General features: G+C 41.5%; 55 protein-coding genes and 3 pseudogenes (2 of these 58 cut by a window edge). 43 read left to right on the top strand and 15 right to left on the bottom strand.

The window, feature by feature from the left end; translation table 11 throughout:
• Positions 1-197, top strand: the 3' end of a protein-coding gene (gene mutM / locus IGJ05_RS03640; protein WP_081117053.1) for a DNA-formamidopyrimidine glycosylase. It extends 646 nt beyond the left edge of the window; the window shows 197 of its 843 coding nt (coding positions 647-843); the start codon falls outside the window, past its left edge; its stop codon occupies positions 195-197.
• Entirely contained in the window at positions 194-787 is a 594-nt protein-coding gene (coaE, locus tag IGJ05_RS03635; RefSeq protein ID WP_081117052.1) for a dephospho-CoA kinase, read from the top strand. The genes mutM and coaE overlap by 4 nt, the downstream gene beginning before the upstream one ends.
• Positions 788-960: 173 nt before the next feature.
• Here the strand turns inward: coaE and IGJ05_RS03630 are convergent, their stop codons facing one another.
• Complete coding sequence (locus tag IGJ05_RS03630) at positions 961-1740, bottom strand: ABC transporter ATP-binding protein (protein WP_081117051.1); 780 nt, start codon at positions 1738-1740, stop codon at positions 961-963.
• A 168-nt stretch (positions 1741-1908) separates the two neighbouring features.
• On the opposite strand from IGJ05_RS03630, the gene IGJ05_RS03625 reads away from it, so the two are divergent.
• From IGJ05_RS03625 to IGJ05_RS03570, 12 genes are all read left to right on the top strand, one after another.
• Entirely contained in the window at positions 1909-2247 is a 339-nt protein-coding gene (locus IGJ05_RS03625; RefSeq protein WP_306569682.1) for a CsbD family protein, read from the top strand.
• Positions 2248-2495: 248 nt separating this feature from the next.
• Positions 2496-3137 (top strand): FusB/FusC family EF-G-binding protein, encoded by a 642-nt coding sequence (locus IGJ05_RS03620; protein ID WP_010748200.1) that lies wholly within the window; start codon positions 2496-2498, stop codon positions 3135-3137.
• Positions 3138-3340: 203 nt separating this feature from the next.
• Positions 3341-3811 carry a transcriptional regulator NrdR gene (gene nrdR, locus IGJ05_RS03615; RefSeq protein WP_266166702.1) on the top strand — a complete coding sequence of 157 codons (471 nt, stop codon included), beginning with the start codon at positions 3341-3343 and terminating at the stop codon, positions 3809-3811.
• 13 nt (positions 3812-3824) lie between these two features.
• Positions 3825-5201, top strand: a complete 1377-nt coding sequence (locus IGJ05_RS03610) for a replication initiation and membrane attachment family protein (protein ID WP_081117050.1) — start codon at positions 3825-3827, stop codon at positions 5199-5201.
• Positions 5201-6130, top strand: a complete 930-nt coding sequence (gene dnaI, locus IGJ05_RS03605) for a primosomal protein DnaI (RefSeq protein WP_005226006.1) — start codon at positions 5201-5203, stop codon at positions 6128-6130. The genes IGJ05_RS03610 and dnaI overlap by 1 nt, the downstream gene beginning before the upstream one ends.
• Before the next feature lie 24 nt (positions 6131-6154).
• Positions 6155-6616 (top strand): hypothetical protein, encoded by a 462-nt coding sequence (locus tag IGJ05_RS03600; protein WP_005226007.1) that lies wholly within the window; start codon positions 6155-6157, stop codon positions 6614-6616.
• Positions 6617-6711: 95 nt separating this feature from the next.
• On the top strand, positions 6712-7407 hold the full coding sequence (locus IGJ05_RS03595) for a tRNA (adenine(22)-N(1))-methyltransferase (RefSeq protein ID WP_438725031.1): 696 nt from the start codon (positions 6712-6714) through the stop codon (positions 7405-7407).
• Positions 7404-8522, top strand: a complete 1119-nt coding sequence (locus IGJ05_RS03590) for a Nif3-like dinuclear metal center hexameric protein (RefSeq protein WP_280115273.1) — start codon at positions 7404-7406, stop codon at positions 8520-8522. The genes IGJ05_RS03595 and IGJ05_RS03590 overlap by 4 nt, the downstream gene beginning before the upstream one ends.
• Positions 8523-8533: 11 nt before the next feature.
• Complete coding sequence (gene pepT / locus IGJ05_RS03585) at positions 8534-9766, top strand: peptidase T (protein ID WP_081117047.1); 1233 nt, start codon at positions 8534-8536, stop codon at positions 9764-9766.
• 99 nt (positions 9767-9865) lie between these two features.
• The gene (locus IGJ05_RS03580) at positions 9866-10774 is read left to right on the top strand and encodes a diacylglycerol/lipid kinase family protein (RefSeq protein ID WP_081117046.1); all 909 of its coding nucleotides are present in this window, start codon (positions 9866-9868) and stop codon (positions 10772-10774) included.
• Between the two features lie 33 nt (positions 10775-10807).
• Entirely contained in the window at positions 10808-11080 is a 273-nt protein-coding gene (locus tag IGJ05_RS03575; RefSeq protein WP_010748207.1) for a DUF1294 domain-containing protein, read from the top strand.
• A 27-nt stretch (positions 11081-11107) separates the two neighbouring features.
• The gene (locus IGJ05_RS03570; RefSeq protein WP_005231344.1) at positions 11108-12139 is read left to right on the top strand and encodes a lysylphosphatidylglycerol synthase transmembrane domain-containing protein; all 1032 of its coding nucleotides are present in this window, start codon (positions 11108-11110) and stop codon (positions 12137-12139) included.
• 38 nt (positions 12140-12177) lie between these two features.
• Here the strand turns inward: IGJ05_RS03570 and IGJ05_RS03565 are convergent, their stop codons facing one another.
• Positions 12178-13704, bottom strand: coding sequence for an ABC-F family ATP-binding cassette domain-containing protein (locus IGJ05_RS03565; protein WP_416230101.1), 1527 nt, complete (start codon positions 13702-13704; stop codon positions 12178-12180).
• Positions 13705-14013: 309 nt separating this feature from the next.
• Here IGJ05_RS03565 and clpB point away from each other — a divergent pair, with 309 nt between their 5' ends.
• From clpB to lepB, 4 genes are all read left to right on the top strand, one after another.
• Positions 14014-16617, top strand: coding sequence for an ATP-dependent chaperone ClpB (clpB, locus tag IGJ05_RS03560; protein WP_005226015.1), 2604 nt, complete (start codon positions 14014-14016; stop codon positions 16615-16617).
• A 167-nt stretch (positions 16618-16784) separates the two neighbouring features.
• Complete coding sequence (locus IGJ05_RS03555; RefSeq protein WP_005226016.1) at positions 16785-18326, top strand: ABC transporter permease/substrate-binding protein; 1542 nt, start codon at positions 16785-16787, stop codon at positions 18324-18326.
• Positions 18323-19276 (top strand): ABC transporter ATP-binding protein, encoded by a 954-nt coding sequence (locus IGJ05_RS03550; RefSeq protein WP_005226017.1) that lies wholly within the window; start codon positions 18323-18325, stop codon positions 19274-19276. Before IGJ05_RS03555 ends, IGJ05_RS03550 begins: the two co-directional genes overlap by 4 nt.
• A 166-nt stretch (positions 19277-19442) precedes the next feature.
• Positions 19443-20012: a signal peptidase I gene (gene lepB / locus IGJ05_RS03545; RefSeq protein WP_081117043.1), complete on the top strand. Its 570-nt coding sequence runs from the start codon at positions 19443-19445 to the stop codon at positions 20010-20012.
• A gap of 61 nt (positions 20013-20073) precedes the next feature.
• On the opposite strand, the gene IGJ05_RS03540 is transcribed toward lepB, so the two are convergent.
• From IGJ05_RS03540 to IGJ05_RS03525, 4 genes are all read right to left on the bottom strand, one after another.
• The gene (locus tag IGJ05_RS03540) at positions 20074-20259 is read right to left on the bottom strand and encodes a hypothetical protein (RefSeq protein WP_005226019.1); all 186 of its coding nucleotides are present in this window, start codon (positions 20257-20259) and stop codon (positions 20074-20076) included.
• A gap of 276 nt (positions 20260-20535) precedes the next feature.
• Positions 20536-21201, bottom strand: coding sequence for a hypothetical protein (locus IGJ05_RS03535; protein WP_005226020.1), 666 nt, complete (start codon positions 21199-21201; stop codon positions 20536-20538).
• On the bottom strand, positions 21202-21687 hold the full coding sequence (locus IGJ05_RS03530; RefSeq protein WP_081117042.1) for a nucleoside 2-deoxyribosyltransferase: 486 nt from the start codon (positions 21685-21687) through the stop codon (positions 21202-21204).
• Between the two features lie 51 nt (positions 21688-21738).
• Positions 21739-22953, bottom strand: coding sequence for a GNAT family N-acetyltransferase (locus tag IGJ05_RS03525; protein WP_416230100.1), 1215 nt, complete (start codon positions 22951-22953; stop codon positions 21739-21741).
• Positions 22954-23098: 145 nt separating this feature from the next.
• Here IGJ05_RS03525 and lepA point away from each other — a divergent pair, with 145 nt between their 5' ends.
• The gene (gene lepA / locus IGJ05_RS03520) at positions 23099-24934 is read left to right on the top strand and encodes a translation elongation factor 4 (protein ID WP_005226023.1); all 1836 of its coding nucleotides are present in this window, start codon (positions 23099-23101) and stop codon (positions 24932-24934) included.
• A gap of 71 nt (positions 24935-25005) precedes the next feature.
• On the opposite strand, the gene IGJ05_RS03515 is transcribed toward lepA, so the two are convergent.
• The gene (locus IGJ05_RS03515) at positions 25006-26073 is read right to left on the bottom strand and encodes a type I restriction endonuclease (RefSeq protein ID WP_081117039.1); all 1068 of its coding nucleotides are present in this window, start codon (positions 26071-26073) and stop codon (positions 25006-25008) included.
• 428 nt (positions 26074-26501) lie between these two features.
• Positions 26502-26843: a helix-turn-helix domain-containing protein gene (locus tag IGJ05_RS03510; protein ID WP_208773195.1), complete on the bottom strand. Its 342-nt coding sequence runs from the start codon at positions 26841-26843 to the stop codon at positions 26502-26504.
• A 315-nt stretch (positions 26844-27158) separates the two neighbouring features.
• On the opposite strand from IGJ05_RS03510, the gene IGJ05_RS03505 reads away from it, so the two are divergent.
• From IGJ05_RS03505 to IGJ05_RS03490, 4 genes and pseudogenes are all read left to right on the top strand, one after another.
• The gene (locus IGJ05_RS03505) at positions 27159-28349 is read left to right on the top strand and encodes an IS256-like element ISLgar5 family transposase (protein WP_271292405.1); all 1191 of its coding nucleotides are present in this window, start codon (positions 27159-27161) and stop codon (positions 28347-28349) included.
• Positions 28350-28671: 322 nt separating this feature from the next.
• A pseudogene (locus IGJ05_RS03500) lies at positions 28672-29621 on the top strand (zinc-binding dehydrogenase).
• A gap of 272 nt (positions 29622-29893) precedes the next feature.
• Positions 29894-30145 (top strand): hypothetical protein, encoded by a 252-nt coding sequence (locus tag IGJ05_RS03495; protein ID WP_015509648.1) that lies wholly within the window; start codon positions 29894-29896, stop codon positions 30143-30145.
• A gap of 505 nt (positions 30146-30650) precedes the next feature.
• Positions 30651-32693 carry a glycosyl hydrolase 115 family protein gene (locus IGJ05_RS03490; RefSeq protein ID WP_311948303.1) on the top strand — a complete coding sequence of 681 codons (2043 nt, stop codon included), beginning with the start codon at positions 30651-30653 and terminating at the stop codon, positions 32691-32693.
• Positions 32694-32777: 84 nt separating this feature from the next.
• On the opposite strand, the gene IGJ05_RS03485 is transcribed toward IGJ05_RS03490, so the two are convergent.
• A complete protein-coding gene (locus tag IGJ05_RS03485; RefSeq protein ID WP_208773197.1) occupies positions 32778-33290 on the bottom strand; it encodes a GNAT family N-acetyltransferase in 513 nt (170 codons plus the stop codon).
• A 490-nt stretch (positions 33291-33780) separates the two neighbouring features.
• On the opposite strand from IGJ05_RS03485, the gene IGJ05_RS03480 reads away from it, so the two are divergent.
• From IGJ05_RS03480 to IGJ05_RS03455, 6 genes are all read left to right on the top strand, one after another.
• Entirely contained in the window at positions 33781-35358 is a 1578-nt protein-coding gene (locus IGJ05_RS03480; protein WP_438725029.1) for an ABC transporter substrate-binding protein, read from the top strand.
• A 61-nt stretch (positions 35359-35419) separates the two neighbouring features.
• A complete protein-coding gene (locus IGJ05_RS03475) occupies positions 35420-36349 on the top strand; it encodes an ABC transporter permease (RefSeq protein ID WP_208788285.1) in 930 nt (309 codons plus the stop codon).
• A gap of 11 nt (positions 36350-36360) precedes the next feature.
• On the top strand, positions 36361-37257 hold the full coding sequence (locus tag IGJ05_RS03470) for an ABC transporter permease (RefSeq protein ID WP_060791898.1): 897 nt from the start codon (positions 36361-36363) through the stop codon (positions 37255-37257).
• Positions 37258-37263: 6 nt separating this feature from the next.
• Complete coding sequence (locus IGJ05_RS03465) at positions 37264-38694, top strand: ATP-binding cassette domain-containing protein (RefSeq protein ID WP_317738342.1); 1431 nt, start codon at positions 37264-37266, stop codon at positions 38692-38694.
• A 103-nt stretch (positions 38695-38797) separates the two neighbouring features.
• Positions 38798-39739 (top strand): ABC transporter ATP-binding protein, encoded by a 942-nt coding sequence (locus IGJ05_RS03460; protein WP_208773202.1) that lies wholly within the window; start codon positions 38798-38800, stop codon positions 39737-39739.
• A 192-nt stretch (positions 39740-39931) separates the two neighbouring features.
• Positions 39932-40636: a flavodoxin gene (locus IGJ05_RS03455; protein ID WP_081117158.1), complete on the top strand. Its 705-nt coding sequence runs from the start codon at positions 39932-39934 to the stop codon at positions 40634-40636.
• A gap of 212 nt (positions 40637-40848) precedes the next feature.
• On the opposite strand, the gene IGJ05_RS03450 is transcribed toward IGJ05_RS03455, so the two are convergent.
• A complete protein-coding gene (locus IGJ05_RS03450; RefSeq protein WP_081117159.1) occupies positions 40849-41037 on the bottom strand; it encodes a hypothetical protein in 189 nt (62 codons plus the stop codon).
• Between the two features lie 288 nt (positions 41038-41325).
• Between IGJ05_RS03450 and IGJ05_RS03445 the strand changes: the two genes are divergently transcribed.
• The 4 genes from IGJ05_RS03445 to IGJ05_RS03430 all read left to right on the top strand — a co-directional run bounded on the left by IGJ05_RS03445 (position 41326) and on the right by IGJ05_RS03430 (position 43673).
• On the top strand, positions 41326-42207 hold the full coding sequence (locus IGJ05_RS03445) for a LysR family transcriptional regulator (RefSeq protein WP_005226043.1): 882 nt from the start codon (positions 41326-41328) through the stop codon (positions 42205-42207).
• Between the two features lie 166 nt (positions 42208-42373).
• The gene (locus IGJ05_RS03440) at positions 42374-42940 is read left to right on the top strand and encodes a flavodoxin (RefSeq protein WP_208773204.1); all 567 of its coding nucleotides are present in this window, start codon (positions 42374-42376) and stop codon (positions 42938-42940) included.
• Entirely contained in the window at positions 42909-43253 is a 345-nt protein-coding gene (locus IGJ05_RS03435) for a carboxymuconolactone decarboxylase family protein (protein WP_005226045.1), read from the top strand. The genes IGJ05_RS03440 and IGJ05_RS03435 overlap by 32 nt, the downstream gene beginning before the upstream one ends.
• A complete protein-coding gene (locus IGJ05_RS03430) occupies positions 43254-43673 on the top strand; it encodes a cupin domain-containing protein (protein WP_010748319.1) in 420 nt (139 codons plus the stop codon). It begins immediately after the preceding gene.
• A 213-nt stretch (positions 43674-43886) separates the two neighbouring features.
• Here the strand turns inward: IGJ05_RS03430 and IGJ05_RS03425 are convergent.
• Positions 43887-44742: pseudogene (locus tag IGJ05_RS03425) on the bottom strand (LysR family transcriptional regulator).
• A gap of 117 nt (positions 44743-44859) precedes the next feature.
• Here IGJ05_RS03425 and IGJ05_RS03420 point away from each other — a divergent pair.
• The 8 genes and pseudogenes from IGJ05_RS03420 to IGJ05_RS03385 all read left to right on the top strand — a co-directional run bounded on the left by IGJ05_RS03420 (position 44860) and on the right by IGJ05_RS03385 (position 53215).
• Positions 44860-45774 (top strand): acyltransferase domain-containing protein, encoded by a 915-nt coding sequence (locus tag IGJ05_RS03420; RefSeq protein ID WP_225000824.1) that lies wholly within the window; start codon positions 44860-44862, stop codon positions 45772-45774.
• A gap of 5 nt (positions 45775-45779) precedes the next feature.
• Positions 45780-47426, top strand: a complete 1647-nt coding sequence (mdcA, locus tag IGJ05_RS03415) for a malonate decarboxylase subunit alpha (protein WP_086295359.1) — start codon at positions 45780-45782, stop codon at positions 47424-47426.
• Between the two features lie 25 nt (positions 47427-47451).
• On the top strand, positions 47452-47751 hold the full coding sequence (locus IGJ05_RS03410) for a malonate decarboxylase subunit delta (protein ID WP_005226050.1): 300 nt from the start codon (positions 47452-47454) through the stop codon (positions 47749-47751).
• The gene (gene mdcD / locus IGJ05_RS03405; RefSeq protein ID WP_317719837.1) at positions 47741-49423 is read left to right on the top strand and encodes a biotin-independent malonate decarboxylase subunit beta; all 1683 of its coding nucleotides are present in this window, start codon (positions 47741-47743) and stop codon (positions 49421-49423) included. Before IGJ05_RS03410 ends, mdcD begins: the two co-directional genes overlap by 11 nt.
• Before the next feature lie 3 nt (positions 49424-49426).
• Positions 49427-50020 (top strand): malonate decarboxylase holo-ACP synthase, encoded by a 594-nt coding sequence (locus IGJ05_RS03400; RefSeq protein WP_016620112.1) that lies wholly within the window; start codon positions 49427-49429, stop codon positions 50018-50020.
• A 24-nt stretch (positions 50021-50044) separates the two neighbouring features.
• Positions 50045-51129, top strand: a pseudogene (locus IGJ05_RS03395) (acyltransferase family protein).
• A 12-nt stretch (positions 51130-51141) separates the two neighbouring features.
• On the top strand, positions 51142-51999 hold the full coding sequence (locus IGJ05_RS03390) for a triphosphoribosyl-dephospho-CoA synthase (protein WP_005231353.1): 858 nt from the start codon (positions 51142-51144) through the stop codon (positions 51997-51999).
• A 172-nt stretch (positions 52000-52171) separates the two neighbouring features.
• A complete protein-coding gene (locus IGJ05_RS03385; protein WP_081117165.1) occupies positions 52172-53215 on the top strand; it encodes an AI-2E family transporter in 1044 nt (347 codons plus the stop codon).
• A 185-nt stretch (positions 53216-53400) separates the two neighbouring features.
• Here IGJ05_RS03385 and IGJ05_RS03380 read toward each other — a convergent pair whose 3' ends face one another.
• The 4 genes from IGJ05_RS03380 to IGJ05_RS03365 all read right to left on the bottom strand — a co-directional run bounded on the left by IGJ05_RS03380 (position 53401) and on the right by IGJ05_RS03365 (position 56177).
• Positions 53401-53763 carry a GNAT family N-acetyltransferase gene (locus IGJ05_RS03380; protein ID WP_416230297.1) on the bottom strand — a complete coding sequence of 121 codons (363 nt, stop codon included), beginning with the start codon at positions 53761-53763 and terminating at the stop codon, positions 53401-53403.
• A 177-nt stretch (positions 53764-53940) separates the two neighbouring features.
• Positions 53941-54165, bottom strand: coding sequence for a hypothetical protein (locus tag IGJ05_RS03375; RefSeq protein ID WP_005226057.1), 225 nt, complete (start codon positions 54163-54165; stop codon positions 53941-53943).
• Positions 54166-54300: 135 nt separating this feature from the next.
• A complete protein-coding gene (locus IGJ05_RS03370; RefSeq protein ID WP_317719832.1) occupies positions 54301-55287 on the bottom strand; it encodes a Gfo/Idh/MocA family protein in 987 nt (328 codons plus the stop codon).
• Positions 55284-56177 carry a MurR/RpiR family transcriptional regulator gene (locus IGJ05_RS03365; RefSeq protein ID WP_225000832.1) on the bottom strand — a complete coding sequence of 298 codons (894 nt, stop codon included), beginning with the start codon at positions 56175-56177 and terminating at the stop codon, positions 55284-55286. Before IGJ05_RS03365 ends, IGJ05_RS03370 begins: the two co-directional genes overlap by 4 nt.
• Before the next feature lie 204 nt (positions 56178-56381).
• On the opposite strand from IGJ05_RS03365, the gene IGJ05_RS03360 reads away from it, so the two are divergent.
• Positions 56382-57407, top strand: coding sequence for a Gfo/Idh/MocA family oxidoreductase (locus IGJ05_RS03360; protein WP_438725025.1), 1026 nt, complete (start codon positions 56382-56384; stop codon positions 57405-57407).
• 72 nt (positions 57408-57479) lie between these two features.
• Positions 57480-57671, top strand: the 5' portion of a protein-coding gene (locus tag IGJ05_RS03355) for a heme-binding protein (RefSeq protein ID WP_311948300.1). 249 nt of this gene lie beyond the right edge of the window; only the first 192 of its 441 coding nucleotides appear in the window; it begins with the start codon at positions 57480-57482; the stop codon falls past the right edge of the window.

Genomic DNA, 57671 nt, shown 5'->3' with positions numbered 1-57671 from the left:
CAGGGGGGACAACCATTCGGACCTATCTCAATGCATTGGGCGAAGCAGGAAAATTCCAAATGTCATTAAATGTCTATGGCCAAACGGGCAATCCTTGCGGGCGATGCGGGACACCAATCGTCAAGACCAAGGTTGCCCAACGGGGGACGCACTTTTGTCCTCAGTGCCAAAAATTGCATGTGAGGTCCAGCAAATGAGTTTTGTCTTAGGGGTCACTGGCGGGATCGCCACTGGGAAAAGTACCGCAGTCGCGCATTTTCGCTCACTGGGCTTACCGATTATTGATGCCGATATCATCGCCAGAGAAGTCGTTGAACCGAATACGGAGGGCTTGCAGGCGGTGACACAAGCCTTTGGTCCGCAGATTTTGACCGATGACGGACACCTGGATCGGCAAACCCTCGGTGCCCTGATATTTAATGATCCAGAAAAACGTCGCTTGCTGAATCAGACGCTGTCGCCATTTATTCGACAAGAGATTTTGTCTCAGATCGAAGAAAAAAGGCAGCAAGTGCCCTTGTTGATCGTTGACATTCCTTTGTTATATGAAGCCGACTACGACCAATACATGGATCAAACCGCAGTCGTCTATGTGCCAGAAGCGCTTCAAAAAGAGCGGTTGATGGCACGTAATCAACTGAGTGAGCAAGACGCGCAACAACGAATCGACAGTCAGCTTTCCATTGAGAAAAAGAAACAACGGGCCGATATTGTCTTTGATAATCAAGGAACGATCGCCCAACTCAATCAGCAGATCGATGATTGGTTAGCATCCTTAAACAAATAGATAAGACAGCAGGTTCCCTTCAGTAAAAGGGAACCTGCTATTTGTCTTTCAATAGCAAACCTAGCCCTATCATTTCCAAAAACAACTGGCGCTGAAACATGTCGGAAACTGTTTGGTTTGGAAAGTAAGACGATCGTGTATGAATGGTTAAATATCAAAGTACCAGCCCTGATTTATTTTGGGGTCACGATCACGCGATTGCTGGAAAAGGGTTGAAGAATGATCGGCTGATCATAAAAAGAGGTGAGAACCTCCTCAGTAAAAATCGTCTCTCGTTGACCAGCGGCGTGGACTTTGCCATTTTTTAACATCAGCAAATGAGTGAAAATCGGTAGTAGCTCTTCCGTATGATGGGTAACGTAAAGAAGAGTCGGCGTATTCGGCAGCTGTGAAAAAGCCTGCAGACGGGTTAGCAGTTCTTCTCGCGCAAATAAATCAAGGCCCGTACAAGGTTCGTCCAAAATGAGGATCTCTGGTTGTGCCATAATGGCACGTGCGATCATGACAAATTGTTTTTCCCCTTGAGAAAGGACGTGATAGGAACGATGGATCAGATGCGACAAACCTAAGTCAGCCAAAAGCGCTTTTGCTTGGATCAGCTGCTCTTCTTCGTAGGACTCATAAAGACCAATACTGGAATAAAGCCCCGAAAGAACGATCTCTTCGGCAAGATCGCGACCATAAAACTTGCTTTGCAGCGCTGAACTGACCCAACCAATGCGCCGTTGAAGATCGGGCACAGACGTTTTTCCGTAACGCTCACCTAAGACCGTTCGTTGACCAGAAGAAGGCCATAAACTTCCCGTGATCATTTGGAGTAATAAACTTTTGCCAGCACCATTCAGACCTAAAATCGCCCAATGCTCATTTTTTTTCACTTGCCAATTGATTGCTTTTAATAAATAGTTCTTGTCGCGAACGAAAGAAACCTGTTGGAAATCGAGGATTGTCATCTATTGTCGAACCTTAGACAGGTTCTTCACCTCCAGTTGTATGAATATTCAGAAAATAATCGCTCATATTATAGCATAAAGAAAAACATTTTGCTGACTGTTTGGTATCGCATTCATATCTTTTGTCAGAAAACAGAATGCTTGTTATGATGAAACTATACAGGAGGGATGATAACTATGGGTACTTTTAAAGATGAAAAAGATGTGATCGTTGGCAAAGCCAAAGAAAAAATCGGTGAGTGGACCAATAATGAAGAACTTGCCCACTCTGGAAAAGAACAAGCACAAGAAGGTCAAATCAAGAAAGAGCACGATCAAAAACGAGTCAATGAACTAGATGATCAAAATGATGAGCGTGATGCCCGCAATGATCGAACCACCCCTGAAAATGTCAGCAGCGAAGAACTATTGCGAGCTGAAAATCCCGATGTGAATAAAATTTCTTCGAATGATCGACGGGATGCAGACCAGCTGAAGCATTACACAGGAATTGAAGATAAATTATAAACAAACATGGATGCCTTCGTCTTCTAGACGAGGCATTTTTTGTTAATGAGACCAAAGAGAGGTTGAAAGACAACCACCTACACAGTTGACAATTTCTCAACCTCTCATTATAATCCATTAAGATCGCATGGAAAGAAGCAAAGAAATTGGGAGGTGGTCATCAAATGCTTATTTATGCATTGTGTACGACTGTCAAGAAAGTAGAACAGCCGCAATAGGAAACGGAAAATTAGAAAGAAGGCTTTTTTATGATCGAACCTTACCAATTTCATTCAATTAAACATCAAGTATACCAATTAGTACGAACGTATCAATCGGTCAATGATCCTCGAACGATCAAAACGGTTGAAACGATGACAAAAGATGCCATAGAACAATTTTTTCCTGAAGAAGAAACAGCGCCACGTGAAATTTTAGCTGCTTTCTTTCAACCTGGGATGACAATCAGTCGCAGCAATGAGCTGTTAACAGAACTCAAAGAGTACGTCCGACCCTTTCAGGTACCGACAACAAAACAAATTGAAAAAATGTTTCGGAAAGTAAAAAAACTGAAAATCCCTGATTTTGCTTCCGTTGATTTAAAAGAGACCACCTATCTTTCTTGGGATGATATCGGTAGTCAAAGTAAGTTTATGATCATTGCCACTGAGCAGGGTTTTACAGGACTTCACGGTCATGTCTCAACCGAGGTCAAGAAAGGAATCTGTCCCTTGTGCCAGCATGAAGGGAATGTCTCGATGTTTCTTTCTCTGACGAAAAGCAATGGCGATGGAACGTATACCAAACGGGGGAACTATATTTGTCGTGATAGCCAACGGTGCAATCAGCAGATGGAAAAGCCAGCAAATTTGCATGACTTTGTTTCTTTGCTGCAAATGAAAGATAAATAACGAAATGAAACGGCAGAAAGATTTCTGCCGTTTTTTCAAATTCAAAAAAACAGTAGTTATAACATTATTTAAATTTTGTAATAAATGAACAGAATAAACCACTTTGGCTATTGTACCAACGGATTTCATGTTATAATTAATCATAGAAACCGATGACTTTACGTGAATACGTAAGCGCATAAGAGAGAAAATGAGGTGGAACTATGCAATGTCCAAAATGTCATCATAACAATTCTAGGGTAGTTGATAGTCGACAAGCCGATGATGGACGTGTGATTCGCCGCCGTCGTGAATGCGAAAATTGCGGCTATCGCTTTACAACATTTGAACGTATCGAAGAGGCACCCCTACTTGTGATTAAGAAGAATGGTGCCCGTGAAGAATTCAATCGCGAAAAAATCCTACGGGGTTTGATTCGTTCTGCTGAAAAACGACCAGTGACAATGGATCAAATGGAAACGATCGTCGATCATGTGGAAAGTCGTGTTCGTGCTCTTGGTGAAAATGAAATTTCTACAACACAGATTGGTGAGTATGTGATGGAGGATTTAGTTGATTTAGACGAGATCGCTTATATCCGTTTTGCCAGTGTCTATCGCCAGTTTAAAGACATGTCAGTTTTCTTGAAAGAACTACAAAACATCGTCGAAAAAGCGAAAGAACCACAAGAATAGAGGGGGACAACAAGTGGGCAATAGTTTACCGAATCAATCGTACAAAGTGTTCAAAAGCCGTCCACTTACAACGGAAGGGAAAGACGCCCTCATTTATTTGTATCAACCAATTATTGAAAGTGATGCTTTAGCGTTGTATTTGACACTCGCAAGCGATGTCCAAGCCCAAAGCTTTTCTGGCGAGGAGTCGATGACGACCGTGCATCTAGATATCTTGAATGCCATGAATGCGGGAATGCCTCGCTTCATAAAAGCCAAGCAAAACTTAGAGGGCATCGGCTTGCTAAAGTCTTATGAGAAAGCAGATGCTCAAAACGGGAGCTCGTATCTGTATTGGTTGCAAGAACCGGTCCATCCAGAAGCGTTTTTTCAAGATGAATTGTATGCCTATCTGTTGTTGGAAAGAGTCGGGGAGCGTAAATTTAATCAGCTGGTCAAGCTGTATCAGCCAAAGCAGTGTTCCTTGACCGATTATCAGGAAGTGACGCAATCCTTCTCAGCCGCCTATGGGTTAAATACCGCACGTTTTGCTTCACATGAAGAAACGTTACAGGCAGTCAGTGATTCTTTTCAAGAAACCAAAGCGAACTTGGTGCTTGACGAAAAGCAGTTGGATTGGGACTTTCTTTTATATGAAGCGCAGCGTCGGTATATCCGTGCCGCTAATTTCACGCCAAGTTTTCGACAAAAGTTAGTTTTATACCATTCTTTATATGGCTATGATGTGTTGGAATTGTTGGATTTGATGGCGGACAATGTTTCTTTGACAACAGGCGAGGTCGACCAGAAGAAGCTGGAACAAGCCATCATGAAGAAATCACGACAAACATTCACGAAAACATCAAAAAGAGAAGATCCCCAAGCGGAAAGTCAGTTGCGCCGCTTCAATACCTTAAAACAGAATGGTTTTTCAGAAAATGATGTCTTATTGATTCAAGAAAGTGAGAACAATGCACCGATCGCTTTTCTCAAGGCGATCAAAGCGGAGAAAAACAGTTTCATGACGGATTCAGAACAATGGCTGATCAAGAGCCTTGTCGAACGGTCACCATTGCCAAATAGTGTGATCAATGTTCTGGTTCATTATGTCTTGGTGGTCCAAAACAATGCCGCTTTGTCAGGGAATTATGTGAACAATATCGCCGCCCAGTGGTCAGAATTAAAAATTGGTACGGCAGAAGATGCCATCAAACATGTTCGGAGCCTTGTTCGAAGTGCCAAGGAAAAACGCAGCCGACCACAAACCAGCGGCAAAAAAATCATTCGCGAAGAAAAGCTGCCTTCTTGGGCTGAAAAACCAGTGGAAGAGACAGCCTTAACGCCAGAGCGACAAGCAGAATTAGATAAAAAACTGCAAAACTACTTGCATAAGAAAGCTGGTGACAAGTAATGGAAGATGTAGGGAAAAACTTAGGAAAACTATTGGATAAACGCAATTACCGTGATCAGTTTTCAGCAATGATGGCAGAAGTTTTACAAGATCCTGATGTCAAAGCGTTTATTGCCGAAAATGAAGAGGTATTGACCGAAGCAGATATTCAAAAAAGCTATGCGAAACTGTATGAGTTCGTCCAAGAAAAGCGGAAATTCCGCATCAATGATCCATCCATGATCGCACCGGGCTATGAGCCGCGCTTAGCGTTAAATTTTCATTTTATTGACGTCACCTACGTACCAACGAAAGAGCTACTAGCATATCAGAAACAAGAAGAAATTCGCAGTCGCATCAAAGCGATGGATATGCCTAAAGATATACAAGAAGCAAGTTTTGCAGATTATCAGCAAACGCCTGGCCGAATGGAGGCCATCGCAGCTGCCGTTGATTTTATTAGTGAGTTGACAGCCAATCCACAGGAGTTTCATAAAGGACTTTACTTTGTGGGGAGTTTTGGGATCGGAAAAACCTATCTGCTTGGCGCGATCGCCAGAGATTTAGCGGAGGCAGGCTACACGACGACATTGGTTCACTTCCCGACATTTGCAGTAGAGATGAAACAAGCAATCGGCAAAGATCAGGTGGGGGATAAGCTGAACGCAGTGAAAAAAGCCCCAATCTTAATGATGGACGATATCGGTGCGGATGCGATGAGCAGTTGGATTCGTGATGAAGTCTTCGGTGTGATTTTACAATACCGAATGCAAGAGCAACTCCCGACGTTCTTTACCTCGAATTTTACTATGCATGAGTTGGAGCAGCATCTTTCAGTAACGCAACGCGGCGAATCCGAACCATTGAAAGCCAAACGTATTATGGAACGTATTCGTTACTTGACACAAGAGATCCAAATGACGGGCAAAAATCGACGAAATGATGCCTAAAAAAACCATTACTGGAGGAAGAAGATGATGAAAAAACAAGTGATTCTAGGCTTGTCCTTAGCAGCAGTGTTGCTGTTAACGGCTTGTGGCAGTCCCGAAAACAACAATGCATCAAGTGGCGATAACACGCCTTCTGAATCAAGTGAGAATGCTAGTTCCGTTGCCAATAGTTCTTCAGAGAGCGAAACAGCGACGGTTTTTACTGGTATTATCCAAGAAGATGCCCGAGCAGGTTCGGATGATACCTTTCAATTATTTTTGAAAGACGTAGCGGCAGTTGAAGATGAGGATCAAGTCGTCCAAAGTTTTCAAAATGATGGGGTCATTCTCCATGTCCCTGTCGAGGCCTATTCGGGAGAGATCGAGGAGTTAGCTGAAGGAGACAAAGTCCAAGTGTCGCTGCAAGGCGTCCCGATCATGACGATGTCGATCCCACCGCAAATTCCCGGTAACTCGATTCAAAAGGTTGAATTAGTGAACGATTAATGCAATGTGCGCCTTGGCAATGGCACCACAGTCAAGACGCACATTTTTTTCTATTTATGGAAAGCGTGTTATACTACGAAAGAAGGAGTGACAATATGAACGAACATGCATTATCGGATCGTTTGGCTTGCGTGGGCGAACAAATTCCCAACCAAGCACGTATCGCCGACATCGGCTCCGACCATGCTTATTTACCTGTGGCATTGATGCTGCAGAACAAAATCACTTATGCTGTAGCTGGAGAAGTCGTTCAAGGACCTTATGATTCTGCCAGTAAACAAGTACGTAAAAACGGGCTAACAGAGAAGATCGTGGTGCGCTTAGCAGACGGATTGGACGCTATTCAGCCAGCAGATAAGATCGACACGGTTGTTGTTGCTGGAATGGGGGGGACTTTGATTCGCTCTATTTTAGAAGAAGGCAGCAGAAAAAATCGCTTAGCGGGGGTCAAACGTTTGGTCTTACAACCGAATGTTGGCGAAAGGACTTTGCGGGAATGGCTCGTTGATCACAATTTTACGATCATTCATGAAGTGCTGTTAGAAGAAAATGACAAAAATTACGAAATCATCGTTGCGGAAACTGGAAAAGCGACGTACACGCCCCAGCAATTATTTTTTGGTCCCTGTTTATTAAAAGAAAAAAATCCAGTTTTTTATAAAAAATGGCAGCATGAATTGAAGCAGCGTCAACGAGTGGTCAAAGAGTTAGAGAAAGCCAAAGAACCACCTGCTGAGAAAATGAATGAATTGAAAGAACAAATCGAATGGATCAAGGAGGTACTGGCATGATTTCTGGTCAAGAATTTATCAAACGCTTTGAAGCATATTGCCCATTATGGTTGGCAGAAGAAGGCGATCCTGTTGGTCTGCATGTTGGTACATTAAACAAACCCCTCGAGCGAGTCATGATGACCCTTGATGTCCGTCCAGAAGTGGTAACCGAAGCCATCGAGAAAAAGATCGACTTGATCATCGCGAAACATCCACCGATCTTTCGCCCTTTGAACCGCTTGCTGACCGATGATCCGCAACAAAAGATGTTGATGGATCTCGTCAAGCATGATATCGCCGTTTACGCCGCCCACACCAATATGGATATTATTGAAGACGGTTTGAACGATTGGTTTTGTGAACTGCTAGAAGTTGAACCAGATACGTACTTGAAGCAAACCCATCAAGTAAAAATGAAGAAACTAGCTGTATTTACACCAGTTGAATCGGCACCAGCATTGCGAAAGGCATTAGGAAAAGCTGGTGCTGGTCAGCAAGGCAATTACCAAAACACCAGCTATTCATTGATTGGCACCGGTCGCTTTACACCACAGCAAGCGGCGCATCCTGCCATCGGTGAGATCGGAAAAGAAGAACAGGTGCAAGAAGCGAAAATCGAAGTCATTTTTCCAGAAACGATCGAGAAAAAGGTCCTTTCGGCAATGATCGCTGCTCATCCTTACGAAGAGCCAGCTTATGATCTGTATGCCTTAGACAATTTGCCGAAGACCTATGGAATCGGACGGGTTGGCAACCTCGCTGAGCCTCTTTCCATTGATCAGTTTGTCGCACGTGTCAAAGAGCGGTTTGGTTTGACTGCTTTACGGGTTGTCAGTTTTCCTAATGCACCTGAAAAAATTCAGCGAATCGCCATTTGTGGCGGCAGTGGTCAATCGTTTTATTCGGATGCCTTACGCCATCAAGCGGATGTGTACATCACTGGCGATATCAGTTACCATTTCGCCCATGACATGCAAGCCAATGGGTTGATCGGGATCGATCCAGGGCACAACATCGAAAAGGAATGTATTCCTCGGTTTATTGAGAAATTCAATCAGTGGAAAGCAGAAGAGAACTGGGCTGTGACCTTTGTTCCTTCCACCACTTCAACAAATCCATTTGACTATAGATAGGAGAATCTTTTATGTACGAAAATTTATTGCCTCGCTTTTTACAATATGTCAAAACAGAAACTCGCTCAGATGCGACAAGCACCACAACCCCTTCCACCCAAACACAGGTCGCGTTTGCTAAAGAACTGCAAAAAGAACTTGAAGAACTAGGGTTAAGCGATGTTCATTACAATGAATCAAATGGTTTCGTGATCGCAACATTACCAAGTAACGTCGATCATGACGTGCGCTCCATCGGTTTTATCGCCCATATGGATACCGCCGATTTTAATGCAGAAAATGTTGATCCGCAGATCATCGAAAATTACGATGGCGAATCGACCATTAAATTAGATAAAGAAGGAAAATACACATTAAACACAAAAGATTTTCCGAATTTAAAAAATTATGCTGGCGAAACCTTGATCACTACCGATGGTACCACTTTATTAGGTTCTGATGATAAGTCAGGTATTGCAGAAATCATGACAGCCATGGAAATTTTACTGAAAAACCCAACGATCAAGCATGGGGAAATCAAAGTCGCTTTTGGCCCTGATGAAGAAATTGGTGTTGGTGCAGATAAGTTCGATGTTGAAGATTTCAATGTTGATTTTGCCTATACAATGGATGGCGGTCCAGTAGGAGAATTGCAATACGAAACCTTCAATGCGGCGCAAGCTGAAATTACGATCCAAGGAAAAAATGTCCACCCTGGAACAGCCAAAGACACCATGATCAACGCCTTGCAACTAGCAGTCGATTTTCAAAATGCGCTACCTGCTGATGAAGTTCCTGAGAAAACCGAAGGGACAGAAGGGTTCTTCCATTTGATGAGCCTTAGTGGTTCAGTAGAAGAAGCGAAAATGGCATACATTATTCGAGATCATGACCGGAGTCGTTTCGAAGAAAGAAAAGCACAATTATTAGCGGTTCAAGAAAGCTTGAATGCCCGCTTTGATGAACCACGAGTGCATGTACATCTATATGATCAATACTACAACATGAAAGAAATCATCGAAAAAGATATGAGCATCATTGATTTAGCGAAAGATGCGATGAAAGCAGTTGGAATCACACCGATGACAGAACCTGTCCGTGGTGGGACCGATGGCTCGAAAATCTCCTATCTAGGGATTCCAACCCCGAATATCTTTGCTGGTGGAGAAAATATGCATGGACGTTATGAGTTCGTCTCACTACAATCAATGATGAAAGCGACCGATGTGATCGTGAAAATCGCCGAACTGAATGCGCAAGCATAGCAGCAGCTTCTTCATTGAAAGAAAAGAACAACTTTAGGGCTGGGAACTCTTCACGCAGGTCTTGCGTAAGGCCCGGCCTTTTATTAGGATGTGAATAGGATGAAAATTCTCGTATTATACAACGATACAGCGGGGAAAAGTGAAGCAAAAGAAACAGCAGAAAAATTCCAAGCCTATGTGAATGAACAAGGCGATGAGCATCAAGCGTTCTTGCAGGCCTCAAATCCAGACGTGGATCCAAAAGACGTTCGAGAGGCTGCCAAAAAACACGCAGTCGATACGATTGTGATCATCGGCGGAGATGGCACGATCCATCATGGGCTGCAAACATTCAAAGAAAAGCTGGATGAGCTGAAGATCGGGATCATTCCTGGAGGAACGGTAAATAACTTCGCTCGAATGTTAGGTATTCCAGACAAGCCAGAAGAAGCGTTTGAGAATATTTTAACAGGGGTTGAACGTCCGATCGATTATGGGATGGTCAATGATCAAGTAATGATCTCGACGATGACCATTGGTCTTTTGGCAGATACCGCCGCCGCAACTTCCCAAGAAGAAAAACAACAGTACGGTCCGTTGGCGTTTATGAAACGGTTCATTCATCTGTTGATCAAAAAGAAACAATACAAATTGGAAATCATTGCTGACGAACGGAAATGGCAGGGGAAAAGTCAATTACTGACGATCGTTATGTCGAATTCAGCAGGTGGGTTTAAGAACTTTGATGAAGAAGCAAAACCTGACGATGGCTTGTTCCATGTTATTCTTTTGCCAAAATTGAACATTTTACGGTTTATTTTGTATTTGCCAAGAATTATTCGGGGTAGAATTGCCAAAGTACCAAGTGTTGAATACTTCACTGCCGCAAAGGTCTCGATCAAAGCGAAAGAAAAAACGGTTCATACTCGGACCGACGGCGATCCAACGGATGATCTGCCAATCGAGATGAAAGTCATCAAGCACGGGTTGACGATGTTGGTACCTGAGGAAGCACAAGAATCAAAATAATGGTCCCTACGATCAATCATATGGAGGAAATGGATGGATGCACTGATTTACAATCCATTGTGGTTTTATTTAATTGCAGTCAATCTTTATCTTTTCTGTCTGATGGGTTATGATAAATATCAGGCAGTAAAACAAGGTTGGCGGGTTCCCGAAGCAAATCTCCTTTTTATGGGGGCGATTGGCGGCGGATTAGGCGGTTTGATCGCGCAACGCGTGTTTCGCCATAAAACAAGAAAGAAGAAATTTTATTTCTTTTTTGCTTTCGGCACCGTTTTTGCTATCCTGCTGATGGTCTTTTTTGCATAAATTCGGTTTAACAAGCAAGGAGTTAATATGAAAACTAAAGTGAAGTTCGCCCTTAATTTACTTTTACTAGTAGGCATTCTGGGTGTGATGTATTTTTTTGTCCGTAACTCGATGATGGAAATTTTAGCGGGGCTAAGAGAGACCAGCTTTCTCGTCGTCTTACTGGTTATGGGGCTTGGCACATTGTACTTAGTGATTGAAGGACGAACAGTCAAAGAGATCGCAGTGACTTTTCAACCGGAATTCACCACCAAGGCGGGGTTTCTAACCGTCTGTTACAGTGGGTTTTATCGGATCGTGACGTTTGGCGCGGGCACCTTGATCTCAGAGGTGAATTTTTATCGTAAAAATGGCTTGCAGTTGTCACAAGGGGTTGGGGTCACCACCTTACACATGGTAATGTATAAGTTTGCCATATTGACTTATGCGATCGCTGGGTTGATCATTCAATTTTCGCTATTCTATGACAATGCGCCGAATATGATTTGGGTGATATTGGCGGGGATCGTACTCGTCTTTTTGATCATAGCCGCTTTATTGGCACTTTCTGTCAGTATCAACATTCAAGTCTTTTTTGTGATCGTCAGCAATAAGCTATTCAAAAGTGCAACGTTAAGAGGGATCGTTGACAAATGCAACACCCAGATCTATTCTTTGCGAGAAACGGTCAATGCAATCATTACCGACCGGACCGCTTTCTTACGCATCTACCTTTGGAATCTTTTGAAGATGCTGCCTTGGTACGTGATCCCTTATGTGATTCTTGTCGTGCAGCACCCAGAGATCGATTTCTTGTTGACGTTATCCTTCATCAGCTTTGCCGTCGTCTTGTCCGGGGTGATTCCAACACCGGCAGGGATCGGTTCCTTTGAATTTATTTATATGCTGCTTTTTGGTCCATTAGTCGGCACAGTCGATGCAGCATCTTCTATGCTGCTGTATCGCTTAGCGACATTCATTTGGCCCTTCATTATTGGTTTTGCATATGTAATGAAAGAAAAGCGCAAAGACATTAGCCAAGAGCTGACAGAGCTTAGAAAAGAAAAAGTGGAAAGTTAAAAAAACGCTTATCTTCGAGTAGAGGATAAGCGTTTTTTTTAGTCTTTCAAATCAATGATCCGATCAACAAAGGATTCATAGAATTCAGCTTCATGGGAAACGATCAGAACGGTTCCGGGAAAAGTTGCCAGGGTTTCTTCCAAATTGTTTTTCGTGTCTTGATCGATATGGTTGGTCGGTTCATCAAGAATCAAAAAGTTGCTTTTGATCAGCATCATTTCAGCTAACTTCACTTTTGTCTGCTCGCCACCACTCAATAATTTCAATTCCTCTTGAGCAAGCTGGCTAGGTAATCCCGCACGAGAAAGTTGTCGTCGCAATTCTTTGTTGGTTGCCTTTGGGAAAAGATCCTCGAGGTATTGCAGAGGCGTCTGTAATGGATACTCCCAGTCAAGATCTTGAGAAAAGTAATTAAACTTTGTATGCTGTGGGTAAGAAACGGTTCCTTCAATTGCAGGGATCACACCAAGTATTGTTTTGATCAACGTCGATTTACCGATCCCATTAAATCCCCGAATCGCAATTTTTTCGCCATAGCGGATCGTTAGGTTGATTGGCGATAGTAAAGGCTTTTGGTCATAACCGATCACTAGATTGGTCGTCTCTAATGCCAAGGTCGTAACGATCGGTGCCAAATCAAATCCTAGATGTGGTTTAGGGACATCTTGGGGTGGGGTCAAACGTTCGATTTTTGCCAATTGTTTTTCACGACTCTTTGCCATTGTTGAACGAGAACCAGCTTTGTATTTACGGATATAGCTTTCGGTTTTCTTGATATGCTCTTGTTGTGCTTCGTATTGCTTCATATAACTTTCATTTTGCAGCGTTTTTAGCTTTAATGCTTTGTCTAAATTCCCCGTATACTTAGAAAGCTTGCCAAATTCGATATCAATGATATGGGTAGTGATTTCATTCAAGAATTGACGATCATGAGAAACGACTAAGTAGGTACCAGTAAAGTCCTGTAAAAACTCAACCAGCCATTTGATATGCTCATCATCTAAGTGGTTGGTCGGTTCATCTAAAATCAGCATGTCGGGTTTTTCTAGCAGCATTTTTGCTAAGATCAATTTTGAGCGTTGACCACCACTTAAGGAAGCAAGGGGGGTATCCATGCCGAGAACCGAAATACCTAATCCTTCTGCTAAATCATCGATCAATGTATCCATTTGGTAGAAATTCCCTTGATCCAATTGATTTTGCAATTCGCCGGCTTTTTCTAAAAGCTTATCGTCAAGACTTTCGCCATAAGCAGTATAAAGATCTGCGATCTGTTGTTCTTTTTCGAAGTCTTCTGCAAAGGCGAAGCGCAAAAAATCACGGATCGATTGCGTTTCATCAACATTGACGTATTGATCCAAATAGCCCATTTTCAAATTTTTCGGAAATTGAACAAAGCCATCGTCTGGGAGAATTTCTCCTGTAATGATTTTGATTAAAGTACTTTTGCCAGCGCCGTTCCGTCCAATCAACCCGACTTTTTCCCCACGGTTGATTTGAACGGAAACATCTTCGTAAAGCAATTTGTCGCCAAATTGTTGGCTAATATTCGTTAATGTTAACATCGTTTCCTCCATATAAAAAAGCTGTAAACAGTAGACGTTACAGCTAAGTAGATAATCTTACTGAATAACTATCGCCAAATAGCGATCAAAAGGATCAGGAAAATCAATAGTTCCTGACCAATCAGGACCTAGCATACCATTGCGGCTTCCTATCTGTCAATTTTCATGAAAGAATACTGAAAAAAATCTTGATCTTCGAGGGAAATCTTTTGACCATTACTGACCAATATTGTATAATAGAAGAGTAGAAAAAAGGATGCTGCTTGCAGTGTACTAATTTTTCTGACTACCATTTTGGGAGGGAAAAGTATGAACCCAGAAAAAATGACGACTACATTACAGAGTGCCATCGCGGAAGCACAGCAGATTGCCATGACGCGTCACCACCAAGAAATCGATATACCGCATTTATGGAAGATTTTATTGCAAGCCAATCAATTCGGCCGCAATTTTTATACGGATACAGGCCTTGATGTCGATGCATTTGAAAAGGAAGTCGACCAGCTACTAGATGAACTGCCTTCGGTTGAAGGAGGAAATGTTCGTTATGGTCAATCCATGAGTCAAAATCTGTTTCATCTTTTGTCTGAGGCAGATCAATTAAAAAATGAATTTCAAGACGAGTATCTTTCCACAGAAATCGTCCTTTATGCGTTGATGAAATTGAAAAATCATCCATTGACGGTGTATTTAAAGAAACAAGGAATCACCGCTAAAGAAATCAAGCAAACGATCGAAACATTAAGAGGAGGGGATCGTGTGACCTCACAAAATCAAGAAGAACAATACAAAGCATTAGAAAAATACGGCGTTGACTTGGTCCAACAAGTCCGCAGCGGAAAAATGGACCCCATTATCGGACGAGACGAAGAAATTCGCGACGTGATTCGCATCCTTTCTCGGAAAACAAAAAACAATCCCGTTTTGATTGGTGAACCGGGGGTTGGTAAAACAGCCATTGTTGAAGGATTGGCTCAACGGATCGTGCGAAAAGACGTCCCAGAAAACCTAAAAGACAAAACGATCTTTTCTCTGGATATGGGTGCCTTGATCGCAGGTGCCAAGTTCCGAGGTGAATTTGAAGAGCGTTTGAAAGCCGTCTTACAAGAAGTGAAAAAAGCCGATGGACGGATCATTCTCTTTATTGATGAGATCCACAATATTGTAGGTGCTGGTAAGACGGAAGGCAGCATGGATGCTGGAAACTTACTAAAACCAATGCTGGCACGGGGAGAATTGCATACGATTGGCGCAACCACCCTTGATGAATACCGTCAATACATGGAAAAGGACAAAGCCTTGGAACGTCGTTTCCAAAAAGTGCTGGTACAGGAACCAACCGTTCAAGATACGATTTCGATTTTACGTGGCTTGAAAGAACGGTTCGAGATCCATCATGGCGTCAATATCCATGACAATGCGCTTGTTGCTGCTGCGACCTTATCTGATCGGTATATCACGGACCGCTTTTTACCAGACAAAGCCATCGATTTGATCGACGAAGCAAGTGCCACGATTCGGGTAGAAATGAATTCGATGCCTACCGAGCTCGATCAGGTCACTCGACGTTTGATGCAATTGGAGATCGAAGAAGCCGCACTGAAAAAAGAATCTGATGATGCATCGAAAAAACGTTTAGGCATTTTACAAGAAGAATTGGCGGAATTGCGTGAAGAAGTCAATACCATGAAAATGCAGTGGGAAACGGAAAAAGAAGAAGTCAATGCAGTTTCAAATAAACGGGCAGAGATCGATAAAGCCAAGCATGAGTTGGAAGATGCTGAAAATAACTATGATTTGGAACGGGCAGCTGTTCTTCGTCATGGGACGATTCCCCAACTGGAAAAAGAACTCGCTGAATTGGAAGAAAAAAACCAAGACGAAGGCATTCGGATGGTTCAAGAGTCAGTGACAGAAAATGAGATCGCCTTAGTCGTGGGCCGCTTGACAGGAATCCCTGTTGCGAAATTAGTGGAGGGCGAACGAGAAAAACTGTTGAAATTAAATGAGACCTTGCATCAACGAGTGATTGGACAAGACGAGGCAGTCGATGCCGTCAGTGACGCAGTCATTCGTTCCCGAGCTGGTCTGCAAGATCCAAATCGACCATTAGGTTCCTTCTTGTTCTTAGGACCGACCGGCGTCGGTAAGACCGAATTAGCGAAAGCGTTAGCGGTCAACCTCTTTGACTCTGAAGAGCATATGGTTCGGATCGATATGAGCGAATACATGGAAAAACATTCGGTGTCTCGTTTGGTCGGTGCCCCTCCAGGCTATGTTGGATTTGAAGAAGGCGGACAATTGACCGAAGCCGTTCGACGCAATCCATACACGATCGTCTTATTGGATGAGATCGAAAAAGCCCATCCAGATGTCTTCAATATCTTATTGCAAGTGCTTGATGATGGCCGTTTGACAGACTCAAAAGGACGCGTCGTTGATTTCAAAAATACCGTCTTGATCATGACCAGCAACATCGGCTCTCAAGTCTTGCTAGATGGCGTGACTGCAGAAGGGACGATCCCAGAAACTGTCGCAGAAACTGTCCGTAATCTCTTGAGAGGCCATTTCAAACCAGAATTCTTAAATCGGATCGACGATACGATTTTATTCACACCGCTTAGTCTAAGCGATGTGACAGGCATCGTCGACAAGATCATCGCACAGCTTTCACAACGACTGGAAGTCCAAGATATACTGTTGACGATCACTGAAGAGGCCAAACGCTGGATCGCTGAAAATGCTTATGAGCCAGCGTATGGTGCGCGACCTCTCCGTCGGTTTATCACAAGAGAAGTCGAAACCCCATTGGCAAAAGAAATCGTTGCTGGCAGAGTCTTACCAAAGACCCAAGTCACGATCGAATTATTGAACGATCAGCTGGTTTTTGAAAATACGCCAATGACCGAGTAATAATAAGAGAACAAATGAATAAATACAAAACGATGGTTGCCATTTCATTGGCAGCCATCGTTTTTTTGTCTCTCAACATATGACAAAAAAGTTCTCCTTGCTTGTTGTTTGGAGGAAATTCGCACTTCGATTATACTGTTCTTATGGAGTAGGAGAGGAATGAAAAGATGAATACTTTTTTTGAAACGTTGAATGAGCGAAAAGGGGAATTGCTGACAGCTGTCTTTGAACATTTGTCATTGTCGATCATTGCGCTGCTCGTGGCGATCGTTATTGCTGTTCCTTTAGCTATTTGGCTGGTTAATCATAAACGGGCAGCGGAAGTCGGCCTACAAATAACGAGTGTGTTACAGACGATTCCATCACTGGCACTGTTAGGTTTATTGATCCCATTCGTGGGGATCGGAACGCCACCTGCATTGATCGCATTAGTTATTTATGCATTATTGCCGATCTTTCAAAATACCTATATTGGCCTTTCGGAGATCGATCCATCAATCGAAGAAGCTGCTGCGGCATTTGGTATGTCTCGGATGCGCCGATTGATCAAAGTCGAGTTGCCGATTGCTTTGCCTGTCATAATTTCTGGGATTCGCACGGCGCTGGTCTTGATCATCGGAACAGCGACCTTAGCCGCTTTGATTGGCGCTGGCGGGTTAGGTTCCTTTATTTTGTTAGGGATCGATCGAAATGCGCCTGAGTTAACGTTGATTGGTGCGATCGGGTCTGCCTTGTTGGCGATTGTTTTCAGTACCCTGATCCGTTACCTGCAACATTTAAAACCGCGCTATACCTTGATCACGTTGGCAGCAATCATCTTGCTGATTGGTGGGGTTTCCTTCTCACAAAGCGGATTTTTTGCTCCCAAAACCATTACGATCGCAGGGAAACTAGGGTCTGAACCTGATATCTTGATCAACATGTACAAAGAATTGATTGAACAAGAAGACCCTGATGCCCAAGTTGAACTAGAGCCAAATTTTGGAAAAACCTCTTTCTTATTCAGCGCATTGGACAATGGTCAAGTTGATATATATCCAGAGTTTACTGGTACCGTGCTGGAGAGCTTAGTTGAGGTACCAGAAGAGCTTGCGAGTCAAAACCTTGACTCCGACGAAACCTATACCGAAGCAGTCAATCTATTGAAGGATCAGTTTGAGATGACCTTGCTTCAGCCGATGGCGTATCAAAATACCTATGCGTTGGCTGTCAAAAAAGAATTTGCTGAGGAAAATGGACTAACCACGATCTCTGATTTGAAGAAAATCGAAAATCAAATCAAAGCTGGCTTCACTCTCGAATTCATTGATCGGACGGACGGATATGCGGGGATCCAAGAACTTTATGGGCTAGATTTTCCAAGTGTCCAAAGTATGGAACCAGCATTGCGTTACCAAGCCATCAATAATGGTGATATCAATCTACTGGATGCCTATTCCACGGACAGTGAATTGCGTCAATATGGCTTAGTTATTCTAGAAGACGATCAGGAACTATTTCCACCTTATCAAGGAGCGCCTTTGATGAAAGAAGCCTTTGCCGAGGAACATCCAGAAGTCGTCCGTGCATTGGAAAAGTTGGCAGGGAAAATCACCGAAGAACAAATGAGTGAAATGAATTATCAGGTCAATGTCGAAGGAAAAAATCCAGCAGAAGTTGCACGTACCTTCCTGATAGATGAAGGATTAATTAAGGAGGGACAAGAATGACACCAATTATTGAATTTAAAAACGTCAGTAAAAAGTTTGATCAAAAACTAGTGATCGATCAATTAGATCTGAGTATCAATAAAGGAGAAATCTTTGTTTTGGTCGGTCCTTCTGGGAGTGGGAAAACGACGACTTTGAAGATGATCAACGCGTTGTCAGAACCGACAGATGGTGATATTTACTTCAAAGAAAAACGCATCAAAGAATACAATATTCAAAAGATGCGTTGGCAAATGGGGTATGTTCTCCAACAAATCGCTCTGTTTCCGACGATGGATGTCAAACAAAATATCGAAGTGATCCCAGAGATGTTAGGGTGGTCAAAAAAAGATCGCTCAGAAGCCGTGGATCGTTTGCTGACACAGGTCAAACTTGACCCAGAGCAATACCGTCATCGAATGCCGAAAGAATTGTCTGGTGGAGAACAGCAACGGATCGGGATCTTGCGCGCGTTAGCTGCCAATCCCGAAATCATTCTGATGGACGAACCCTTTAGTGCCCTTGATCCAATTTCTCGTAATTCCTTACAGGAGCTAGTCCTCGATCTACACCAAGAGCTTGGGACAACGATTATTTTTGTCACGCATAACATGAAAGAAGCGGTAAAATTAGGGACGCGCATCGCTGTGATGAATCAAGGGAAGATCGTTCAATGCGATACACCAGAAGTCATTGTTTCACAACCGAAGACCGCTTTTGTGAAAAGCTTCTTTGAAGAAACCGGGGAAGATGAAGCGAAACTGGTCACAGCAGGAGATTTGATACGGATGAACTTTTTCAGCAATGACATCAATCAAGCTGACCCGAAAATTGCAGCATCTACGCCATTAAATGAGTTGTATACTTTATTTGCGAGTCATGAGACGTTGGTGATCGAAGAAAATCACCAACTGATAGGGAGTCTACGTCGAAAAGATGTGTTTGCTTTCTTGAGTCGTGATCGAACGTAAACGATTCTTTTCTCAACGAGAAATATCATAAATTTTTTAAAATCGATAATTTCTCTTGCTCAAAGCAAAAATTCCACGTAAGATTGAGGAAGATATCTTTTGTCAAAATGGCAGAACAAGCTTTCGCCGATGACAAAAGATGCAGTAAAGGAGCGAAAGAGCAGCTATGGTAAAAATCCTCAAAGAAAATTGGTTACTGCTTTTCTTTATCGTCGCCGTGGTTCTCATCCGTCTGTTTGTCCTGACCCCAGTTCAAGTCAGTGGCCATTCTATGGACCCAACGTTGGCAGATAAACAGCGTTTGATTGCATCAAAAATCTCCTCCTATGACCGACAAGACATCGTGATATGTGTTGAACCAGATGATCCAAGTAAAATCGCTGTCAAGCGGTTAATTGGTTTACCCGGTGATACCATCGAGATGAAAGATGATGTCCTAACGATCAATGGAGAAGTATACGAAGAACCCTATTTAGATGAGTTTAAAGAGAAATTTGCAGACGATCAATTACAAGACGAATATTCTTATCGCGAAATGTTTCAGCAAATCGCCGCTGGTGCGGAACAGTTTACGGAAGATTTCTCAGTAACGGTGCCTGAAGGCAGCTATTTTGTGATGGGAGACAATCGTTTGATCTCTAGAGACAGTCGCAGTTTCGGGGTTGTAACGGAAGATCAAATGGAAGGGAAAGTGCTGCTGCGCTTTTGGCCATTGAATCAAATCAAACTATTTTAATCAAAAGAAAAAACATTCTTGCCAGTGCAGCGAAAACGATCGCAACTGACAAGAATGTTTTTTAGATGACCCAAGCGACAAATGCAACCATTGAAAAGAACATTGTCCAAACCGCAATAATAGCTGATGCAATAAAAATAATTTTGATTGATAAAGGTTGGACAAATTTTCGAGCATCTTTAGAGAACGCATAGGTGATCGATGAAAAAATCAAGCAGCATAAAATAAAAAACACTGTTAGAACCATAAGCCTCTCCTTTACTGACGCAACGTCAAATGAATAATGTAATTATAACAGACCATGGTTTTTTGGGGAAATAAAAATGATTAAACGAGGGAATTTTTTTGTGGATGTAATCGTTTTATAGGGAAGTGTAAGAAAGGTCAAACCTTGTTAGACAGCGAATCTATAAAAATAAGATGTGTTATTTAAGTATTTTTATAAATTTTTCTTTATGAATAAAAGAACAAAAGAAAAAAGCTTGTTGAAAAACGATTGTTTCAACAAGCTTTTAAAGGTCGTTTATGATAATTTTTTAATCCGATAACTTTCAAAGTAATCAGGTTTGCCTCGACCTTGCACATACGCGATCACGCCCATTAAGGCAGCACCAATCGTGTTGGTCAGTAAATCACCCATCGTATCCATCAATGCTTCACGACCGATAAACGGAGTACCATCTAAGGTTGCATAACGTTGGAGGTTCATTCCACCAACAGAATCGCAGATAAACTCCCAAAACTCCCAGAAGATACCACACAAGCCAGCAAAAGCAAAGCCCATCAGTAAGAATAACCAGGGAGAGACGTTTGAAACTTTGACTTCTTTCAGTAGCAGACAGATCAATCCATAGCCGACAGCCGTCAAGACCATTGGACTTACCGCATGCAGAATTTTATCCCAGAAAGCAATGGTTTCGATCAAATGTAAGATCGTCCCCATAAATACAGAGATCAGCAAGAAAAACCAATAAAAGTAGACGGTGGCGTTTGGTAGCTGGATTTTCAAGAACTTTTTACTCATTTCTGGGACGAAGATCAATAAAATCCCAAGCAAGGCTTGGGCGAGGAAAATCAATCCTTGTGTTTGCGGATAGACACCACGGAAAAATTCCCACAAAGAAAAACAAAACACGAGAATACCAAAAATAGTGAATACCTTTTGCAGTCGCTGATAATTTTGCCCCATTTAGTTGTCCTCCGAAAGATAGTCGGCTAAGCCAGCTAAAAGGGCTGCTTCAGAGGAGTAAATTTCCCCGTTTAGCTTGATCAAACCCACCGTATAAAGATTGACATAGTGGAACTGATTTTCCGCAACGGTTTGTAATGCTGCCAGCTTTTGCTGATTGTCGGCACCTTGTTGGCGACTATCCGTATAAAGCCCTAAAACAGGAATGCCTTTAGCATAAGCGACACCGATCTCAGAGGCAACCCCAGCATCGATGGTCAAACCATCCAGCAATGCGATCATCAAATCACTTTCCAGCACTTTTTCGGTATCTGCCAAAGCGATCATTTTGCTATCCGCATAGGCGGATTTATCATTGATCGCGGCATTTTCTTGAGGTAAATAAATCTCCAGCTGCGGATACTGCTGACGAATCGACGCAACAAGTTCGGCGTTGTAGTGCAGGTCACTAGCAGCAAACAGGGGAGCAGCAAAATATAGTTTCATTCAAAAACACTCCTTAATCATTCATAGTTGTACGTTTGGTTGATTCGTTGTTTAGAAATAATCACTGAAATAGGCTTCCATATCAGGGATGATCGATTCCAGTAATGCCAGTGTTTCTGAATCGGTATTTAGCCGTTCCACACGCTCTAAGTAAGCTGGACGGCGGTAATTCATCAACAGACAAGACAATGTCTGAATATCCAGCTGGACCGCTTTTCCGATGGCTTCTCTTGAAACCACGATCTCCCCGTGATTGTATTGGACACCGAAGATCCCGTTGTTCCAATCGGCAACTGGGTCGGAAACAACAAAGTGAAAGGGTGTTTTGAAGGCTTCAAATGGGAAGTTTTTCAAAAACTGTTCAACATCGACGATCCGCGCCATGTAATATGGCTCGATGGTTTCTTTGATTTGGCTGTCATCCAAGTAAAAGGACAGGGGTTCATTTGAATAAATGTCTCCTTTGACCCAATAAACCATTGAGAAATGGGCAGAGATAAAATTCCAAAGACCATTGCGGGCTTCTTGATTCAAGTAGAACATTTCCTTTACATGGAAGACTTCTTCGGCTACCCAATAAAAAAGTACACCAGTCGGATGACCACTGGCATTGTAATAGACAGCCGCGGTGCGCTCTTCTTCATTTTCATAGCGCCAATACTCCTCCCAGTGAAAAGAGGTCCGCTGCAAGGCACCATGGTTGTCGCGGGAGAATTGGTTGTAGACAGTAAAGACATCAGGATCATCCACTTCTTTGCGCTCTACGATCCCAGGGACTTCTTTGGTTTTCGGAAGCTGGGTATCACGAATTTTGAAGGTCAGCTTGTCGGACATGATCTCCCAGCCTTTGCGACGATAGTAGGGCACATTATAAGGATAAAGATAGGAGATCCATTGCTGATCTTCCCGCATGGTTTCTAAGGCAAGCTTGATCAAGTCTTTCATCAGGCCATGTCCGGCATATTCAGGGTAGGTCCCAACACCGGTCACTCCGCCCATTTTGATCAATTTGCCGTGTATATTGACTTCACAAGGATAAACGGCGATTTGCGAGATCAACTTGTCTTCATTGAACCAGCCAAAGACTTTGGAAAGCTCTAAGATCGGGCGCTTAGATTTGATCATTTCCCGTTTGCTCTCATAGCCGCTTTCTTCAATATCCGATTCAGTGATCTGAAAAACATAGCTTAACAGTTCGTTGAACTGATCAACGTCTTTTTCTTCCACCGCTCGAATATGTAGATTTTGATGAAAATTATTGTCCATTCTTTCAACTCCAATTTATTTGCTAGCTCTAGTATAGCAAAACCTGAATGAATATGTCTAAATAACGGTTAAGAAAAATACTTTATCTATTGGCGTTTCGTTGGTATAATAGAAAAGCTGACTAAAAGAAATGAGGAACGTATCCATGAACATAGAAGAAATGAAAAAACGACAGGAGAAGATTCGTAATTTCTCCATTATCGCCCATATCGACCATGGGAAATCAACATTGGCGGACCGTATTTTGGAACAAACCCATACGGTAACGTCACGAGAAATGCAAAACCAACTATTAGACTCCATGGATCTTGAACGTGAACGAGGAATCACAATCAAATTAAATGCCGTGGAACTTAACTATACCGCCAAAGACGGCGAAACCTACATCTTCCATTTGATCGACACCCCAGGGCACGTCGATTTCACCTATGAAGTTTCCCGCAGTTTGGCTGCTTGTGAAGGCGCCGTGCTCGTCGTTGATGCAGCTCAAGGGATCGAAGCACAGACATTGGCAAACGTCTACTTGGCGTTAGACAATGATTTAGAGATCCTACCAGTCATTAATAAAATAGACTTGCCAGCTGCCGATCCTGAGCGAGTACGAACAGAGATCGAAGATGTGATCGGTATCGATGCCAGTGAAGCTGTTTTAGCAAGTGCCAAAGCAGGTATTGGGATCGAAGACATTTTGGAACAAATCGTTGAGTATGTCCCAGCTCCAGCAGGTGATATTGAAGCACCGCTAAAAGCGTTGATCTTTGACTCCGTGTATGATTCCTATCGTGGGGTGGTCTTAAACGTCCGCATCATGGACGGGATGGTCAAACCTGGAGATAAAATCAAAATGATGAGCAATGGCAAGACCTTTGATGTCACGGAAGTTGGTGTCTTTTCACCAAAAGCCATTCAACGAGATGCGTTGATGGTGGGCGATGTTGGGTATATCACTGCTGCCATCAAGACCGTTAAAGATACGCAAGTCGGGGATACGGTGACATTAGCCAACAATCCAGCAGAAGAAGCCTTAGCCGGTTATCGTCAAATGAATCCGATGGTTTATTGCGGATTGTACCCAATCGATACCTCACGCTACAACGACCTTCGAGAAGCATTGGAAAAATTACAATTGAATGATGCAGCATTGCAATTTGAACCTGAAACCTCTCAAGCGTTAGGATTTGGGTTCCGTTGCGGCTTCTTAGGCCTATTACACATGGATGTCGTGCAAGAACGGCTAGAACGTGAATTTAACCTTGAGTTGATTACGACTGCACCATCCGTAATCTATCACGTCAACAAGACAGATGGCTCAATGGTCGTCGTTGATAACCCAGCAGAATTTCCTGAACCAGTCACGATCGAAAACGTACAAGAACCTTACGTCAAAGCACAAATCATGGTGCCTAATGATTACGTCGGTGCTGTAATGGAATTGTCCCAACGCAAACGGGGAGACTTTGTCACGATGGATTACTTGGATGATTATCGAGTGAACGTCGTTTATGAGATCCCATTATCGGAAATCGTCTTTGATTTCTTTGATAAATTGAAATCCAGCACCAAAGGCTACGCATCACTCGATTATGAAATGTCTGGTTACCGAACTAGCAAGCTAGTGAAGATGGACATCTTGCTGAATACTGAAAAAGTTGATGCGTTAAGCTTTATCGTTCACCGTGACTTTGCTTATGAACGCGGTAAAGCCATCGTTGAAAAACTGAAAAAACTGATCCCACGACAACAATTTGAAGTACCGATCCAAGCAGCCATCGGACAAAAAATCGTTGCGCGTTCCGACATCAAAGCCTTGCGTAAGAACGTATTGGCGAAATGTTACGGCGGTGACGTTTCTCGAAAACGCAAACTCCTAGAGAAACAAAAAGAAGGGAAGAAGCGGATGAAACAAATCGGCTCCGTCGAAGTACCGCAAGAAGCCTTCATGGCAGTTCTGAAGATGGATGAGGACGAACCGAAGAAATAAAGAAAAATGTCTAGCCGAAAATTGGCTAGACATTTTCTTTAAATTTTTTTTACAGGAACGATGACAGTCTTCTATAAAAATTTTTTTGTAACCTCAATAATCTCGTTAGAAAAGTTATATATATCAATGGGTGACTTTATATCATGAATGGTTTTTTCTTCATTATTAAGTTCGATTTTACTCGAATTTTGACCGATTCTCACACGTAAAATCCATTTTCTGATGTTATCATCCAGCAGTATATTAAAGTAACTTTTGTTATCTCTATAAAAAAGCCTATCCAAAGAGATAAGATCTTTTAAAACAATTTTCACTATTGTGTAGGATTCTAATTCTTCAGGTGTAGTAACAATATCTCCACCATCTTTTATTATCACTTCTTCATCATTTTCTTCAACTATTACCTCATCTGGAGAAGCAGAAGTTTTTAATGCTGCATTTAACTTATCGTTCACTTTTTCTTGTATATATTGATTAAGCCCTTTTTTTATAACAGGTTGAAATTTGTCAATTGTTTGCTTGGTTTTCATTCCATCATATATTTCTCCTAAAAGGTATTTGACGAAGTCATCACTCGGACTTTCCCATTCTTTGTTTAAATAGCTTTTTAAGTTGTTCAAATATTTTAGTTCAGAAGCACTACTGATAATTTTATCAACATCAAAATTATCTTTATGGAATTTAGCTAATTCAGGGAACTGGGAATCTTTAATTTTTGTAATATCTACTGTTAAAAAAGGAGTTAAGTCCATTTTATTAGGCTCATCTAAGTCTGTAAAAAATTTATACTCTTTTCCATTTGTGAGAATGCCAAATTTTGATTCAGTAGTACCAAAATATCTAAAAAGTTGTGAATCATGCTTAGTTAGTGGCTCATTAATAGACTTAGCTTCAACAAGAATCATTGGTTTGCCATCTAGAACTATTGCATAGTCAACTTTCTCTCCTTTTTTTATACCGACATCTGCTGTGAATTCAGGAACAAACTCAGTAGGGTTGAACAAATCATAACCTAAACCGGCAAAAAATGGCATAATAAGAGATGTTTTTGTAGCTTCTTCCGTAGCAATATTGTCTTTCAAACTTGTTACTCTTTTACCTAGATTTTTTAAATCATCTCTAAATTTTTCGATTTCCAAATTAAACCCTCCAAAAAATAATAATTCAAAACTGCTACAATCCTATAAGATTTAATAGGAGAGTGTAGTTGTTTTCATTTTACTGCTCGAAAACGTTTCTGACTAATTGAAGAGCATGTACCCGGGCATCTTCATTAGTTTATAAATATACAGATTACAAAGAAATTATCAGCAATTTTTAAATCATTCGATCATTCAATAACGAAAAGTACTCGAAAGAAGTCTTTATTAACTACTAGTTGATCATTGTCTTATTTGAACATATTTAATAATGTAAAAAAGTGATGATCGGTTTGTTTAAAAACGTACAATTCATATCAAAAAGAAAAACATTTATTCACTTTAATTTAGGTATGCAAATGAAGATAAATAACGCAGAAATTCGATACTTTCTCTTCCCGTTTCATGTACCAGGTATTAATAAGAATTTATTTTCTTGAATCTCGCCTTTTAACAAATTCAATATAATTTAATATTTCTATCAATTGGGCTTGTGACAGATCATCAATAGATGATGTAATATTATTGGTTAAAAAAGACACTTGATTGTCTGATTCAGAAAAATTAGATTGGTGCCCATTTAAAATATAATCAGTAGAAACATTAAAATAATTTGACAATTGTCGTATTACATCGTCTTTAAGTCCACGTTTTCCTATCTCCCACATTCCTATAGTGCTAGTTGCTACATTAAGCTCTTTTGCTAATTGTGGCTGGGAAAGATTTCTTTTTTCTCTTAAAATAGCTAATCGCTCACCTACAGTCTGCATAAAAATAACTCCTTTAAATATTATATTACTATCACTAAATGTGATTGCATAGATAAAAACAAAAAAATCACAAAACGTGATAAAGTGAAGTATATTATATCTGTAAATATGGCTCCAATACATAAAGTGAAGTGAAAAATAGGTTTATGTATTTAATAAAGTTAAAAATCTATCGAAATAAATTCGTTTATCATAATATTATCTTAGAGTGATTATTCGAGGAGAGTGTAAAATATTTTGTGTAAATAGAAAAAAGGAAGTCCCTTCTGTAGAATAGAGTTACCACAACACATTCACAGAAGAGAGGACTTCCCTATGAACGATTTTACTACAGAAATTCTAAAGACTCTAGCGAACAAAGGCGATTTGAATGAATTATTCCGTGTCCATTTGGAGAAAGCAGTCAATACGCTTCTCAAAACGGAGTTAACGGCTTTCATAGATTACGAAAAGTATGATCGCATTGGTTTTAACACGGGTAATTCTCGTAACGGCTCCTATGACCGTACGGTCAAGACCGAGTATGGGGAACTTCATCTCCAGATTCCGCGCGACCGCAATGGTGAGTTCAAGCAACAGACTGTTCCTGCTTATAGACGGACGAATGACACGTTAGAGGAGACCGTCATTCACCTCTTCCGAAAAGGTATTACCATGTCGGAAATCGCAGACTTGATTGAGAAAATGTATGGGCATCACTACACGCCCCAAACCATGTCCAATATAACAAAATCATTTACAGAAGAGGTAACGGCGTTTAAAGGGCGGGAGCTTCATGACCGTTATGCTGCTATTTATATGGACGCAACGTATATTCCGTTAAAGCGGAAAACCGTCGCCAAGGAAGCTATTCATATCGCAGTTGGCATTCGCCCGGACGGATCAAAGGAAGTATTGAGCTATGCGATTGCACCGACTGAATCCATCACGATTTGGGAGGAAATTTTATTGGACCTTCAAGAGCGCGGTTTGAAAAATGTCCTCCTGTTCATCACGGATGGCTTAAAGGGGATGGTAGGAGCGATTAGTCGGTTCTATCCCAAAGCTCGTTTTCAACATTGTTGTGTACACGTTTCCCGTAATATCAGTCACAAAGTGCGTGTCGATGATCGTAAGGAAGTCTGTGATGATTTTAAAATGGTGTATCAAGCCTCATCTAAAGAGGTGGCGTTGGAAGCACGTGGTGCTTTTGCGGAAAAATGGAAAACCAGCTATCCAAAAGTGGTTGAATCGATTCTTTCGAACGATCACTTGCTCACTTTCTATGATTTCCCCTTGGCCATACGCAAGAGTATTTATTCTACGAACTTGATTGAATCCTTTAATAAGCAAATCAAGAAATACAGCCACCGCAAGGAACAGTTCCAAAACGAAGAGTCGATGGAACGTTTCTTAGTCTCGTCTTTTGATACTTACAACCAAAAATTCCTAGGTCGCAGTCATAAAGGCTTTCAACAGGCCGAAGGCGAACTTGAACAAATGCTAAGCCAACTGATTGAGAATTAGAAACAATCTGCAGTAGGGAAGAATCATTTACACAAAATTATTGACGCTCCCTATTCGAGAGAGGAAATCTAAAATTTTTTATTCGTATAATATAAATAACCATTATTCATTTTTAAATGTATTAGACGAACCGAAGAAATAATCTGTTTTGACGGATATCAACAAGAGGAATAAAATGAAAGTACCTTCGAGAGAAGGTGATTTTTTTGAATAAAAGGAAAATCTAAAATGACCGAAGGGACATACACTGGTTGTTTAGTAGATAGTTTCAATCGATTGATGCGTGGCTTTTGATAGATTGAAGATCGGAGATGATTTGCGCATGAAGGCGTTGTATTTTAATGAATTCGGTGATTCAACTGTTTTAACATATGGGGATTTGCCTGATCCATCATTCACGAAAATGAGCTAATGGTAAAGATGATGTATATTGGGTTGAATTATGCTGATATTTATCGGAGAAAGGGTAACTATCATATTGAATCCCGAGACCCTCTTATTAATGGCTATGAAGGGGTAGGGAGGATTGTTCAAAAAGGAAGATCTGTCTCCAAGTTTCAGCTAGGAGAAACGATTCTTTTTGTGGATGTTCCTTTTGCTAATGCAGAATTGGTGGCTGTCCCTGAGGAAAATGCTATCCGTATTCCATCAGGTACACCACCTAAATTAGCAGCCAGTATCGGTCTGCAAGGGTTGACAGCTGATTTTTTAGCTCATGATCTTGGCAATAATGTGAATCATAGTAAGGTCTTCGTCCATGGGATAAGTGGTGGCGTCGGACAAATTTTATCGCAACTATTAACCGCAGATGGCCTAGAAGTGTATGGCGTCACTTCTACGGAAGAAAAGCGACAACTGGCTTTAGACCAAGGAGCAAAACAAGTCTTTTTAAGAAATACAGAATGGCAAGATACCTACACTTCTTTCTTTGATACCGTTTATGATGGCATTGGGCATACATTAGCCGAAAGTGTCGACTTGCTCAAAAATAGAGGGAAGGTTGTCTTTTTTGGCATGGCCGGCGGAAATCCGCCAGCGATCGACTTTATTCCCTTGCTATCTAAATCAAAAAGTATTTTGACAGGAGATCTGTGGGATTACTTGACAAGTTTTCAAGAGCGGGAGAGAAGAAGCTCTCGATTGTTTGACTACTTTAGCAAGGATCAAATGAAAATCAGTCAACCAACCATTTTTTCATTAGCTGACGGAAAAGCTGCCCATGATTATTTAGAATCTGGAAAAAGTATCGGTAAAATTCTGCTGCAACCATAAGAAGGTAAAAAAATAGATGTTTTTATTGCAAACGATACACCGAATGTTTGATGTTTCACTAAGGCGTTTTTTTACATAATCGATATTTCTCTTTTGATACATCTTTAAGGATAAAAATAAATGTAAAATGAATAGAATATTGCAAGAATCTAATGTTTTCTATTTCTTCAGTGAGAATAAGATAAAACTTTGTGATAAACAGTACATTTAATTTGAAAATATTTAATTACAGCAGTAAGATAAATATATCAAATACTTAAGGAGTGATATCTATGACAAACTATGAAGAAAAGGAAGCAAAAGCATTGGTAAAGATTGCAGAGGTTCTTGATAAGTTAGATGAAAATTTAGCTGAATTAGACACACTAGATGCAGACGCAAAAAAACATAGTATGAAGAAATGGATCGTTGAGAAAAAAGCGATTCATGAAATCAAAAAGATCGCACACGAAGCCGGTAAGTATGAAAAGTACGATGAAAAAGCACTACAAAAAGAAATTGATGAAGTTGAGAAGTATATGTAATTGAAGAATAATAAGAAATTGTCACCATTATTCAGCAATTGAAATCTGAACTGATAAAAGCCAGATTTCAATTGAAGATATAGAATTGACAATGATCTCAATAAGCCCATGCTCTTATGAGTGTGGGCTTATTTGCTGTACATATGATTAACTGATTAACCACGCCAAGTTGAATAGGCATGGAAGATCATGTTCTACAACGACTAGATAAAACATTAGTTAAAGGGGGACGGGGAAAAATCCAAAAACAAAGAAAGTCTGTTTTTTCGTATTTTTCATCGACTTTCTCTATTTTTTTAGACAAGCTTTTCGCTTATTCTAAATTTATGAGCGGTATCATAGTAAACAGTTAACAAAACGTTTAGACCATCTGAAAAACATCTTTGCAGAAAATAGTGACGAGATGTTTATGGCTGATGAGCAATCCGATTGTCTATTACAACATAGTAGAAAGTTCTTTATTGAAGATAAAATAATAAACTATATAGATGAAACGGGTGATTACATGGAAACAACATTTTTCATTTCGAAAAATACTTCTGTCACGTCAAAACAGCTGGAAAATGAAGTGATTGGACATGCTTGCAAGATCTTGCAGCGTGACATTTTAACCGTTGTGACAGACACGAGGAAGGCAAATGAAATTGAATTGGTTTTACTTGATGAAAAAAATGAAACGGATGCTTTTCATATACTTTTCGTATCGCCAGATAAAGTAAAAGTGTGTGCTGAAACACCGTTAGGATTAATGTATGGGGTTCTTGAAATCTCTCATAAAATTTTAGGTGTTCAACCCTTTTGGTATTTCATGGAGATTCACCCAATAAAAAAGCCATTTATTGAATGGACAGGTTTTGACTTAACATTGCCTGATTTTGCAACGGACTATCGTGGCTGGTTCGTCAATGATGAGTTGCTGCTGGATCAATGGGAAGATAATGGTTCGAATGAATACGTATGGGAACGTATTTATGAAACATTGTTACGTTTAGGCGGAAATGTCATCATCCCTGGAACAGATAAGAACAGTCATAGACATCGAGAAAGTGCGCAAGCGATGGGGTTGATCTATACACATCATCATGCCGAGCCACTAGGCGCAGAGATGTTTGCTAGAAGGTATCCTGGTTTGAGGCCTTCATACGAGGAACATTTTGCGTTGTTTCAGGAATTATGGAAAAAAGCCCTACACGAGCAAAAAGGTACCAAGGTTATCTACACACTTGGTTTTCGCGGACAAGGGGATTGTCCTTTTTGGGCAGAAGATCTTGATCGACAGTGGTCAGCAGCGGAAAAAGCAGCAGTGATCAACGAAATCGTTCATCTGCAATGTCATATGGTTAAAGAAGTCGATCCTCATGCAGTATGTTCAATGAACATTTATGGGGAGATGACGGAATTATTTAATCTTGGCTTACTTGAGCTTCCGGATGATGTGATTGAGATTTGGGCGGATAATGGTTATGGCAAAATGGTTTCTCGTAGACAAGAAAATCACGATCCACGAGATGAGGTGTTAACAAACACACCAAAACCAAATCAATCAAGAGGAATCTATTATCACGTTGCCTTTCATGATTTACAAGCATCTAATTTCTTGACGGTCTTGCCTAATAGCCCAGAATTTGTTTCTAGAGAGCTAATGGCTGTTAGAGAAGTCAAGATGGATAAGTTTGTCTTAGTCAATACAGGCAACATAAAACCGCATATTTTGTTCTTACAAGAAATAGCGAATTACTGGCGAGCAGATTATCAGTTACGAACCAATCAAGAGATAATTTCTGAGCATGTAACACAATACTATCAAAATCAGCAAGAAGAGATCCAAGCTGTCTATGAAGCTTACTTTGAAGCGGTTATTCGCTATGGAACACATGAGGATCAAACCGCTGGGGACGAGTTTGCCTGTTATTTGATTCGAAAAATTATTCAAACATGGCTCAAGCAAGAAACAAAAATTCCGAGGATAGAATGGTTGACGGGTGATCGGAAAATCAAGGAGCAAGTCACAGAAATTTTCTCTATGGTAAGAGAAAAGATAGCAGCCTGGGAGGATCTATTGCTGAGATGCCAGCAGATTACATCATCCCTTCAGGATAAACGTGCGCAAAATGCTCGCTTTTTTAATGATATTTACCTCTCAGTAGCCGTTCAATGCAAAACGTTAAAAGCACTGCTCCATTTGTTAGACGCTTATCAGATGATTGATCGGGAAGAAATGGTTTTTGTATTTGTAAAAGTTTTCGATGCGTTAGAAGAAATCCATCAACTAATTCAAATACTGAAGGAAAATCCTAGTGATACATGGTATGATTTTTATGAAAATGACGGCTATACCAACCTAACATTGACAAAAGAGATGATCAAAAGTCTGTTGTCTTACATTCGCATCATTGGCGATGGTCCAGATCAAGATCAGTGGGAGAGAAAATATATTATGGATTCCACTGAATCAAGAGTTATGTTGCTTTCAAATACTAAAAAAGCGCTGACGGATGAAAAGTTAGCAAGAAAAATCAGAGTAAGTTTTAGAAAAATTCCTAAATAATATTAATTTGAGATGAAACGCCATTCAAAAGTTAGACTAAATATCTAACTTTTGAATGGCGTTTCATTTAGTATGCAGTTTTTATTAGAATTCACTAGGCGAATCGTCCAATTCCAGCACCATATTATACCAAGCAACATTTGCATGTTGGGAATCTGACAGCCCTTCTAGTTGATAGCCATGCTTTTTGTAATATGGAATCAATGATTTTAAACAAGTTAAGGTGATTCCTTTTCTGTTTTGAAGACAACATTGTTCTTCGAGAGCTGACAGTAGTTTACTACCAATCTGACAGTTTCTATAATCAGGAGCGACAGCTAAGCTCAGAATACTTTGGTAGCCACCAAAAGGCTGATTAGGACAAGTACTTTCAAAGAGATCGTCAGAGAGATAACGTTTAGAAATAATGGGCCCTACAATGTAGCCGATCGGACAATCCTTTTCATTTATAGCAACAATAAAACTGTCACTTATTGTATGTATTCGATCCATCATCGATGTTTTGGATGCTGCTTCATCAGCTGTAAATCCTGCATTTTCAATCTGCATGATTTGATCGATATCATCTTCTTTCGGTGGTCTGAAGAAAATGTTCATTCAATCACTCCCATCTTTATTCAAAAATAGTTTATCACATAATGACATATGACGTTTATATTTGAGAACGATAAAATTTAGAGACTCAAAATTCCTAGTACAGAATCGTTTTCACACTTTCAATCAAAAGAAACAAAAATAAGAATTAGTAGTGGTTAACTGAATGAGTTCTTATAAGAAAAAGTCAAATTAATGATAATAAATCGCAATTCTTCATTTTATTCTAACAAAATGACAATTTCCTTAGGTATTCATCACAAATCTATCACATTTCCAAGCTAAAGTTTGTTATTATCTGAAAATTTTCATCATTCAGATAAAAGCTTCTTCATTATGAGCAAATTTTTTATAGTTATTTGATAGAAAACAGGACGAGCGTATGTGTTTTCGATCCAAGTTACACGCCAATGCGTCTAATTTCTATATTTGCTGGTATGAAGAAGAGCGCAAAAAAAATCCTTAAGTTACAGGGGATGAAATGGAGGATAACATGAAAAAAAGGAAAACAAGCTGGGCTCTCGTATTGTTAACAAGTCTGATGGTATTAGGTGCTTGTGGTAGTGGAGGCCAAGACCCAACAGATAGTTCGGGAGGGAATGTGTCAGGGGGAGCTAGTTCTGATCCTAATGTATTAGTGGTCGCATCAGGTGCGGATCCAGTGACATTAGATATCCATCAAACGAACGACCAAGCAACTACCAGGGTAGCAAGACAGATTTACGAAACACTGATCAAACAGACCGACGATCTTGAGTTAGTGCCAGGGTTAGCAACAGAGTGGGAAGAAATTGAAGAGAACCTTTATGAGTTCAAGTTGCGAGAAGATGTTGTCTTTCATAATGGGGAAGCGATGACAGCTTCTGATGTTGCCTACACCCTTCGACGGGCGGTTGACTCACCTTCGATCAGTCATATCATTGGTTCGATCGATCCTGATACGATCGAAGTGATCGATGATCATACGATCCTTATCGGGACAAATGGTGCCTTCGGGCCTTTCTTGACTCATTTAGCACATCCTGCGGTTGGAATTTTGAGTGAGAAAGCTGTGGAAGAAGCTGGTGAAGATTATGGTATCAGCAGCGTTGTGGGAACGGGTCCCTTTGAATTTGTTGAATGGGCAACCGGTAGTCACGTGACGTTGGATCGATTTGACGATCACTGGGATGAGCCAGCGGGAATGGAAAGAATTGAGTTTCGGACAATTACAGATTCAAGTGTTCGTTTGATTGAACTAGAGTCAGGAACCGTCGATATTGTTTATGATATCGCTCCTTCTGATAATGAAAAGGTTGAAGAAAACGATGAATTGACTTTATTAGCGACAGAAAATTTAGGAACGGAATACTTAGGTTTCAACGTTCGAAATGATACACCATTGCAAGAAGTAGGGGTACGTCGCGCGATTGCCCATGCTATCGATGTCGAATCGATTATCCAAACGGTTCATATGGGGATCGGGACTCAAATGAGTGGACCGATCAACGAATTGGTTTTTGGATATAATGAAAACTTGGAAACTACTCCTTATGACGTTGAATTAGCAAAAGAACTATTAGCAGAAGCTGGTTATCCAGATGGCGGGTTCTCCCTTTCGTTGTATGTCGGTGATAACAATCAAGAACGAATCCGTGTCTCGCAGGTTGTTTCCGCTGCTTTAGAAGAATTAGGTATCACTGTTGAGGTCAACCAAATGGAGTGGGGAGCATTTTTAGATGCTGCAGCAGCTGGTGAACCAGATATGTTCTTACTAGGTTGGACAACGATCACAACAGATGCTGACTATGGATTGTATCCACTGTTCGATTCAAGTAGCTTTGGCGAAGCGGGAAATCGTACGTTCTATCATAATGAACGGGTAGATGAATTACTTGATGCAGCTCGTAGCACTTCTGACCAAGAGGAACGCTTGGCCTATTATCACGAGGCGCAAGAGATTATCAATGATGAGATGCCATGGGTTTACTTACAAACCAGAGAAAATGTTTCAGGTATCCGCAACTGGGTGCAAGGGTTCGAACATCATCCAACTGGAAGTTACTTCTTAGATACGGTGTCAAAAAACTAAATTGGATTGAGAGTAAAAAATAAAGAGCCGCAATGGCTCTTTATTTTGAGGAGATGAATAGATGTTCCAATATATTGTAAAACGAATTCTGTGGTTGTTTCCTATCCTGCTAGGCGTCTCTTTTATTGTATTTACGATTATGTATCTATCACCTGGAGATCCTGTAACGATGGTGTTGGGGGAAGGAGCGACTCCTGAACAATATGAGGCGATGCGTGTGCAAATGGGGCTTGACCGTAGTTTTATCGAACAATTTTTTCATTATATAAAAAATGTTGTTGTCGAATTTGATCTTGGGAGATCGTATGTTTCTGGCCGGGTGGTCATGGATGAAATCCTAGTCCGTTTGCCCAACACAATCAAATTATCAGTATGGAGTGTGTTATTTGCCTCGCTGATTGGTATTCCACTGGGAGTGATCTCTGCTTCGAGACCTTATTCCAAGGTTGATAATTTCGTGATGTTTCTTTCACTAGTTGGGGTTTCTATGCCAACCTTTTGGCAGGCACTCCTTTTAATTATTCTTTTTACTTCTACCCTGGGCTGGTTGCCAGCATCTGGTTTTGATACTTGGCAGCAAATGATCATGCCAGTATTTGCATTGGCTTCCTCATCAATTGGCACGATCGCCCGGATCACAAGGTCGAGTATGATGGACGTTTTAGACCAAGATTATATTCGTACGGCAAAAGCCAAAGTAGTAAATGGTTCAAAGGTGACGTTCCATCATGCTTTAAGAAATGCCTTGATTCCCGTAGTGACAGTCATTGGTTTGCAGTTTGGGGCTTTATTAGGTGGGGCTGTATTGACCGAGACTGTTTTTAGTATCAATGGGATCGGGACATTGATGGTGAATGCGATCCGTACAAGAGACACAATGATCGTCCAAGGCGGCGTTTTATTTATTGCATTTATTTTTACGATGGTTAATCTATGTGTCGATATTCTCTATGCATATATCGATCCGCGAATTAAAACCTCATATGATTAAGGGAGGAACTCATGTTTTCTAGAAAAAAGGCCATAGCGAAAACGCAAGCACTTGCAGGCGTACCAGAAGGATCGAAACAAGAGATTTGGCTTTCCTTAAAAGCAAATCGCCGAGCAATGTTTGGGTTACTATTTATCACGTTACTGACGATTACTGCGATTTTTGCAGACTTTATAGCTCCCTATGGCATGAGGGAGCAAAATCTAGCCAATGCATTGCAATTTCCAAGTCGTTCTCATTGGTTTGGGACAGATGACTTGGGACGTGACGTATTGTCTCGTTTGATTTACGGCACGAGAATATCGCTGACTGTAGGCGTTTGTGCGGTGTTACTGGCACTCTTTTTTGGTGGCATCTTAGGTGTCTTATCCGGTTATTTCAGAGGTTGGATCGATACGCTGATTATGCGTTTTTGTGACATCTTACTATCCATCCCTTCTATTTTGTTGGCAATCGCCATCGTGGCTTCTTTGGGATCCAGTCTGCCGAACATGATCTTGGCGATCGGGTTGGCGAATATCCCCATTTTTGCTCGTATTATTCGGGCAAGTGTGATGGCGGTCAAAGAGAAGCAATTTATTGAAGCTGGAAAAGCGCTGGGCGCAAATAATGGATTGCTGATTTTTAAACACATCTTGCCAAATATCCTTTCACCAGTCATCGTGCATTCATCAATGGGCGTTGCCACAGCAATTTTATCTGCTGTTGGCTTAGGATTTATTGGCTTAGGTATGGAGGCTTCCGTTGCGGAATGGGGAACGATGTTAAATTTTGGACGAGGCTATATCCGAACACATCCCTACCTGACGATTTATCCAGGGATCGCGATCATGTTGACCATTTTATCCTTCAATTTGATCGGTGACGGAATCCGAGATGCCATCGATCCGAAGATGAGAGAGAGGTAAGCAGTTATGGACACGATCATGCGCGTCAAGAATCTACAAAAGTATTTTCCTGTAAAGAAGAAAAACTTTTTTGGGGTGGGAAAAGACTATGTGAAAGCAAATAAAGATCTTACGATCGATATATATGAAGGAGAAACATTAGGCATCGTCGGTGAAAGTGGCTGTGGAAAATCGACCTTTGGACGCACGATTATTCAGCTCCAACGACAAACCGGAGGCTCGACCCTTTACTATGGAGAGACGATCGAAGATTTCATGCCTCGTTACGTAAAAAAAGTCTATCAACAACTGCCACAAAAGATGAAACAGTTTACTGATTCTGTCAATGAGCTCCAGTCGATCGAATCAAAACTTGCTACCGATTCAGCTGCTGATGTAGAAGCAACAACGGAACGGTTGCGTCTAAAGAAAATCGCTTTTGAAAATGAATATGGCAATACCCTACGATTAGTCGGAGGCTTAATTTTGCATGATGATCTACAAAAGGTCAGTAAGCTTCTTTCGTCTCGTTACGAAGCTGCAGCAAAAGTTGCCGCTAGCAAGCGAGCGTTAACGTTTAATCAGCAAAAACAAGCGATGAATGGGGCAGTGGATCAAACAGAGCTCATGAACTTGGAAAAAACGATCGCTGAACAACAAAATGATTTAGCAGCTATTGATAAGCAAGTCGAACAACTAAAAAATGAAGTCATGAACAAAAAAGACTTCTCATACTACGAAGAGCAGCTTGATTCTGGCATCGATCTAGCTGCTTTGACTAAAAAGGAATCAAGAGTTTTACGAAAAGACCTGCAAATTATCTTTCAGGACCCTTACTCCTCACTAGATCCACGGTTAACAGTGGGTGATATTATTGGAGAAGGTTTGTTGATACACAAATTTTTTGCTAGTAAAAAGGACCCAAACCATGAAACCTATATTCTTGATATCATGGAAAAATGCGGGTTAAAGAAAGAATTTATTCATCGCTATCCGCATCAATTTTCTGGTGGACAACGACAACGAATCGGGATTGCTCGTGCCTTAGCTTTAAAGCCCAAATTCATTGTTTGCGATGAAGCTGTTTCAGCGTTAGATGTTTCGATTCAGTCACAGATCATCAATTTGCTTCATGATTTGCGGGAAGAACTCAATTTGACTTACTTGTTTATCACCAATGATCTTGGAGTCGTAAAATTTATTTCTGATCGGATCGGTGTGATGTATTTTGGACATCTTGTAGAATTAGCTTCAGCTGAGACGATTTTTTCTAACCCGATCCATCCGTACACACGGCAATTATTAAATGCCATTCCAACGCTAGACGAAGAGTATCGACCATGGCCTCTTGATGAAACCCATCCTGATTTGGCATTCAACTATTCAAAAGAAACCGATGCTGATCCAGATTGGGTAGAAGTCGAGCCGAATCATTTTGTGAAGTGTACGCGAAAATAGTTTTTTTAGAACATAGGAATTGAAACATGGTTGATGAGTCAATCAATCGAACCATAAGCATGATACGATTGGTTTAATGGGAAAAAATCAAAAGGAGGTCCAGATGGATTTACTAGAAGTTGATAATCTGCATACGTATTTTGATACGAAACGGGGCACTGTCAAAGCTGTCAAAGGCGTTACTTTTTCATTAAAAAGAGGGAAGACATTAGGAATCGTTGGAGAAAGTGGGAGTGGCAAAAGTCAAACAGCCATGTCGATCCTTCAACTTTTTCAGCGAAATCAATATATAGCGGAAGGGCAGATCCGTTTTGATGGAAAAAATATCCTCGAATTAAGCAAAAAAGAGCTTTTGAAAATTCGTGGAAATGATATTTCAATGATCTTTCAAGAGCCTATGACAAGTTTGAATCCGGTATTTACAATCAAAGCACAACTGACAGAAGCCTTGAAACTTCATCAGCACGTCGACAATAAGACGGCGACTTTACGGGCATATGAGCTGTTAGAAGCTGTCAAGATCACAGATCCTAAACGAGTAGCCAAGCAATATCCTCATCAGTTATCTGGAGGAATGAGTCAGCGGGTAATGATCGCAATGGCATTAGCCTGCAATCCGAAGCTATTGATTGCCGATGAACCGACTACCGCACTCGATGTGATCATCCAAGCAGAAATCCTTAAGTTAATGAATGAGTTAAAAGACAAGCTGGATACAAGTATTTTATTTATTACCCATGATTTGGGTGTCATTAGTAAAATGGCCGATGATGTGATCGTGATGCATGGGGGAAAAATCGTCGAGAGTGCCCCAATCAATGAGATATTCAAAAATGCTTACCATCCGTACACAAGGCGCTTACTTGCTGCGTTTTTAAGAACCGACATTCGAAACAAGAAAACAGCGCCTGATGATTTTTACAGTAAGGAAAACAATGTCTTTGATTTCACCACATTTAAAGCAGAAGAAACAGCGGACCCGGATTGGGTTCAGGTAGGAACAAATCATTTTGTCGCTGCCAGTTTGAGAAAAATCGATAACTAAATGAAAAAGTCGTAAAACAAAGCTTTGTTTACGACTTTTTTCAGTATGCTGGGAAGGAAGACTTTTTGTGAGGAAGTTGTGAGAAAGATGTAAAAAATAGGGGAAGGTTTGCTCAAGAGCCTTGCCTTAAAGTCCACTTCAAGAATTATACTGGAACTACCATTTTTGGTGGGAAAAGAAAGGAGCAATTCAATGAACAAATGGACAAAAGGACTTTTTCTGACAATGATTTTTCTAGCAGGATGCAGCAGTGATTCAATGAATGACGAGCCAGACATTGGTACAACGGAAACAAGTACTAGTGACACCGTTACGCAACAAATGAGAGAAACAGGGATTGATGGGGAGTCCGATATTTTGATTGCCTATTTCATCAGACCAGAAAATTTAGAGCATGAACCAGCGGTCGAAGCAGTTTCTGGAAGTAGTTTTAATGTAATCGATGACACCTTAGTAGGAGATGTCCAGGTGATAGCAGAAATGATCGCTGAACAGACCGGCGGTGCGTTGTTCTCGATTCAAACAGAAGTAGGTTACCCTAACGTTTACGATGAACATACAGCTTTAGCGACTAGAGAAGTGGAAGAAGATGCCCGACCAATGTTGATGACTGACGTTGCCGAAATGACTGAAGTGGATGTTCTCTTTATCGGCTTTCCCGTTTGGTGGAACCGTGCCCCAAGAGCCGTTTTAACATTTCTTGAAACCTATGATCTTACGGATAAACAAATCATTCCTTTTGCAACCCATGGGGGAAGTGGACTGACCAATAGTCAAAACGAACTTCAAACGTTGTATCCAGCGTATGACTTTCTGGAAGGCTTTGCAGCAAGAGCGGGAAGTGTTGAAGAGGCTGAACCGAATCTGTTGAATTGGCTCGATGAACTAGGATATTAGCAAAATTCAAGTTTAGTAGCCGTTTCTCAATTGGCTACATGTTCATGATGTACCACAAACCGAAATAATCATAATATAATTATGGTAAACCAATGCAGTTGATTTATGAATCATTTGGGGATGCGCTGATGGATTAGAAGCAAAAGCTCCTACTTATTCCCGAGAATAGTCAGTTTTTCCGATGTATTCGTTCTAGGTTGACTACAATTCTGTTATTTCGGATAAGAAAGGTAGATCATGACCAAAGAGACGATGGAAAGAATCACACCAATGACCGACAATGGCAATACAGGACCATTCCACGGACGTTTATTCAGCAACGCACGCACTCTAAAGATGAATCCTGCAAGTCCGAGTAAAGCGATCGCTACACAAAATAAAAGAATTGATAAATTTAACATTGTATTCCTCCAAATCATTGTATGAGGACTCATACCAAGATACTCATATATCCTACGCCAAAAGCCGTAAAAAGCAAGCAGCTGACATAACTGTTCGTTTAAGCGAACAGTTTTTACATGTCGTTGACGAATCTTTTTACAATTCTGCAATTTCCTACGCTTTTTTAGCTAGATTCGCTGGAACAGTAATTCTTTGTTATCATAAGAATTGAAAAGGAGACTGGAGAGGGAGGTTCCCTTTTGTTTCGAACACCTTGAATGCACAAGAAAAAATGAGGAGGAGATTTTGTGGAAATTCGGTTATTAAAATATTTCTACACGATTGCGGAGGAAGGGACGATTTCTCAAGCTGCAGAAGTGCTCCACATCACACAACCGACATTGAGTCGACAATTAAAAGAATTAGAAGACGAGTTAGGGACGGCACTATTCACTCGTGATAATCGTAAAATGGTTTTAACGGAAGCGGGGCGTTTTTTTAAAAGCCGTGCGGAAGAGATTTTGAGTTTGACAGACCAGACAATGCAAGCGTTTGAAGATCGTAAAAAACATTTATTTAGCGGTCACTTCACGATTGGTTGTGTGGAAGCAGATAATTCCGATACGCTTTCCTTGATGTTGGAAGAATTTATCAATGATTATCCGGATGTTCGCTTTCATATTCATAGTGGTACCGGAGATGATATCAGCGATCGTCTAGAGAAAGGCTTGTTGGATCTAGCGATCTTGATCGAACCGATTGAAATCGAGAAGTATGAAAAAATCGTTCTACCACGAAAAGAAACATGGGGCTTTTTGACTTCGGCTGATTCTTTTCTTGCGCATAAAGAAGAAATTACACCCGAAGACATCAAAGGTGTTCCTTTATTGATCTCCAAGCGTCCAGAAGTACAGCAAATGTTCAGCCAATGGTCGAAGACACCAGTGGAAGAGTTGCCGATCGTGGGTACCTACAATTTAATATTCAATGTCTTTTCCTTAGTAGAAAACCATGTTGGTTCGGCACTGACTGTTAGTGGCGCTGTTGGTCAGCGAAGGAATGAGGCAATCAAGTTTCTGCCTTTAGTACCACAAATCGAGACCAGCTGTGTATTGGTTTGGAAAAAGAATCGTGTACTGTCTCCAGTCGTTATCGAGTTTATTCGACGATTTCGCGATTCCTTTCAATAGTCTCAGTGTAAACATCAAAAGAAGCGGTGATATCCGCTTCTTTTTTGTATATCGAAACCAGCTATGCTTTGTAAGCATAAGGTCTTGTGTGAAAAAGCATTAGCCAATCCAACTCGATTGGCTTACCATTAAATCTATCAGGAAACAAAGAGTAGGAGGTGACACAATGGCGGCAATACTTGTTTGTTCACGAGCTGGTGAAAATCTGATTGAGGGACAGCTCAAAAAACTGGGCATAGGAAATACGCAGATTCTAGCAGAGAAGCTGTCAGAGCAGCTGCAATGCCCCCTTTATACCCTTGCCCCTGTGGAACCTTATCCTGAAAGCTATCAGGCGATGGTCGAACAAGCACAAAAAGAAAAAGCTACTAATGATTTTCCCCGTCATCAAACAGTACCGTCTGCGTTTTTTAAAGAACGGGTACTATTTGTTGGATTTCCCAACTGGTGGGGGAGCTATCCGAGGATCGTGGCGAGTTTTTTAAAAGACCATCATTTCGATGGGAAGATTATTTTTCCCTTTTGTACTCATGAAGGCTCAGGATTCGGCAATAGCCTAGAAGACTTTAAAAAAACTTGTCCTGAAGCCCTCATTTATCCTGGATTAGCCATCCGTGGTTCACGAGTGAATAAGGCGGATACTGCCATTCAAAATTGGGTGAGCCAGCATTTTATCACAATAGAAGAAGGAGTCGATCGATATGGTAAAGAAACAAACTGCAGGAAGAGATAATCTAGGGACATTTGCGCCGAAATTTGCGCAATTAAATGATGATGTGTTATTTGGTGAAGTTTGGTCACGTGAGGAAGAATTGGCTCCTCATACAAGAAGTTTATTAACGATATCTGCCTTGATTTCGGGTGGCAATTTTGAACAATTGACTGCCCATCTGACGATTGGCAAGGAAAACGGGATCACTGTAGAGGAAATTGCAGAAGTAATCACTCATCTGGCTTTCTATGTTGGCTGGCCCAAAGCTTGGTCTGCTTTTAACATCGCCAAAACGGTTTATCAAGAAGAGCTAGCTGAATTGGAGGAAAAATAAATGTCAGAACTCGATGCAGCAAAAGAAGCTGGAATCTTTTCATTAGGCAACACAAATGACGCCTATGCACAATATTTTAGCGGTCAGAGTTACTTGAATCCTTTAGTAGCTGATCCAGCGATTCCAGTCAACGTTGGCAATGTGACTTTTGAACCAGGTTGCCGCAACAATTGGCATCGGCATATCGATGGTGGGTATCAATTGTTGTTGGTGACTTCAGGAGAAGGCTGGTACCAAGAAGCAGGAAAGAAACCGCAAAAACTTACTGTTGGTGATGTCGTAGTCATCAAGGAAGGGGTCAAACATTGGCATGGTGCAGCAAAAAATAGTTGGTTTGCCCATGTAGCGATTACTGCTGGTGCTTCAGAATGGTTAGAAGCAGTCAGTGATGAAGAATACGATCAATTGCCCGATGCATAAGCGATGATAAGGCAGCCGTACTGGAAGGCGTGTAACAAATCTTATGGGGTCTCACCTGACTGGGGCAGCCAATAGTGTGGCGAGTCAAAAGAGATCGGAGTGATCAATGTGAATGAATGTACGGTCGAGCCGATGATTCAACCTTTGTAAATAGGAGAGAAAAAAGAAGCGTCCACTTGCACAGCTAACGTGCGAATGGACGCTTCTTTTTGTTTAGCCAAGATAAAATTCAATCAACGTTTTTGCAATCAATTTTGTCATGGGATGACCTTTAGTAAAGCTTGATGCCAAATAGATCGTCCTTGATAAGGGAAAATCTGCTAGTTCACGTAAAACGAAAGGTGCCTGATCTTCATAGCCCCAAGTAATTTTAGGAAAGAACGTGATTCCTAGTCCTTGATTGATGAGGGAGCGCAGCGTCGCCGGATCGTCCGTCGTTGAACCGATAGCCAAACTGATTTTTTTTGCTTCAAAAGTTTCGTCGATGGTTCTACGCAGCGGGCTGTTTTCAACCAGCATCAGCAAAGGCACGTGTTGGATATCGGCAACTTGCAAGTCTTTTTTTTTCTGCCAAGGGATGCTTTTTCGGGATCGCCAGTAAGATTGGTTCCGTGAATATTGGCAGATTGGTCAAGCCGTTCTTTGGCTCAGAGGTAATGTAGAAGGCTTGTTCTTTGTTGGTCTCCTTACTGCCGTGCTGCTTGATCGAAAGTTGGATCTCAGGGTGCTTTTCAACGAATGTCGCCACCAAGTTGGGCAAGGAAACAGAAGCGACTTCAGAGTAGATCGTCACTGCAGGGACCATTTCTCCATTTAATGCTTGGATCGCACTCATTCCTTCGTCGAAACGTGCTAACGTCTCAACGACATAGGGATAAAATTCTTCAGCATACATCGTCAACTCGATATGCCGACCGGCATGATAGAACAAAGGAACGCCTAGTTCACTTTCTAGGTGTTTCATGGCACGGCTCAAGGCAGGTTGTGAGATGTATAATTCTTGTGCAGATTGGGTAATATTTTTCGATTCGGCTACTTTTTTAAAGTAGCGTAAATGATCAAGGTTCATCAGATACTCCTCTTTCCATACCTTTTGGTTATGGATATTCACGAAACTGGTATTTTTTATTATAACAAACTTCCGTTATTATGACACAGGAAAGAGAAATTGTTTAGGAGGTGTTTCATGAGTACAGGTTTCTTATACCCAGGACAAGGCAGTCAGACCAGCAAGATGCTTGAGGACGTGCCTGCCAGTTATTTCCATCGGCTAGAACAGGCGACAGGCTTTGATTTACACCCTGTATCGGGGGGTCTCAAACAAGATACCGTCTCTATTCAGTTGGCCCTTTTAGTAAAAGCGGCTTTTTACACGGACCAGATGAAAGCATCTGGTGTGCAACCTCAGCTTGTGGCGGGGCATTCGATTGGCGCTTTTTCCGCTGCGTTAGCTTGTGAAAGCTTGAGTTTCGAAAATGCCGCTAGCTTGGTCTATCATCGGGCGACATTGATGAAAGAAGCCTATCCGACTGATTATGCCATGGGGGTACTGGTTGGTGTAACGAGAAGTGAAGCAGAAGCGCTCGTGGCAAAAACATTTGATCCTGCTGCTCCCGTCTATTTATCAAATGAAAATTTCCCCATGCAGCATACGATCTCTGGTCATATCAAAGGCTTGCGCAAGACGCTAGCTCAAGCGAAAGATTATCATGCGCAAACCGCCAAACTTTTAGCAGTGCCTGTCCCGTCCCATTGTGTGTTGATGGCAGAACCCGTGAAACGGTTTGCGCCATTTATGAACACGGTATTCCTTGATGTGCCTATCTGTCCGTACCTCAAAAATACGGATGGTCGGATGACCATGAACCCTGAAGAGATCCGTCGAGATTTGCTGCAAAATATTGCTTATCCGGTGCAGTGGAACAAGATCATGGATGTTGCCTACGAAGCAGGACTTGATTTGGCTCTTGAATTTCCTCCTGGCAATACCCTAACAAAACTGATCCAAGCAAAATTTGGTGAAAACAAAGCGATCCGTGTGATCAATTTGGATCAACATGGCTTGGATGATGCTTTATTCCTATATCAAAAATGGAGATGAATAGAATGGAAAAACCTGCAAGAAACTGGGCAAGTAAACGTGAAAAGAAGGCCCAAACCATGAAAAAAATCGAGCATCTTCTCGATGGAAAATATGTCCCAACGGAAGCGATCATTGAAGTCTTAGAACAGTTGATCCGTCCGGGAGACAAAGTGGTCCTTGAAGGCGACAATCAAAAACAAGCAAGCTTCCTATCAAAAAGCTTAGAACAAGTCGATGCTCAAAAAGTCAATAATTTGCATATGATCATGTCGAGTATCTCCCGTCCAGAACATTTGACGATATTTGAAAAAGGCATTGCAGCGAAAATCGATTTTTCTTATGCAGGCGCACAAAGTACGCGCGTTGCCCAAATGATTGAAGACAAAACTATGAAATTAGGGGACATTCATACGTATTTGGAATTATATGGTCGCTTATTTATCGACTTGATTCCGAATGTGGTCCTTGTGGCGGCGGACAAAGCCGATCGCCAAGGAAATCTTTATACAGGTTACAATACGGAAGAAACGCCAACGATCGTCGAAGCAGCAGCCTTTAAAGATGGGATTGTGATCGTCCAAGTTAATGAAGTGGTCGATCGTTTGCCGCGGGTCGACATTCCCAGCGATTGGATCGATGTCGTCGTGGTAGCAGACCAACCGTATCAATTAGAAGCCCTCTTTACGAGAGATCCACAGAACATTACGGAATTACAAATTTTGATGGCGATGATGGCATTAAAAGGAATCTATGCAGAACATGAAGTACAATCGTTGAATCATGGGATTGGTTTTAACACCGCTGCGATCGAGTTACTTTTACCAACCTATGGAGAAACGCTTGGAATCAAAGGAAAAGTAGCGAAAAACTGGGTCTTGAATCCTCATCCAACGATGATTCCAGCTATCGAATCTGGTTGGGTCGAAAGCATCCACAGTTTTGGTGGGGAAGTTGGTATGGAAAAATATATTGCCGCTCGACCCGATGTATTCTTTGTCGGAAAAGACGGCACGATGCGCAGCAATCGAGCATTATCACAAACTGCAGGTCAATATGCCATCGATATGTTTATCGGTTCGACCTTACAACTAGATTATCATGGAAATTCTTCTACAGTGACGAAAGGCCGCTTATCTGGGTTTGGTGGTGCACCAAATATGGGGCATAATCCGGGGGGCCGTCGGCATTCGACTCCAGCTTGGCAATCCTTGCGGGATGAAACAGATCCTTTAGCAAAAGGACAAAAATTAGTCGTTCAAATGGTTGAAACGTATGGGTCCAATAAAAAACCTGTTTTTGTAGAAACGTTAGATGCGTTGGCTGTCCAAAAGCAAGCTGGTTTAGCCAATGCCCCAATTATGATCTATAGCGAAGATACGACGCATATCGTGACAGAAGAAGGCATCGCTTATCTTTATAAAGCAAACTCAAAAGAGGAAAAACAAGCAGCCATCGCAGCCATCGGCGGTGTAACTCCACTAGGAATGACCAGCACAAAAGCTTCTCTGGATGCCTTGCGCAAAGCGGGGATCGTGAAATTACCAGAAGACTTAGGGATCAAACGCAGTGATGCCAAACGATCATTGCTAGCAGCTCAAACCGTTGATGATTTGATCGAATGGTCCGATGGGTTGTACGAACCGCCAATGAAATTCAGAACGTGGTCTTAATAAGAGCAAGAGGAGAGAAGAAGAGATGGAAAAATTAGCTTATACGTATCAAACAACGAAACCAGTCACCAAAAAAGTCCATGTTGGCGTGGTGGGTTCTGGTGACTTGGAAATTCTGCTTTTTCCAACAGACAAACAAGAAACCACCGTTTCAGTTTGTACAGGAAGTGACGGCTTTGGCGATGTGTGGCAAAATGTCTTGACGCGTTTTTTTGAGCGCTATCCAATCAGTGCGCAAATAGTGATCAACGACTTTGGCGCCACTCCCGGTGTGGTTTACCTACGATTAACCCAAGCAATGGAGGAACTAGCAGATGAAGAATAGTTTTGTAGAATTAAATGCTCGAGAACGGGTGCACGCCTTATTGGATGCCAAGAGCGGTCGTGAATTGATCGATCCATTCGACCAAATGATCGCACCCAATCTGGTGGCTCAAGACATCGTGCCACAAAGCGATGATGGGATCGTTGTGTGTCGTGGAACGATTTCTGGAGAAAACGTAGTCGTGATCGCTATGGAAGGGAAATTCCAAGGTGGCGGGATCGGTGAAGTTTCTGGTGCTAAAACCATCGCTGCATTGACGCATGTGTTGGAAGAAAACCAAAAGGGCAATCCGATCACACCGATCATCATCCTCGATACTGGTGGGGTACGCCTCCAAGAAGCGAATTACGGCTTATTGTCGATCGCAGAAATCGGCAATTTGATCGTTGCAATAAAATCGTATGTGCCAGTGATTGGTTTAGTGCCAGGTCGGGTGGGTTCTTTTGGCGGTATGTCGATTACCTCAGCACTTATGAGTTACTTGATAGCGACGAAGAAAGCCCGTATCGGTTTGAACGGTCCTGAAGTCATCGAGCAAGAAGCTGGCGTGAGAGAATTTGATTCCAGTGATAAAGATTTGATTTGGAATACCATTGGCGCCAAACAACGTTTGGAAGCACAGATGATCGATGAACTAGTGACTGACAGTGTCGAATCGATCCAAGAAGCTGTGATTGCGGCGATGGTTGAAAAGAAAGACAGTCATCGCAGCGAAAAAAGTGGTTTTTATCTTTCTCTTTTAAACAAACTTGATCTATCAAAACCGCTGGCTATCGAGGCATTCAATAAGGCTATTGCAGCGCATAAAGCAACTGAAGTGGCACCTATTACTGTAACAGAAGGCCAAGAAGCTGCTGCTGACAGTATCGGTTATCATTGGTTTTCAGCATTGACGAATCTGCAGTTCCCAACCTCAACTAGTGCAACAGTCTATGCAGCTGCATCTGACCTTTTTACTGAAGAAGTCGTTGTTACAGCAATCGTGCCAAACCCAAATAATCCGATGTATCGGGTACGCAATGGAGAAGTTGGTTTAGTCGAAGGGTACGAGATGGGCCATCTGTTAGAAACTGTTTATCACGAAGACAAAGATAAAGCAATCAAACGGCCAATCGTTGCGGTCATCGATGTCCCTAGCCAAGCGTATGGCTATAATGAAGAATTGATTGGTATTCATGCAGCTTTAGCAAATAGTGCGGCAGCTTATGCCAAACTACGCCATGCGGGTCATCCAGTAATCGGTTTTATCGCTGGTAATGCGATCTCTGGGGCTTTCTTAGCGCATGGCTTGCAATCAAGTCGTCTGATCGCATCAAATAGTGAAAAGATCACTGTTCAAGCAATGTCAAAAGAAAGTGCAAGTCGAGTCACCAAACGGTCGATTGCAGCGATTGAAGCCGCGGCGGAAAAAGTACCAAGTATTGCTTATGATATCAAAAATTATACGAAACTTGGGGCAATCTTCACTTTCTTATCCTCCATTACGGATCAGTCTGTCACCTCTGAAAGCAAAGCGACTGTAATTGAAGCGATCAATGAGGCGATTGATGATGTGCGTAAAACGAATGACACGATGTTGACCAGTCGCTACACCAATCCGATCGCTAAAAAGAGCGGCCGGCTGGAAACGAATAACGTATTTGAAAAAATGAATGCAGAATGGAATGAGTAACGAATGAACCGTGCCCACGATATCGTTCAATTAGATAAAGAAGTTCTTGATATGATTGATATTCCCAAATGGTTTTCTGAAAAAGAACAGCTTTTTGCGACCGTCCGTCGTGGGAAACCCCGTAACCCCAGCTATTTACCAGTGGGGTTGCGCGGGGAAAAGCGGCAAGAACGGTTTGCCTTTGAGGCACCCTGCAACATGATCAAACGAACGATCCATCCTTGGGAATTGATCACTCGTGAGAGCTTTCGTTTCAATGAAGTAGCCAATTATCCAGTTTACCGCAGCTATCAACAAGCACGGCTTTTATTGAAGCACTATTCTTGGGGAATCGGTGGCAGCTTGGGTTTTGAATTGGCTGCAAAACAGGCAGCAATCAAGCCGACCAGTGATTTAGATCTGTTGCTTTATGCCGACACGAAAGAAAAGCTGCCACTGGAACTATTGGAAAAGCAGGCAGCCTTTTTTCAACAGATCGATGTTCAAGTTATCACAAAACAAGGCGGGTTTGCCTTAAAGGAGTATTTGGAACATCCATCAAAAAAAATCTTAGTAAAAACAGACGAAGGGCCAAAACTCACCACTGAGATTTGGTAATTATTAGAAAAGTGAGCGAAAAACATGTTTGAGAACAACGATTTAAAAATCAACATCAGTGATTTCCAAAAAGTATTTGCCGTGACAGCAGTAATGATGCAAACGATTTTGACTTTTGCCTTATCCAATACCCAAGATGAAAAGACTGCAGCATTCATCGGTACCTTTTATGTCTTGGTGAAATTTACCGCACCCCTGTTTATTTTTGCTATTGTTTATAACATGGTTAAGACTAGTCAACATCTGTCTTATCTAGAATTTTTGAAAGAAAAGTTTTTGAACTTGTCGTGCCATATGTGCTTTGGACGACGGCTTATTTATGGCTGTTTCCCGCTGTCCAACAAGGAAAACCTTATACTGACACAGCAACGTTTTTACTGAAATATGTGACGGGGGATGCGGCGCCACACTTATAGTATACGATCATGATGCTGCAGATCCAATTGTTGATGCCGTTTTTTGTCTGGTTAGGCTACAAAGTGTTGACGAAGAAAAAAGCTGTTTGGCCAGTATTGATCGTCGCAACTGCTTTGTATGTCGTTTGGTATGTATTTTATGATCGCCAAGTTTTTGAAGGACCGCATCATGAAAGCTGGTATTTATTGGATCGGTTTGTCTTTAGCTTTGTGATCTACGGGATCTATGGCGAAGCCGCTTTGATTTATCACGCAACCGTTTATCGCTTCCTATACAAGATTCGCTACGCTTTCTTGCCAGTGGGCTTAGCATTAGGGCTATTATCTGCCAATCATCTGCTACATTATGCAGGTGATCTAAGTTTCGCTCATGCACCGTATTTAAATACATTGCAAAGCTTATATAGCTTAGTATTGATTTTTGCAGTCTTTATGTTTGGATCAACCATGATCAAAAACAATGCCCCACAGTTAGGGACGTTTAAGTGGCTGTCTACTTATGCGTATCGAACCTATCTTGCCAATGTTTTTGTCTTTCAAGTCTTGTTGCTATGCTTCAAAGATTTGTTGCTGCAACTGCCAATGGGCATCATGATCATCGTCGCTTATTTGGCAACTGCCAGCTGTGGTTTTTTAACAAGCTATGTTTTGCATGTTTTATGGGTAACGATCAAAGGTCAAATCAAAAACTAGAGGAGGAGTTGGATGTTTGCATTAGCTGTAGAAGAAAATTGTCGACGACTCGCCCAATTGGTAGAAGAAGCCTTGATTGCAGAAGTGACATTGTCCCCAAAACCTGGGTTAGTGGATGCCATTGATTCAGGTGCCCATCACGATATGGATCAAGCACTCTTTCTACGATCAGCTCGAGCATTGACGCCATACTTTGAAGAAATGGCCTTGGTGTCTTGGGGAAGCAGCATGTCTCAAGAGTTGCGGGAAGCAATCGCTGCCATCGGTCGGAAGGCAGAACAGGCGATGTTGGCAGCCACTGGTGGCATCAACACTCATAAAGGGGCCATCTGGGCACTAGGCTTGCTCATCAGCGCCGTCAGTAGCCAACTTAGTCGCAAACAACGGATTTTTTTACCAGAAGTCTTTTCTGACATCCAGCTTCTCACTGCATTTCCTGATCGTGCGCTGATTCAACAAACAGAAAGTCATGGCAAAACTGTTCAAGCCAAATATGGACATCTCGGTGCGTATGGGGAAGCTGCTGCTGGGTTCCCTCATGTTCAAATCGCTCTAGCAGATTATTTTTCTCGGGATTGTTCCAATGAGACCAAAAAAAGGCTCCACATGCTGTTGGCGATCATCGCTACGCTGGACGATACGTGTATTTTATACCGCAGCAATCAAGAGGTACTGGCACTGGTTCAGCAACTCGCACAAAAAGCCAATCAGCAAGCGTTGCCGAACCCAGCATTTCATGCACTAGCAGCCTTCTGCCAGTCAGAAAATGTGTCTCCAGGCGGCAGTGCTGATCTGTTGGCTGCCAGCTTCTTTTTATTGTCCATCAACTCGGTTTTACCCGTAAACGAAGGAAAGACCGTTTACCAATAACTCTTTTCCTTAGAAGAAAGGCAACGATTCTTCTAAGGATTTTTTGTTTCATTTTTTCGCTCGATTAAGAAAAATAAAATCTCTTGCTATTTGCATAGTTTAATGATTAGATAATTCTTAGGCACTACTGAAATGCTTCGTTGCTCCATTGCAACGAATAAAGGAGTTACAGATGAAATACTATAATGCTTTTCTTCAAAATCTTGTGTTGCGGCGCTGGACTGTCCTGTTTATGCTTGCGGGCATTCTTTTTTTGTTTCGCAGTCTGATGACCATTCTTTTGCTGACCTTTATCTTTACGTATCTGATTTATCGGCTGGTTCTTTTGCTCCATCGAAAAAGCCATCTGCCCATCAAGCTTACGAGCATCCTGACCTACAGCTTGATTGTTTTTATTCTTTATTTAGTAGCAACAAATTATGTACCCATCATCATCAAACAATCCGTCCAATTAGTCAATTCCGTTGCTGATTTCTACCAACGGACAGACTCCAATAATGAATTGATCGAATATGTCTTGAATTTATTGCAGACCAGCGAATACATCCAGAAATTACAAAGCGGCGTTCTAGTCGTGATCAATTATCTGTATAATTTCGGTGAGTTGGCGTTGACTGTGCTGATCTCCTTTCTGCTTAGCTTCTTCTTTATGATCGATAACAAAAAGACCGTTGCGTTTTCTCGGCTGTTTTTGCAAGGGCGAGGGGCGTGGTTCTTTGAAGATGTTTACTATTTAGGAGCTAAGTTTACGCGGGCTTTCGGAAATGTGATCGAGACGCAGTTGGTGATCGCCTTAGTCAATACAGCGATCACTGTTTTCGCCTTAGCGGTGATGGGCTTTCCGCAGCTGTTGAGTTTGGCGTTGATGATTTTCTTTCTCAGCTTGATTCCTGTTGCTGGTGTGATCATCTCGTGTATTCCATTGACGTTTATTGCCTATTCTATCGGCGGATTTAATGACGTGATCTACATTCTATTGATCATAGTGTTTGTTCATGCGTTGGAATCCTATATCTTAAACCCGCGCTTGATGGCTAATAAAACAGAGATCCCGATGTTTTACACGTTTATTCTCCTGTATCTTAGCGAACATCTCTTTGGCTTGTGGGGCTTGATCATCGGGATCCCATTGTTCACTTTCTTTTTAGATTTAATGAATGTGAAAGAGATTCCGCGATTGCGTAAAAAATCCCATGACACCTTGCAGGACCAATAAAAATGATTGCTATAAAGGATGGCAATTGATAGAAAAAACCATCTCTGCCGATGAAAGGCGAGATGGCTTTTTTATTTCGCAGCAATTTTTTTCGTAAAGGAGACAAAGCAGATTGCTGAAGAGGGGCTTTGAAACATCCCTGTTGCTGAATACCCTAACGAGTGATAAAAGTGAACCAGCTTAGGTTATTGCAGGATCGTATTCAAACGTAACGTATCTGTTTGAACGAGCCTTTCAATCAAGGTCATTGCTTGTCTACCAATCCCGCGGTTCTCGTAGGAGGGAAGAAGGGCGATGGAAGATAGCTTCGTCGTATGTTCCTGCTCAACCGTCAGTTTTACAAAGCCCACGGTTTTCTGAGCGGTCATGATTAAATAATAAGTGGTATTCGACGCAGAAAACTTTGCGTTTAGCTTCTCGAAACTTTGTAAATAGGGAGAAGTTTCTTTGTCTTGATAACGGAGAAAGAGTGGTTTGAAGGCCGCTTTTTGTATCAAGTAGATTGAAAGCAGATCGGAAAGCTTCGCTTCTTTAAGCTGAATGAGCATGCACACCTCCATAAAAAATCAGACATCATTTATTGAAAGACATTGATTCGGCTTAGCAGATCCTGATGGAAAAGCCATCGATTAGCAGTCTTTCATTGGCTCGTTTCTGTTTTGATCCTTCCCTCAACCACAGGTTCACAAACGAAGAGATCCGCAGGGGTTCGTGCCGTCGTTGTTTTATTGAAAAAGATCATTTATCGATGTCACTAAGTCGTCATAGGTTTGACCGGTAGCGATTGCATAAACGGAAAGCAAAAAGACGAGTGCTGCTGCCAACACGTAAAAAATACGGAGGCGATAGCCGTCACCTGTCCGACGATTTTTTACAAAAGTAAAAACCGTCACAGCTAGATAAGCGAAGGTCAATAAACAAATAAGGTACGTTATAATTTCTGGAGTCATAAGCGTTTTCCTTTCTTTTTTATTTGTATAAAAATATACTCAATAAATATAATATAAACATTTCAATAGCGTCAAAGAAAGCGCTCAATTTTTGACAAAAAAACTGACCGAGTGGCAACCACTGGTCAGTTCTATTCAAAAACGATGGGGCATGATCTTAATTGTCTTTTTTTCCGCATCTAGTAAGCTTCTTAGTTCATCAGCTAAAGCGATACAGGCAATACTATCCGTTAAGGACATCAGGGGATTTTCGAGTTGTCCTTGTGCAAGAGCGATATGAACTGCTTGAATCTCCGAATGGAAATCATCGATCTCGTACCCAATATCATAGACCGTGTCTTCTTGGTCAATCGTCACGGTAAAAGAAGCGGGGCGATGGAAGTTGGGGATCGTGATTTTCCCTTTTGTTCCTTGTAACTCCGCCACCGTCTCTTTTGTTTGGTCAAATCCAGTCTCAATCACTGCAACAAAGTCTTCACTGACAAAGCGTGCTTCAACATAGGTATCAACCCCAGTTTCATACAGGCTGTAATCGATCATTTCGGCAGTTAAATTTTCTGGTGAAAAATCTTGGATAAAGGCTAAGTTATAGATCCCCATATCCAGTAAAGCACCCCCTTGTTTTGGCAGATAATGGTAAGAACTGCCTTCGACTGGTAAATGGCGGCGAAAAGTAGTCGTGACACTTGTTAGCTCACCGATATGACCACCATCCACAAGTTCTTTTAGTTTGCGATACGCTGGGGTGAAGCGTGGCTTCATGGCTTCCATAAAGAAGACTTCGTGTGCTTGGGCTTGTTTTTGTACATCGCGCATTTCTTGTGCAGTCAAGGTTGCTGGTTTTTCACATAAAACAGCTTTTTTCGCTTGAAAGGCTCTGATGATCCATTCATAGTGATACAAATGCGGCAAAGCAATATAAACGACATCGATAGTTGGATCATCTAATAGGTTTTGGTAGTCATCAAAGACGGCGTCACACGGAAATTTTGCTTGAAACGCTTGCGCTTTTTCCATCGTACGACAAGCAACCCCATAAAGCTGGGCGTCTTGAAAATTTTCTAAACTAGCAGCAAAGCGATTGGCGATATTTCCGGCACCAATAATTCCCCAATTGATCATTTTATTTCCCTCTTTTCTTCAGTTGACGGGTATTCTGAGAGAATCCCTGATTCCAAAACAGTTTGTTTTTTTCTTAACTCGACAATATTTTTTTGGTATTCTTTGGCATACAGCAATGCAAACAGTGAATCTAAAATATACTCAAAGGCGACCTGTGAAGAAAAGGTGCCGACTTTGAGAAAATCACGTTCATCATGAGAAGCGATGATCGCATGGGTCGCTAATGGGATGATTTTCGCATGAGCGTTTCCAGAAATCACGATCACTGGTACCCCGACATCACGAAAGTGCTGCATGATTTTTTCGTATTGCGTATTTTTCCCACGGTAGGTAATAAACACGGCACAATCATTTTGCGTGACGTTCGATGCATTCCACGCATCATCCCCATATTCATCAGCAACGATCAGATACTTATTGATTTTGACCAACTTGTTTTGAAAACTTCTTGCCCGGATCTGAGAATCGCCGCGAGCAAATAAGAAAATCCGTTGCGCAGCTTCCAACGATTGCACCACTGCTTCCATCATTTCTGGAGCGACCTGAGCATGGGTTTTGTGGATCGAGTTGATCGTTAGATCGGCCATTTTTTTCAAAATGTCAGGTGTTTGATCCTTAGGCGAAAAGGGAAAATTCGCGTCAACAAAGGTTGGGTTGAACATCTGATTATGGGCAATTTCAGCCAGACCTAAGCGAAAACTTTTAAATCCTTCATACCCCATCTTTTTGGCTAGACGAATGACGGAAGAGTGGGATGTGTATGTATGCTTAGCGATGACTTCAATCGTCAACAAAGGCACATCATTGATATTTTGCAAAATATAATCGGCAATCCGTTTCTCCGTATTGGTCAATCCTTCTTGAAGCCGTAATTTATCTCTTAATAACATCAAACCACCTCTTTCTAATCATAGCCTAGGACAAAGAAAACCAAAAGCAAAAACTGTACCTTTTTGGCAATTTGGTAAAAATGTTCAGAACCACTGAGCAGTGTGCGAAAAAGTCTGGTCAAAAGAACCTGTTTTTGGCAAAAGACTTCTCATTTCGAAGGATATCAGCAATAATCAAGCTATCAATTCATAGGAGGCGTCACAATGTTAACTATCGCATATCTCGGAAACGGAAAAAGCACCAATCGCTACCATCTGCCTTTTTCAACCAAGCTACAGGATAAGATCAAAGTAAAGACGATCTATTCACCAAGCGGCAAGCTGACCTGGCCAACACTAGAAGGCGTTCATTACACCTCTGACTTAGAGGATATCTACCGTGATCCTGAAATTCAATTAGTTGTGGTCACGACCCCCAGTCATTTGCATTATGAATTAGGCAAGGATGTCTTGCTCCATGGGAAAAATGTCTTGATCGAAAAACCTTTTACGGAAACTTCGGCACAAGCAAAGGAATTGTTCGCACTGGCGCAAGAGAAAGGCTTGTTTGTGCAATGCTATCAAAATCGCCGCTTTGATTCCGATTTTTTGACCACGCAAAAAGTGATCGAAAGCGGCGTGCTCGGAGATCTCTTAGAAGTAGAGATGCATTATGATTATTTTCGTCCAGAGATTCCACGGTCAGTGACCGAATTTTCATTGAATACTAGCTACTTGTACGGACACGCTTGTCATACACTGGACCAAGTGATCTCCTATTTTGGACAGCCAGACGATGTCCATTATGAGGTTCGGCAATTGCTTGGAAAAAATCGCATGAATGATTACTTCGATTTGGATCTGTTTTATGGTCGAATGAAAGTCTCAGTCAAATCTAGTTACTTCCGATTAAAAGAGCGGCCTAGTTTTGTCGTTTATGGCGAAAACGGCGTTTTTGTAAAACAAACCAAGGATCGACAAGAAGAGCATCTAAAACAGTTTTATCTCCCAGATCATGCCGATTTTGGGATCGATTTGCCAGAGCACTATGGCACACTAACTTATATGGATGCTAACGGGAACTACCATGAAGAAAAAGTCATCTCTGAAATTGGTGATTATAGCCGTGTGTATGAGGGCGTCTATGAAACGATCATCCATGGCAAAGAGAAAATCGTGAAAGACGAAGGAACGATTTTACAAATCGAAATGCTAGAAACAGGCATCAATCAAGTGATTACTGAGTCATAATGCAGGGTGATTATGGGGCTTTTGACAAACAAAGCGCCTGAAGGCATCAACTGACTCAACGTAAAGGAGTAGATCCGAATCGAACCTTCAGAAATCCTGCAAGAAGAACAGCAGCTGCAGTTTGCTCATTTTGACAATGACCTCGCATTGCGGTTGGTTATTGCCATCGATCAGTACGTTAAAAGGAACTATCCGAAGCCGGTAGGGATCAAAGTTGTTCATCAGGGCTTGCCGATCATTCGATTTTTAATGGCAGGGCGAAAA

Source organism: Enterococcus sp. AZ167, from assembly GCF_051714025.1.
Lineage (GTDB): Bacteria > Bacillota > Bacilli > Lactobacillales > Enterococcaceae > Enterococcus_D > Enterococcus_D casseliflavus.
Note: the sequence above shows the minus strand (reverse complement) of the source record. Positions and strands in the feature narration are given on the sequence as shown.

Excerpts from the sequence above, each read along its gene's own strand:
- IGJ05_RS03630 (WP_081117051.1), bottom strand. The coding sequence starts at position 1,740 with ATGACAATCCTCGATTTCCAACAGGTTTCTTTCGTTCGCGACAAGAAC.
- lepA (WP_005226023.1), top strand. The coding sequence starts at position 23,099 with ATGAACATAGAAGAAATGAAAAAACGACAGGAGAAGATTCGTAATTTC.
- IGJ05_RS03455 (WP_081117158.1), top strand. The coding sequence starts at position 39,932 with ATGAACAAATGGACAAAAGGACTTTTTCTGACAATGATTTTTCTAGCA.
- IGJ05_RS03430 (WP_010748319.1), top strand. The coding sequence starts at position 43,254 with ATGTCAGAACTCGATGCAGCAAAAGAAGCTGGAATCTTTTCATTAGGC.
- IGJ05_RS03360 (WP_438725025.1), top strand. The coding sequence starts at position 56,382 with ATGTTAACTATCGCATATCTCGGAAACGGAAAAAGCACCAATCGCTAC.
- IGJ05_RS03495 (WP_015509648.1), top strand. The coding sequence starts at position 29,894 with ATGACAAACTATGAAGAAAAGGAAGCAAAAGCATTGGTAAAGATTGCA.
- IGJ05_RS03535 (WP_005226020.1), bottom strand. The coding sequence starts at position 21,201 with ATGGGGCAAAATTATCAGCGACTGCAAAAGGTATTCACTATTTTTGGT.
- mdcD (WP_317719837.1), top strand. The coding sequence starts at position 47,741 with ATGAAGAATAGTTTTGTAGAATTAAATGCTCGAGAACGGGTGCACGCC.
- IGJ05_RS03420 (WP_225000824.1), top strand. The coding sequence starts at position 44,860 with ATGAGTACAGGTTTCTTATACCCAGGACAAGGCAGTCAGACCAGCAAG.
- pepT (WP_081117047.1), top strand. The coding sequence starts at position 8,534 with ATGTACGAAAATTTATTGCCTCGCTTTTTACAATATGTCAAAACAGAA.
- IGJ05_RS03580 (WP_081117046.1), top strand. The coding sequence starts at position 9,866 with ATGAAAATTCTCGTATTATACAACGATACAGCGGGGAAAAGTGAAGCA.
- IGJ05_RS03475 (WP_208788285.1), top strand. The coding sequence starts at position 35,420 with ATGTTCCAATATATTGTAAAACGAATTCTGTGGTTGTTTCCTATCCTG.
- IGJ05_RS03555 (WP_005226016.1), top strand. The coding sequence starts at position 16,785 with ATGAATACTTTTTTTGAAACGTTGAATGAGCGAAAAGGGGAATTGCTG.
- IGJ05_RS03435 (WP_005226045.1), top strand. The coding sequence starts at position 42,909 with ATGGTAAAGAAACAAACTGCAGGAAGAGATAATCTAGGGACATTTGCG.
- IGJ05_RS03600 (WP_005226007.1), top strand. The coding sequence starts at position 6,155 with ATGATGAAAAAACAAGTGATTCTAGGCTTGTCCTTAGCAGCAGTGTTG.
- IGJ05_RS03385 (WP_081117165.1), top strand. The coding sequence starts at position 52,172 with ATGAAATACTATAATGCTTTTCTTCAAAATCTTGTGTTGCGGCGCTGG.
- IGJ05_RS03565 (WP_416230101.1), bottom strand. The coding sequence starts at position 13,704 with ATGTTAACATTAACGAATATTAGCCAACAATTTGGCGACAAATTGCTT.
- IGJ05_RS03485 (WP_208773197.1), bottom strand. The coding sequence starts at position 33,290 with ATGAACATTTTCTTCAGACCACCGAAAGAAGATGATATCGATCAAATC.
- dnaI (WP_005226006.1), top strand. The coding sequence starts at position 5,201 with ATGGAAGATGTAGGGAAAAACTTAGGAAAACTATTGGATAAACGCAAT.
- IGJ05_RS03470 (WP_060791898.1), top strand. The coding sequence starts at position 36,361 with ATGTTTTCTAGAAAAAAGGCCATAGCGAAAACGCAAGCACTTGCAGGC.
- IGJ05_RS03410 (WP_005226050.1), top strand. The coding sequence starts at position 47,452 with ATGGAAAAATTAGCTTATACGTATCAAACAACGAAACCAGTCACCAAA.
- IGJ05_RS03625 (WP_306569682.1), top strand. The coding sequence starts at position 1,909 with ATGATAACTATGGGTACTTTTAAAGATGAAAAAGATGTGATCGTTGGC.
- IGJ05_RS03380 (WP_416230297.1), bottom strand. The coding sequence starts at position 53,763 with ATGCTCATTCAGCTTAAAGAAGCGAAGCTTTCCGATCTGCTTTCAATC.
- IGJ05_RS03480 (WP_438725029.1), top strand. The coding sequence starts at position 33,781 with ATGAAAAAAAGGAAAACAAGCTGGGCTCTCGTATTGTTAACAAGTCTG.
- IGJ05_RS03620 (WP_010748200.1), top strand. The coding sequence starts at position 2,496 with ATGATCGAACCTTACCAATTTCATTCAATTAAACATCAAGTATACCAA.
- IGJ05_RS03365 (WP_225000832.1), bottom strand. The coding sequence starts at position 56,177 with ATGTTATTAAGAGATAAATTACGGCTTCAAGAAGGATTGACCAATACG.
- IGJ05_RS03530 (WP_081117042.1), bottom strand. The coding sequence starts at position 21,687 with ATGAAACTATATTTTGCTGCTCCCCTGTTTGCTGCTAGTGACCTGCAC.
- IGJ05_RS03540 (WP_005226019.1), bottom strand. The coding sequence starts at position 20,259 with ATGGTTCTAACAGTGTTTTTTATTTTATGCTGCTTGATTTTTTCATCG.
- IGJ05_RS03505 (WP_271292405.1), top strand. The coding sequence starts at position 27,159 with ATGAACGATTTTACTACAGAAATTCTAAAGACTCTAGCGAACAAAGGC.
- IGJ05_RS03390 (WP_005231353.1), top strand. The coding sequence starts at position 51,142 with ATGTTTGCATTAGCTGTAGAAGAAAATTGTCGACGACTCGCCCAATTG.
- IGJ05_RS03370 (WP_317719832.1), bottom strand. The coding sequence starts at position 55,287 with ATGATCAATTGGGGAATTATTGGTGCCGGAAATATCGCCAATCGCTTT.
- IGJ05_RS03595 (WP_438725031.1), top strand. The coding sequence starts at position 6,712 with ATGAACGAACATGCATTATCGGATCGTTTGGCTTGCGTGGGCGAACAA.
- IGJ05_RS03490 (WP_311948303.1), top strand. The coding sequence starts at position 30,651 with ATGGAAACAACATTTTTCATTTCGAAAAATACTTCTGTCACGTCAAAA.
- IGJ05_RS03570 (WP_005231344.1), top strand. The coding sequence starts at position 11,108 with ATGAAAACTAAAGTGAAGTTCGCCCTTAATTTACTTTTACTAGTAGGC.
- IGJ05_RS03510 (WP_208773195.1), bottom strand. The coding sequence starts at position 26,843 with ATGCAGACTGTAGGTGAGCGATTAGCTATTTTAAGAGAAAAAAGAAAT.
- IGJ05_RS03400 (WP_016620112.1), top strand. The coding sequence starts at position 49,427 with ATGAACCGTGCCCACGATATCGTTCAATTAGATAAAGAAGTTCTTGAT.
- IGJ05_RS03440 (WP_208773204.1), top strand. The coding sequence starts at position 42,374 with ATGGCGGCAATACTTGTTTGTTCACGAGCTGGTGAAAATCTGATTGAG.
- IGJ05_RS03375 (WP_005226057.1), bottom strand. The coding sequence starts at position 54,165 with ATGACTCCAGAAATTATAACGTACCTTATTTGTTTATTGACCTTCGCT.
- IGJ05_RS03460 (WP_208773202.1), top strand. The coding sequence starts at position 38,798 with ATGGATTTACTAGAAGTTGATAATCTGCATACGTATTTTGATACGAAA.
- IGJ05_RS03525 (WP_416230100.1), bottom strand. The coding sequence starts at position 22,953 with ATGGACAATAATTTTCATCAAAATCTACATATTCGAGCGGTGGAAGAA.
- coaE (WP_081117052.1), top strand. The coding sequence starts at position 194 with ATGAGTTTTGTCTTAGGGGTCACTGGCGGGATCGCCACTGGGAAAAGT.
- IGJ05_RS03575 (WP_010748207.1), top strand. The coding sequence starts at position 10,808 with ATGGATGCACTGATTTACAATCCATTGTGGTTTTATTTAATTGCAGTC.
- mdcA (WP_086295359.1), top strand. The coding sequence starts at position 45,780 with ATGGAAAAACCTGCAAGAAACTGGGCAAGTAAACGTGAAAAGAAGGCC.
- IGJ05_RS03450 (WP_081117159.1), bottom strand. The coding sequence starts at position 41,037 with ATGTTAAATTTATCAATTCTTTTATTTTGTGTAGCGATCGCTTTACTC.
- IGJ05_RS03590 (WP_280115273.1), top strand. The coding sequence starts at position 7,404 with ATGATTTCTGGTCAAGAATTTATCAAACGCTTTGAAGCATATTGCCCA.
- IGJ05_RS03550 (WP_005226017.1), top strand. The coding sequence starts at position 18,323 with ATGACACCAATTATTGAATTTAAAAACGTCAGTAAAAAGTTTGATCAA.
- nrdR (WP_266166702.1), top strand. The coding sequence starts at position 3,341 with ATGCAATGTCCAAAATGTCATCATAACAATTCTAGGGTAGTTGATAGT.
- IGJ05_RS03465 (WP_317738342.1), top strand. The coding sequence starts at position 37,264 with ATGGACACGATCATGCGCGTCAAGAATCTACAAAAGTATTTTCCTGTA.
- clpB (WP_005226015.1), top strand. The coding sequence starts at position 14,014 with ATGAACCCAGAAAAAATGACGACTACATTACAGAGTGCCATCGCGGAA.
- lepB (WP_081117043.1), top strand. The coding sequence starts at position 19,443 with ATGGTAAAAATCCTCAAAGAAAATTGGTTACTGCTTTTCTTTATCGTC.